This window comes from Streptomyces sp. NPDC007905 (genome assembly GCF_042959345.1).
Classification (GTDB): Bacteria; Actinomycetota; Actinomycetes; order Streptomycetales; family Streptomycetaceae; genus Streptomyces.
The window spans coordinates 57672-114402 of record NZ_JBIBKS010000011.1 but is presented as its reverse complement, the minus strand read 5'-3'; the positions used below and the strand labels follow the sequence as shown (position 1 = coordinate 114402).

At 70.7% G+C, this 56731-nt stretch carries 52 protein-coding genes, 2 pseudogenes and 1 riboswitch (2 of these 55 only partly in view); of the genes and pseudogenes, 42 read left to right on the top strand and 12 right to left on the bottom strand.

Features of this window, described 5'->3' with window-relative positions:
* Both rnc and mutM read left to right on the top strand, forming a co-directional pair.
* Positions 1-388 carry the final stretch of a ribonuclease III gene (gene rnc, locus ACFZDC_RS20910; protein ID WP_391325836.1) on the top strand. It extends 437 nt beyond the left edge of the window, so only the last 388 of its 825 coding nucleotides appear in the window; its start codon lies beyond the left edge, outside the window; the stop codon is at positions 386-388.
* An 85-nt stretch (positions 389-473) separates the two neighbouring features.
* Positions 474-1334: a bifunctional DNA-formamidopyrimidine glycosylase/DNA-(apurinic or apyrimidinic site) lyase gene (mutM, locus tag ACFZDC_RS20905; protein ID WP_391325834.1), complete on the top strand. Its 861-nt coding sequence runs from the start codon at positions 474-476 to the stop codon at positions 1332-1334.
* Here the strand turns inward: mutM and ACFZDC_RS20900 are convergent.
* Entirely contained in the window at positions 1307-1702 is a 396-nt protein-coding gene (locus ACFZDC_RS20900; RefSeq protein WP_391325832.1) for a winged helix-turn-helix transcriptional regulator, read from the bottom strand. The two genes, mutM and ACFZDC_RS20900, sit on opposite strands and share 28 nt — an antisense overlap.
* Positions 1703-1828: 126 nt before the next feature.
* On the opposite strand from ACFZDC_RS20900, the gene ACFZDC_RS20895 reads away from it, so the two are divergent.
* Both ACFZDC_RS20895 and ACFZDC_RS20890 read left to right on the top strand, forming a co-directional pair.
* Positions 1829-2413: an NAD(P)H-dependent oxidoreductase gene (locus tag ACFZDC_RS20895; protein WP_391325831.1), complete on the top strand. Its 585-nt coding sequence runs from the start codon at positions 1829-1831 to the stop codon at positions 2411-2413.
* Between the two features lie 283 nt (positions 2414-2696).
* Positions 2697-3137, top strand: coding sequence for a hypothetical protein (locus ACFZDC_RS20890; RefSeq protein WP_391325829.1), 441 nt, complete (start codon positions 2697-2699; stop codon positions 3135-3137).
* A gap of 86 nt (positions 3138-3223) precedes the next feature.
* Here the strand turns inward: ACFZDC_RS20890 and ACFZDC_RS20885 are convergent, their stop codons facing one another.
* Positions 3224-4324, bottom strand: a complete 1101-nt coding sequence (locus ACFZDC_RS20885) for a CAP domain-containing protein (RefSeq protein WP_391325827.1) — start codon at positions 4322-4324, stop codon at positions 3224-3226.
* A 180-nt stretch (positions 4325-4504) separates the two neighbouring features.
* Here ACFZDC_RS20885 and ACFZDC_RS20880 point away from each other — a divergent pair, with 180 nt between their 5' ends.
* The 4 genes from ACFZDC_RS20880 (at position 4505) to ACFZDC_RS20865 (ending at position 11049) form a co-directional block, all read left to right on the top strand.
* Positions 4505-4786: an acylphosphatase gene (locus ACFZDC_RS20880; RefSeq protein ID WP_391325825.1), complete on the top strand. Its 282-nt coding sequence runs from the start codon at positions 4505-4507 to the stop codon at positions 4784-4786.
* A gap of 382 nt (positions 4787-5168) precedes the next feature.
* Positions 5169-5372, top strand: coding sequence for a hypothetical protein (locus ACFZDC_RS20875; protein WP_391325823.1), 204 nt, complete (start codon positions 5169-5171; stop codon positions 5370-5372).
* Between the two features lie 240 nt (positions 5373-5612).
* On the top strand, positions 5613-9422 hold the full coding sequence (locus ACFZDC_RS20870; protein WP_391325821.1) for an AAA family ATPase: 3810 nt from the start codon (positions 5613-5615) through the stop codon (positions 9420-9422).
* 208 nt (positions 9423-9630) lie between these two features.
* The gene (locus ACFZDC_RS20865; protein ID WP_391325819.1) at positions 9631-11049 is read left to right on the top strand and encodes a sugar porter family MFS transporter; all 1419 of its coding nucleotides are present in this window, start codon (positions 9631-9633) and stop codon (positions 11047-11049) included.
* A 267-nt stretch (positions 11050-11316) separates the two neighbouring features.
* Here the strand turns inward: ACFZDC_RS20865 and ACFZDC_RS20860 are convergent, their stop codons facing one another.
* Together ACFZDC_RS20860 and ACFZDC_RS20855 are read right to left on the bottom strand one after the other, a co-directional pair.
* Positions 11317-12288 (bottom strand): LLM class flavin-dependent oxidoreductase, encoded by a 972-nt coding sequence (locus ACFZDC_RS20860; RefSeq protein WP_391325817.1) that lies wholly within the window; start codon positions 12286-12288, stop codon positions 11317-11319.
* Between the two features lie 157 nt (positions 12289-12445).
* Positions 12446-13966 (bottom strand): annotated as a pseudogene (locus ACFZDC_RS20855) (cytosine permease).
* A 99-nt stretch (positions 13967-14065) separates the two neighbouring features.
* Between ACFZDC_RS20855 and ftsY the strand changes: the two are divergent.
* Positions 14066-15277, top strand: a complete 1212-nt coding sequence (gene ftsY / locus ACFZDC_RS20850; protein WP_391325815.1) for a signal recognition particle-docking protein FtsY — start codon at positions 14066-14068, stop codon at positions 15275-15277.
* Between the two features lie 93 nt (positions 15278-15370).
* Here the strand turns inward: ftsY and ACFZDC_RS20845 are convergent, their stop codons facing one another.
* On the bottom strand, positions 15371-16027 hold the full coding sequence (locus ACFZDC_RS20845; protein WP_391325812.1) for a bifunctional DNA primase/polymerase: 657 nt from the start codon (positions 16025-16027) through the stop codon (positions 15371-15373).
* A 457-nt stretch (positions 16028-16484) separates the two neighbouring features.
* On the opposite strand from ACFZDC_RS20845, the gene ACFZDC_RS20840 reads away from it, so the two are divergent.
* From ACFZDC_RS20840 to ftsH, 6 genes are all read left to right on the top strand, one after another.
* Positions 16485-17963, top strand: a complete 1479-nt coding sequence (locus tag ACFZDC_RS20840) for a hypothetical protein (protein WP_391325810.1) — start codon at positions 16485-16487, stop codon at positions 17961-17963.
* A 329-nt stretch (positions 17964-18292) separates the two neighbouring features.
* A complete protein-coding gene (locus tag ACFZDC_RS20835; protein ID WP_391325808.1) occupies positions 18293-19636 on the top strand; it encodes an ammonium transporter in 1344 nt (447 codons plus the stop codon).
* A complete protein-coding gene (locus ACFZDC_RS20830; protein ID WP_391325806.1) occupies positions 19633-19971 on the top strand; it encodes a P-II family nitrogen regulator in 339 nt (112 codons plus the stop codon). Before ACFZDC_RS20835 ends, ACFZDC_RS20830 begins: the two co-directional genes overlap by 4 nt.
* Before the next feature lie 26 nt (positions 19972-19997).
* Complete coding sequence (locus ACFZDC_RS20825; RefSeq protein WP_391325804.1) at positions 19998-22448, top strand: [protein-PII] uridylyltransferase; 2451 nt, start codon at positions 19998-20000, stop codon at positions 22446-22448.
* A gap of 83 nt (positions 22449-22531) precedes the next feature.
* Positions 22532-24082, top strand: a complete 1551-nt coding sequence (ffh, locus tag ACFZDC_RS20820) for a signal recognition particle protein (protein ID WP_391325802.1) — start codon at positions 22532-22534, stop codon at positions 24080-24082.
* 99 nt (positions 24083-24181) lie between these two features.
* Positions 24182-26122 (top strand): ATP-dependent zinc metalloprotease FtsH, encoded by a 1941-nt coding sequence (gene ftsH, locus ACFZDC_RS20815; protein WP_391325801.1) that lies wholly within the window; start codon positions 24182-24184, stop codon positions 26120-26122.
* A gap of 23 nt (positions 26123-26145) precedes the next feature.
* On the opposite strand, the gene ACFZDC_RS20810 is transcribed toward ftsH, so the two are convergent.
* Complete coding sequence (locus ACFZDC_RS20810) at positions 26146-27006, bottom strand: class I SAM-dependent methyltransferase (RefSeq protein ID WP_391325800.1); 861 nt, start codon at positions 27004-27006, stop codon at positions 26146-26148.
* Between the two features lie 499 nt (positions 27007-27505).
* Here ACFZDC_RS20810 and ACFZDC_RS20805 point away from each other — a divergent pair, with 499 nt between their 5' ends.
* The 17 genes and pseudogenes from ACFZDC_RS20805 (at position 27506) to ACFZDC_RS20725 (ending at position 40500) form a co-directional block, all read left to right on the top strand.
* Entirely contained in the window at positions 27506-28108 is a 603-nt protein-coding gene (locus ACFZDC_RS20805; RefSeq protein ID WP_391325798.1) for a hypothetical protein, read from the top strand.
* Between the two features lie 286 nt (positions 28109-28394).
* On the top strand, positions 28395-28814 hold the full coding sequence (rpsP, locus tag ACFZDC_RS20800) for a 30S ribosomal protein S16 (RefSeq protein WP_189956177.1): 420 nt from the start codon (positions 28395-28397) through the stop codon (positions 28812-28814).
* A gap of 5 nt (positions 28815-28819) precedes the next feature.
* Positions 28820-29059 carry an RNA-binding protein gene (locus ACFZDC_RS20795; RefSeq protein ID WP_005479813.1) on the top strand — a complete coding sequence of 80 codons (240 nt, stop codon included), beginning with the start codon at positions 28820-28822 and terminating at the stop codon, positions 29057-29059.
* An 82-nt stretch (positions 29060-29141) separates the two neighbouring features.
* Complete coding sequence (rimM, locus tag ACFZDC_RS20790; RefSeq protein WP_391325796.1) at positions 29142-29687, top strand: ribosome maturation factor RimM; 546 nt, start codon at positions 29142-29144, stop codon at positions 29685-29687.
* Positions 29684-30517, top strand: a complete 834-nt coding sequence (gene trmD, locus ACFZDC_RS20785) for a tRNA (guanosine(37)-N1)-methyltransferase TrmD (protein WP_391325794.1) — start codon at positions 29684-29686, stop codon at positions 30515-30517. Before rimM ends, trmD begins: the two co-directional genes overlap by 4 nt.
* Positions 30518-30652: 135 nt before the next feature.
* Positions 30653-31003 carry a 50S ribosomal protein L19 gene (gene rplS, locus ACFZDC_RS20780; protein ID WP_225099275.1) on the top strand — a complete coding sequence of 117 codons (351 nt, stop codon included), beginning with the start codon at positions 30653-30655 and terminating at the stop codon, positions 31001-31003.
* Positions 31004-31048: 45 nt separating this feature from the next.
* Positions 31049-31744, top strand: a complete 696-nt coding sequence (lepB, locus tag ACFZDC_RS20775; RefSeq protein WP_391325792.1) for a signal peptidase I — start codon at positions 31049-31051, stop codon at positions 31742-31744.
* Positions 31737-32825 (top strand): annotated as a pseudogene (gene lepB / locus ACFZDC_RS20770) (signal peptidase I); the annotation flags it as partial. The gene lepB (ACFZDC_RS20775) and the pseudogene lepB (ACFZDC_RS20770), both read left to right, overlap by 8 nt.
* A complete protein-coding gene (lepB, locus tag ACFZDC_RS20765) occupies positions 32716-33705 on the top strand; it encodes a signal peptidase I (RefSeq protein WP_391325790.1) in 990 nt (329 codons plus the stop codon). The pseudogene lepB (ACFZDC_RS20770) and the gene lepB (ACFZDC_RS20765), both read left to right, overlap by 110 nt.
* Positions 33706-33770: 65 nt before the next feature.
* Positions 33771-34553 (top strand): signal peptidase I, encoded by a 783-nt coding sequence (gene lepB, locus ACFZDC_RS20760; RefSeq protein WP_391325788.1) that lies wholly within the window; start codon positions 33771-33773, stop codon positions 34551-34553.
* Positions 34543-35067, top strand: coding sequence for an NUDIX domain-containing protein (locus ACFZDC_RS20755; protein ID WP_391325786.1), 525 nt, complete (start codon positions 34543-34545; stop codon positions 35065-35067). Before lepB (ACFZDC_RS20760) ends, ACFZDC_RS20755 begins: the two co-directional genes overlap by 11 nt.
* A gap of 56 nt (positions 35068-35123) precedes the next feature.
* Positions 35124-35432 carry a DUF2469 domain-containing protein gene (locus tag ACFZDC_RS20750; RefSeq protein ID WP_003993268.1) on the top strand — a complete coding sequence of 103 codons (309 nt, stop codon included), beginning with the start codon at positions 35124-35126 and terminating at the stop codon, positions 35430-35432.
* 85 nt (positions 35433-35517) lie between these two features.
* Positions 35518-35913, top strand: coding sequence for a YraN family protein (locus ACFZDC_RS20745; RefSeq protein ID WP_391325784.1), 396 nt, complete (start codon positions 35518-35520; stop codon positions 35911-35913).
* Position 35914: 1 nt separating this feature from the next.
* On the top strand, positions 35915-37537 hold the full coding sequence (locus ACFZDC_RS20740; protein ID WP_391325782.1) for an ATP-binding protein: 1623 nt from the start codon (positions 35915-35917) through the stop codon (positions 37535-37537).
* Complete coding sequence (gene dprA / locus ACFZDC_RS20735; protein ID WP_391325780.1) at positions 37534-38694, top strand: DNA-processing protein DprA; 1161 nt, start codon at positions 37534-37536, stop codon at positions 38692-38694. The genes ACFZDC_RS20740 and dprA overlap by 4 nt, the downstream gene beginning before the upstream one ends.
* 341 nt (positions 38695-39035) lie before the next feature.
* Positions 39036-39878, top strand: coding sequence for an RNA polymerase sigma factor WhiG (whiG, locus tag ACFZDC_RS20730; protein ID WP_391325777.1), 843 nt, complete (start codon positions 39036-39038; stop codon positions 39876-39878).
* 64 nt (positions 39879-39942) lie between these two features.
* A complete protein-coding gene (locus ACFZDC_RS20725) occupies positions 39943-40500 on the top strand; it encodes a TetR family transcriptional regulator (RefSeq protein WP_391326087.1) in 558 nt (185 codons plus the stop codon).
* A 20-nt stretch (positions 40501-40520) separates the two neighbouring features.
* Here ACFZDC_RS20725 and ACFZDC_RS20720 read toward each other — a convergent pair whose 3' ends face one another.
* Positions 40521-41123 (bottom strand): peptidoglycan DD-metalloendopeptidase family protein, encoded by a 603-nt coding sequence (locus ACFZDC_RS20720; RefSeq protein WP_391325775.1) that lies wholly within the window; start codon positions 41121-41123, stop codon positions 40521-40523.
* Between the two features lie 274 nt (positions 41124-41397).
* Between ACFZDC_RS20720 and rpsB the strand changes: the two genes are divergently transcribed.
* The 5 genes from rpsB (at position 41398) to ACFZDC_RS20695 (ending at position 46217) form a co-directional block, all read left to right on the top strand.
* On the top strand, positions 41398-42342 hold the full coding sequence (gene rpsB, locus ACFZDC_RS20715) for a 30S ribosomal protein S2 (protein WP_391325773.1): 945 nt from the start codon (positions 41398-41400) through the stop codon (positions 42340-42342).
* Positions 42343-42519: 177 nt separating this feature from the next.
* Positions 42520-43356 carry a translation elongation factor Ts gene (gene tsf, locus ACFZDC_RS20710; protein WP_391325771.1) on the top strand — a complete coding sequence of 279 codons (837 nt, stop codon included), beginning with the start codon at positions 42520-42522 and terminating at the stop codon, positions 43354-43356.
* 191 nt (positions 43357-43547) lie between these two features.
* Positions 43548-44306: a UMP kinase gene (gene pyrH, locus ACFZDC_RS20705; protein WP_391325769.1), complete on the top strand. Its 759-nt coding sequence runs from the start codon at positions 43548-43550 to the stop codon at positions 44304-44306.
* A 184-nt stretch (positions 44307-44490) separates the two neighbouring features.
* Positions 44491-45048: a ribosome recycling factor gene (frr, locus tag ACFZDC_RS20700; RefSeq protein WP_391325767.1), complete on the top strand. Its 558-nt coding sequence runs from the start codon at positions 44491-44493 to the stop codon at positions 45046-45048.
* Entirely contained in the window at positions 45048-46217 is a 1170-nt protein-coding gene (locus ACFZDC_RS20695) for a phosphatidate cytidylyltransferase (protein WP_391325765.1), read from the top strand. The genes frr and ACFZDC_RS20695 overlap by 1 nt, the downstream gene beginning before the upstream one ends.
* A gap of 78 nt (positions 46218-46295) precedes the next feature.
* Here ACFZDC_RS20695 and ACFZDC_RS20690 read toward each other — a convergent pair whose 3' ends face one another.
* The 3 genes from ACFZDC_RS20690 to ACFZDC_RS20680 form a co-directional block, all read right to left on the bottom strand.
* A complete protein-coding gene (locus ACFZDC_RS20690) occupies positions 46296-47084 on the bottom strand; it encodes an SMI1/KNR4 family protein (RefSeq protein WP_391325763.1) in 789 nt (262 codons plus the stop codon).
* Entirely contained in the window at positions 47081-47410 is a 330-nt protein-coding gene (locus ACFZDC_RS20685; protein WP_391325761.1) for a deoxyxylulose-5-phosphate synthase, read from the bottom strand. The genes ACFZDC_RS20690 and ACFZDC_RS20685 overlap by 4 nt, the downstream gene beginning before the upstream one ends.
* A 71-nt stretch (positions 47411-47481) precedes the next feature.
* Positions 47482-48141 carry a YceI family protein gene (locus ACFZDC_RS20680; RefSeq protein WP_391325759.1) on the bottom strand — a complete coding sequence of 220 codons (660 nt, stop codon included), beginning with the start codon at positions 48139-48141 and terminating at the stop codon, positions 47482-47484.
* A gap of 776 nt (positions 48142-48917) precedes the next feature.
* On the opposite strand from ACFZDC_RS20680, the gene rlmN reads away from it, so the two are divergent.
* The 5 genes from rlmN to ACFZDC_RS20655 all read left to right on the top strand — a co-directional run bounded on the left by rlmN (position 48918) and on the right by ACFZDC_RS20655 (position 54812).
* Positions 48918-50024: a 23S rRNA (adenine(2503)-C(2))-methyltransferase RlmN gene (gene rlmN, locus ACFZDC_RS20675; RefSeq protein ID WP_391325757.1), complete on the top strand. Its 1107-nt coding sequence runs from the start codon at positions 48918-48920 to the stop codon at positions 50022-50024.
* Positions 50025-50047: 23 nt separating this feature from the next.
* A riboswitch (TPP riboswitch) is annotated at positions 50048-50155 on the top strand.
* 81 nt (positions 50156-50236) lie between these two features.
* Positions 50237-51319: a thiamine ABC transporter substrate-binding protein gene (locus tag ACFZDC_RS20670; RefSeq protein ID WP_391325755.1), complete on the top strand. Its 1083-nt coding sequence runs from the start codon at positions 50237-50239 to the stop codon at positions 51317-51319.
* 47 nt (positions 51320-51366) lie between these two features.
* On the top strand, positions 51367-52968 hold the full coding sequence (locus tag ACFZDC_RS20665) for an ABC transporter permease subunit (RefSeq protein WP_391325753.1): 1602 nt from the start codon (positions 51367-51369) through the stop codon (positions 52966-52968).
* Complete coding sequence (locus ACFZDC_RS20660) at positions 52968-53990, top strand: ATP-binding cassette domain-containing protein (RefSeq protein WP_391325751.1); 1023 nt, start codon at positions 52968-52970, stop codon at positions 53988-53990. Before ACFZDC_RS20665 ends, ACFZDC_RS20660 begins: the two co-directional genes overlap by 1 nt.
* A gap of 24 nt (positions 53991-54014) precedes the next feature.
* Complete coding sequence (locus ACFZDC_RS20655; protein WP_391325749.1) at positions 54015-54812, top strand: maleylpyruvate isomerase family mycothiol-dependent enzyme; 798 nt, start codon at positions 54015-54017, stop codon at positions 54810-54812.
* Between the two features lie 126 nt (positions 54813-54938).
* On the opposite strand, the gene ACFZDC_RS20650 is transcribed toward ACFZDC_RS20655, so the two are convergent.
* Positions 54939-55613 carry an LAETG motif-containing sortase-dependent surface protein gene (locus ACFZDC_RS20650; protein WP_391325747.1) on the bottom strand — a complete coding sequence of 225 codons (675 nt, stop codon included), beginning with the start codon at positions 55611-55613 and terminating at the stop codon, positions 54939-54941.
* A gap of 163 nt (positions 55614-55776) precedes the next feature.
* Positions 55777-56731, bottom strand: partial view of an LOG family protein gene (locus tag ACFZDC_RS20645; RefSeq protein WP_391325746.1) — the 3' portion only. 170 nt of this gene lie beyond the right edge of the window; only the last 955 of its 1125 coding nucleotides appear in the window; the start codon falls outside the window, past its right edge — the gene reads right to left on this strand; the stop codon is at positions 55777-55779.

The window sequence follows — 56731 nt, the reverse complement described above, 5'->3', positions numbered from 1 at the left end:
AGCGGTGATCGGCGCGGTCTATCTCGACCAGGGCCTCGACGCGGCCTCCGAACTGGTGCACCGCCTGTTCGATCCGCTGATCGAGAAGTCCTCGAGCCTCGGAGCCGGCCTGGACTGGAAGACCAGTCTCCAGGAGCTGACCGCGATCGAGGGGCTCGGCGTGCCCGAGTACCTGGTCACGGAGACCGGACCCGACCACGAGAAGATCTTCACTGCTGCCGCCCGCGTCGGGGGCGTCTCGTACGGCACCGGCACTGGCCGCAGCAAGAAGGAGGCGGAGCAGCAGGCCGCCGAGTCCGCCTGGCGGTCCATCCGGGCCGCTGCGGACGAGCGCGCCAAGGCGGCCGACGAGGCCGTCAGGGACGACACGTCGTCCGCGTCCGCCTGAGCGAAGCACCACCCGAGCGCCCGCCCGGAGCCTGTACTCCGGACGGGCGCTCGGTTCGTCCCACCGGTCCGTACGGGGGTTGTCGATGCCCGAGTTGCCCGAGGTCGAGGTCGTCCGGCGCGGTCTGGAGCGGTGGGTCGCCCACCGCACCGTCGCCGACGTCGACGTGCTGCACCCGCGTGCCGTGCGCCGGCACGTCGCGGGCGCCGACGACTTCGCGCACCGCCTCAAGGGCCACCACGTCGGCAGGCCCAGCCGGCGCGGCAAGTACCTGTGGCTGCCGCTGGAGGAGACGAACCAGTCGGTCCTCGCCCACCTCGGCATGAGTGGCCAGCTGCTGGTGCAGCCGCACGAGGCGCCGGACGAGAAGCATCTGCGCATCCGGGTCCGGTTCGCCGACGGTCTGGGCACCGAGCTGCGCTTCGTGGACCAGCGCACCTTCGGTGGTCTGTCGCTGCACGACAACACCCCCGAGGGCCTGCCCGACGTCATCGCGCACATCGCCCGCGACCCGCTCGACCCCCTGTTCGACGACGAGGACTTCCATCTGGCCCTGCGCCGCAAGCGGACCACCATCAAGCGGGCCCTGCTGGACCAGTCGCTGATCAGCGGGGTCGGCAACATCTACGCGGACGAGGCCCTGTGGCGTGCCCGCATCCACTACGAGCGCCCGACGGCGAACTTCACCCGGCCGGTCACCGCCGGGCTCCTCGGCCACGTCCGGGACGTGATGAACGCGGCCCTCGCCGTCGGCGGTACCAGCTTCGACAGCCTGTACGTCAACGTCAACGGCGAGTCGGGCTACTTCGACCGGTCGCTGGACGCGTACGGCCGCGAAGGCCTGCCGTGCAAACGGTGCGGAACCCCCATACGACGCCGCTCCTGGATGAACCGATCCAGCTACTTCTGCCCGAAGTGTCAGAGGCCGCCGCGCGTCTCGTCGTAACGGGCGCGGGCGGCGAGGACGTCGTCCATCGAGCCCTCCACACAGTGGATGAGGGCGAGCAGCCGATCGGCGACCTCGCGGCCGAGCGGGGTCAGCTCATAGTCCACGCGGGGCGGGTTGGTCGGCTGTGCCTCGCGGTGCACCAGACCGTCGCGCTCCAGCGCCTGCAGGGTCTGGGACAGCATCTTCTCGCTCACCCCGTCGACGCGGCGGCGCAGCTCGTTGAAGCGCAGCGAGCCCTCGTACAGCGCGCCGAGCGTCAGTCCGCCCCAGCGGCCCGTGACGTGCTCCAGCGTGTGGCGCGACGGGCAGGTCTTGGCGAACACGTTGTACGCGAGGTCGTCCTGCTCCTGGGTGATGCCGGTCATGGAGCAAGCGTACGCGAGCGCAGCGCTAACCGGCAGGTTGCACTAACCACAAGTTAGTGCTTTCCTTTGGTCACTGACTTTGAGCTGCCCGCTCGGGCCGTTACCGCGCATTCAAGGAGCACCATCGTGACCACCCCTGTCGTGTCCATCGCCTACCACTCCGGTTACGGCCACACCGCCGTGCTCGCCGAGGCCGTCCGCGCCGGTGCCGTCGAGGCCGGTGCCGAGGTGCACCTGATCAAGGTCGACGAGATCACCGACGAGCAGTGGGAGACGCTCGACCGCTCCGACGCGATCGTCTTCGGCTCGCCCACCTACATGGGCACCGCGTCCGGCGCGTTCCACGTCTTCGCCGAGGCGTCCTCCAAGCGCTGGTTCGGGCAGGACTGGAAGGACAAGCTGGCGGCCGGTTTCACCAACTCCGGTTCCAAGAGCGGCGACAAGCTGCACACGCTGCAGTTCTTCCAGATCCTCGCCGGCCAGCACGGCATGCACTGGGTCAACCTCGGCCTGCACCCCGGCTGGAACAACACCGAGGGCTCCGAGCACGACCTCAACCGCCTCGGCGTCTTCGCGGGCGCGGCCGCCCAGACCAACGTGGACGAGGGCCCGGAGGCCGTCCACAAGGCCGACATAGCGACTGCCGAGCACCTGGGGCGCCGGGTGACGGACACGGCGCGACTGTTCGCCCGCGGGCGCGCGGCCGCGTGACGGGCTCAGTGGCCGACGAGGTGCGTCAATAACGGAAGCCGACCCGAAGCGGCCCCAGGGACAGCTCCCTGGGGCCGCGCGCATTCCCGCGTCCTATGCGACGTGAAACTGTTTCGCTCTGCCTCGGCGCTGCGGGACGCGGGGCCGTGGAGCCGGTCGCCGTGCGGATTCTCTCGAATGGCCTACCGGGACTCGGGGGCGCACGATGGTCATGACAGGAGGGCGCAATGTCTCGTGAGCTGACTTCCGCTGATCGTCGGACGAAATCAATCGAGGTCGAGAGATGACCACAGCACACACCACACAGGCCCGGAAGATGCAGTGGGCCGGCGGACTGACGCTGTTCGCCGCTGTCATGCTGTTGGTCGCCGGAGTGATCGACATCTTCCGCGGCATCATGGGGATCGCCCAGGACAACGTGTTCCTCGTGACGAACGGCTACGTCTTCCAGTTCGACCTGACCGGCTGGGGCTGGGTCACCCTGATTCTCGGTGCCGTCGCCGTGGTGGTGGGCATGGGGCTGTTCCAGACGGCGAAGTGGGCGCGGATCTCCGGCATCGTCATCGCCGGACTGATCATCATCGCCAACTTCCTCTCCCTGCCGTACTCCCCCGTGTGGTCCACCCTGATGATCGCGTTCTCGGGGGTCGTCATCTGGGCCCTGTGCGTGGCGCAGCCCGAAGGCGCCATCCCGCTCCAGGACACACCGCCCTCCGAGGTCTGACGCCACGGCGATGGCCCGGACCGACGCCACGGCGATGGCCCGGACCCGCCGCACGAGGGCGTCCGGCCCGCTGACCTGCGGTGGTCTCAATAACCGAAGTCCTGCGTCCACCAGGGGCCGCCGGAGCCGAAGTGCACGCCGACTCCCAGGGTCTGGAAGTCGCAGTTCAGTATGTTGGCGCGGTGGCCGGGGCTGTTCATCCAGGCCGCCATCACGGCCGCGGCGTCGGCCTGGCCGCGGGCTATGTTCTCACCGCCGAGGTCGGCTATGCCCGCCTTCGCGGCCCGGTCCCACGGGGTGGCCCCGTCCGGGTCGGTGTGGTCGAAGAAGTCCCGTGCGGCCATGTCGCCGCTGAAGGTCTTGGCCAGCTCGGTCAGCGAGGAGTTCGCCGACAGCGCGCTGCACCCGACCTTCTGCCGCTCCTCGTTGACGAGCTTCAGCACCTCCGCCTCGGCGGCGGCCTCCCGCGACACCGTCACGGGCGAGGAGGTCGCCGCCGGCGCCTTGGGCGCCGTGCGCGACGGCGGGGTCTTCGGCCTGGCGGCCGTGGCGGCCGGCGCCGGCTTCTTCGTCGGCTTCTTCGACGGCGTCCTCGTCGGGGTGGGAGCGGGGGAGGCAGAGGGGGCCGTGGTCGGCGTGGTCGAGTGCCGGGTGCCGCCGCTCGTGGACGAGCCACCGGCCGGGGTGTCCGCGCTGCCCGAGGTGCCGCCCTGCTCGGTGGCCGTGTTGCTCGGGGAGGCCGCGGCCTGCACCTGGTCGCCGCCGGTGGTGTGCGTGGCGCCGCCGAGCTGGTAGTTCTGCAGGCCGGGCACCACACCCGTGGCCACGGCGGCCGTGCCGAGGGCGACGGCGGCGGAGACCCCGAGCAGACCCGTGCGCACCGGCCTCGCGGGCTTTTTCCTGCGCCGGTGGTCACGCGAGGAGCCATCGGCGGGGGCGAAGCCGCCCCAGTCGGAGCCGGCCGGCGACTGCATGTCCTCGACGGCGTACAGGTAGGCCGTGCTCCTGGCGTTGGCCTCGGCGTACGCCTCCGGGTTCAGATACGGCGCGATGCCCCTGGGGGCGCGGCCACCCGCGTACGAGTCCTGCGGGTTCTCGCCGCCCGTGACCGAGTGGAACGTGTGCGTGACCTCCGTGGCGCGGCCCTTGGCGGCGCGGCCGGCGGCGGAGCGTCGGTGGCGTCCCATGTCCTTGCCCTCTTCCTCGTCTCGCGGTCGACCCGGTCCCCTGGTGGCGGTGACTCCTTCTGGCCAACCCAACTCACTCGATCGAGTGAGTTTCATATGAGATTCATTGGGTCCGGACGGTACCCCATGCCGCAGAGGGAGGAAGCGTTCCGAGCGACATCGGCCGGTTAGGTTGCAGCCATGAGCGAGGATGTTCGACTGGTCGCCTGGGTGCGGGGACGCGTCCAAGGTGTGGGTTTCCGCTGGTTCACGCGGGCCAAGGCGCTGGAGATCGGCGGCCTGAGTGGTTTTGCTCTCAATTTGGGGGACGGCCGCGTCCAGGTCGTCGTGGAGGGGGCGCGCGACGGCTGCGAGGGACTCCTGGACTGGCTCCAGGGCGGCGACACGCCCGGGCGGGTAGACGGTGTCACCGAGATCTGGGACACACCCCGCGGCGGCTACGACGGCTTTGCCATCCGCTGAACCGATTCTGTAAAGCCCCGCAGGCCGGCCGCCCGCCAGTTGCCCGGGGCACATGCCTGACGCAGAAATGAGCTGGTGGTTGCCAAGGAGAGCGCGGCGTGGCAGGCTCCGCAGGTACAGCTGATCGTCACGCCCTGAGGGCCCCGCAGGAGCCGCAGCGCCGCCGCTCGCCGGCTGCGCGCGCCGCGTTTGCCCCCCAATGCAGGGCGTGATCGTGTTGACCGTCAAACTTTTTGGTGAGACGCTGAAAGCCCCGCGCACCTTAGCTGTTTGGCATGTAAGAACGGCAGAGCAACACTCGAGTGTGTCAAGCACCGCGGGTGCGAATCCCTCACGACCCGCACCGCATCGGTCGGTCACTCAGTGTGGAGGACCATCCATCATGGCAAAGGCGCTTCTCGGTTACGTCGGCGGCTCCGACCCGCGACTCCTCGCCGAGATGCGACGGCTGCAGCAGCGCGTACAGGACCTGGAATCCGAGCTCGTACGGATCCAGGCGGAGAACGAGGCGCTGTCGGCTGCCGCTTCTCACGACAGGATCATGGAGAGCATCGACGCACACCAGGCGGAGCCTGCGCTCACCTGATCGCTGCATCGCTGCACGACAGCACACGCAGTGGTTGGGCCGCCCGTATCAACCGCACAGTGTCAGGCAACTGCAACCCGGTTGCCAGAGTTGCAAGGGACGCTTCGGCGTCCCTTCTTTCTTTCCCCCGCATCCTTTCACTGTCTTAACGTCTGGTGTGCCCTGCATGTTCAACGGCGAAACCGTGGGGTTGCGAGTGTTCGTGGAGTGAGGTAGCGGCGGCAGGTAGAGTCCAGCGCCGTGCACCTCAAGGCCCTGACCCTCCGCGGGTTCAAGTCGTTCGCTTCCGCGACCACACTCCGGTTCGAACCCGGGATCACGTGCGTCGTCGGCCCGAACGGCTCGGGCAAGTCCAACGTCGTGGACGCGCTCAGCTGGGTCATGGGCGAGCAGGGCGCCAAGTCGCTGCGCGGCGGCAAGATGGAGGACGTCATCTTCGCCGGCACCACGGGGCGTCCGCCACTGGGCCGCGCCGAGGTGTCCCTGACCATCGACAACTCCGACGGGGCGCTGCCCATCGAGTACGCCGAGGTCACCATCACGCGGATCATGTTCCGCAACGGCGGCAGCGAGTACCAGATCAACGGCGACACCTGCCGTCTGCTGGACATCCAGGAACTGCTCTCCGACTCGGGCATCGGCCGCGAGATGCACGTCATCGTCGGCCAGGGCCAGCTCGACTCCGTGCTGCACGCGGATCCGATGGGCCGCAGGGCCTTCATCGAAGAGGCCGCCGGCGTGCTGAAGCACCGCAAGCGCAAGGAGAAGGCGCTGCGCAAGCTGGACGCGATGCAGGCCAACCTCGCGCGCGTGCAGGACCTCACCGACGAGCTGCGACGCCAGCTGAAGCCGCTCGGCCGCCAGGCGGCGGTCGCGCGTCGGGCCGCCGTCATCCAGGCGGATCTCCGCGATGCCCGCCTGAGGCTGCTCGCCGACGACCTCGTACGACTGCGCGAGGCGCTGAAGGCCGAGATCGCCGACGAGGCGGCCCTGAAGGAGCGCAGGGAAGCCGCCGAGCAGGAGCTGAAGAAGGCGCTGCAGCGGGAGGCCCTGCTGGAGGACGAGGTACGGCAGCTCACACCACGCCTCCAGCGGGCGCAGCAGACCTGGTACGAGCTGTCCCAGCTGGCCGAACGCGTGCGCGGCACCGTCTCGCTGGCGGACGCCCGGGTGAGGAGTGCCACCTCCGCGCCCCCCGAGGAGCGGCGCGGCCGTGATCCCGAGGACATGGAACGCGAGGCCGCCCGCATCCGCGAGCAGGAGGCCGAGCTGGAGGCGGCTCTGGAGGCGGCTCAGCGGGCGCTCGACGACACGGTCGCCCACCGCGCCGAGCTGGAGCGCGAGCTGGCGGTCGAGGAACGCCGGCTGAAGGACGTCGCCCGCGCCATCGCCGACCGGCGCGAAGGGCTGGCCCGCCTCTCCGGGCAGGTCAACGCGGCGCGTTCGCGCGCCGCCTCCGCCCAGGCCGAGATCGACCGGCTGGCCGCCGCCCGTGACGAGGCTCAGGAGCGCGCCGTCCGGGCCCAGGAGGAGTACGAGGCCCTGAAGACCGAGGTCGACGGCCTCGACGCCGGCGATGTGGAGCTGGCCGGCCAGCACGAGGCTGCCAAGCGGCAGCTCGCCGAGGCCGAGTCCGTGCTGAGCGAGGCCCGAGAGGCGGTCACCGCGGCCGAACGCAGACGCGCCGCGACCCAGGCCCGCCACGAGGCGCTGGCGCTGGGCCTCAGGCGCAAGGACGGCACCGGAATACTGCTCGGCGCCCGCGACCGGCTCACCGGAGTCCTCGGCCCGGCGGCGGAGCTGCTCACGGTGACCCCGGGCTACGAGGTCCCGCTGGCCGCCGCCTTCGGCGCGGCAGCGGACGCGATCGCCGTGACGACCCCGGCATCGGCGGCCGAGGCGATCAGACTCCTGCGCAAGCAGGACGGGGGGCGCGCGGCACTGCTGCTGTCACTGGCCCCGGAGCATGCGGATCCCGCGGACGGCACCGGCGCCCCCGCGACGGCGAACGGCGGGACGAACGGACCCGCTGCCGCCGGTGCGACCTCCCTACCGGGCGGCACGAGCACTTCCCCGGGCGCCGCCGGTGGCCTGGGGCCGTCGGGGGTGGCCGACTGCGGCGGCGTGCGTGCTGCCTCGGGTGCTGCCGGAGGTCCGGCGGAGGCGGGTGGCGAAGGAGCCGTGGGCGCGGGGGCGGCCGGGACGGTGGCCGGCCCCGGCGGAGTTCGTCGGGACAACCGTGCCGGCGGAGCGCCCTTCGCCGCCGACCTCGTCCGTGGGCCCGCCGAACTCATGCCTGCCGTACGCCGGCTGCTGCGCGGGATCGTCGTCGTAGGGACCCTCGAAGACGCCGAGGACCTGGTCTATGCCCACCCCGAGCTGACGGCCGTGACCGCCGAGGGCGACCTGCTCGGGGCGCACTTCGCGCACGGCGGGTCGGCCGGGGCGCCCAGTCTGCTGGAGGTGCAGGCCTCCGTGGACGAGGCCGCCGCCGAGCTGGCCGAGTTGGCGGTGGGTTGCGCGGAGCTGTCCGAGGCGCAGCGGGCCGCTGCCGAGCGGCGCGGGGAAACCGCCGCGCTCGTGGAGGAGCTGGGGGAGCGGCGCCGGACCGCCGACCGGGAGAAGTCCGCCGTGGCCCAGCAGCTCGGCCGGCTCGCCGGGCAGGCGCGGGGGGCGGCCGGGGAGGCCGAGCGGTCGGCCGCGGCGGCCGCACGCGCGCAGGAAGCGCTGGAGAAGGCCGTACAGGAGGCCGAGGAACTGGCCGAACGGCTGGCCGTGGCCGAGGAGATGCCGGTCGAGGAGGAGCCGGACACCTCGGTGCGGGACCGGCTCGCCGCCGACGGCGCCAACGCGCGGCAGACCGAGATGGAGGCCCGGCTGCAAGTGCGTACGCACGAGGAGCGGGTCAAGGGGCTCGCCGGTCGCGCCGACTCCCTGGACCGGGCAGCCCGCGCCGAGCGCGAGGCACGCGCGCGTGCCGAACAGCGGCGGGTCCGGCTGCGGCACGAGGCCGCCGTGGCCGAGGCCGTCGCCTCCGGCGCCCGGCAGCTGCTCGCACATGTCGAGGTGTCCCTGGGCCGGGCCGAGCAGGAGCGGGCCGCCGCCGAGGCGGCCAAGGCCCTGCGGGAGCGGGAGCTGGCCGCCGCCCGGAACGCGGGACGCGAACTCAAGGCCGAACTCGACAAGTTGACGGATTCAGTTCACCGGGGCGAGGTACTCGGCGCCGAGAAGCGGCTGCGGATCGAGCAGCTGGAGACCAGGGCGCTGGAGGAGTTGGGTGTCGAACCGGCGGGGCTCGTGTCGGAGTACGGTCCGCACCAGCTCGTGCCGCCCTCGCCCCCCGCCGAGGGCGAGGAGCTGCCCGACGACCCCGAGCACCCGCGCAACCAGCCCAGGCCCTTCGTGCGGGCCGAGCAGGAGAAGCGGCTCAAGGCCGCCGAGCGGGCGTACCAGCAGCTGGGCAAGGTCAACCCGCTGGCGCTGGAGGAGTTCGCGGCGCTGGAGGAGCGGCACCAGTTCCTCAGTGAGCAGCTGGAGGACCTGAAGAAGACCCGTGCCGACCTGCTCCAGGTGGTGAAGGAGGTGGACGAGCGCGTCGAGCAGGTCTTCACCGAGGCCTACCGGGACACGGCCCGGCAGTTCGAGGGTGTCTTCAGCCGCCTCTTCCCCGGCGGCGAGGGCCGCCTGGTGCTGACCGACCCCGACAACATGCTCACCACGGGCGTGGACGTGGAGGCCCGGCCGCCGGGCAAGAAGGTCAAGCGGCTCTCCCTGCTGTCGGGCGGCGAGCGGTCACTGACCGCGGTGGCGCTGCTGGTGTCGATCTTCAAGGCCCGGCCGAGCCCGTTCTACGTCATGGACGAGGTCGAGGCGGCGCTGGACGACACCAACCTCCAGCGGCTGATCCGGATCATGCAGGAGCTGCAGGAGGCCTCGCAGCTGATCGTGATCACGCACCAGAAGCGCACGATGGAGGTCGCCGACGCGCTCTACGGCGTCTCCATGCAGGGCGACGGTGTGTCGAAGGTCATCTCCCAGCGCCTCCGCTAGATCCGCGCAGTCTGCACCCGTCGCCACCTGCGGTTCCCGTTACTTCACTTCTTGAACCCAGCGTGCGCATCGTTCGCTAAAAAGTCACATCACTTGAGCTATTGACTTCGAAACTTGAAGGCATAGTCTCTGCAACGTTGTTTTTACCTTCAGGTTGAAGGGCTCACCCCCCACCCGGCAGCGTCGCCGCGGCCCGAGGAGTTTTTTCGTGACCAGCACAGCGCAGGCACCTCAGTCAGGAACCAGGACGGCTCACCCCGAACATCTCGGGCACGTCATCTTCATCGCGGCGGCGGCCGCCATGGGCGGCTTCCTCTTCGGCTACGACAGCTCCGTGATCAACGGGGCCGTCGAGGCCATCCGCGACCGCTACGACATCGGTTCCGCGGCCCTTGCCCAGGTCATCGCCGTCGCCCTGATCGGCTGTGCCATCGGTGCCGCGACCGCCGGCCGCATAGCCGACCGGATCGGCCGCATCCGCGTCATGCAGATCGCCGCGCTCCTCTTCGTCGTCAGTGCCGTCGGCTCCGCGCTGCCCTTCTCCCTGTGGGACTTCGCCTTCTGGCGCATCGTCGGCGGCTTCGCCATCGGCATGGCCTCCGTCATCGGCCCGGCCTACATCGCCGAGGTCGCCCCGCCCGCCTACCGTGGCCGCCTCGGCTCCTTCCAGCAGGCGGCGATCGTCGTCGGCATCGCCATCTCGCAGCTGGTCAACTGGGGCCTGCTGAACGCCGCCGGCGGCGACCAGCGCGGCAAGCTGATGGGCCTGGAGGCCTGGCAGGTCATGCTCGGTGTGATGGTCGTCCCGGCCGTCCTGTACGGGCTGCTCTCCTTCGCGATCCCCGAGTCCCCGCGCTTCCTGATCTCCGTGGGCAAGGATGACCGCGCCCGCGCGATCCTCGCCGAGGTCGAGGGCAAGGACGTGGACCTGAACGCCCGCGTCGCCGAGATCGAGCATGCGATGAAGAGCGAGCACAAATCCACCTTCAAGGACCTGCTCGGTGGCGGCTTCTTCTTCAAGCCGATCGTCTGGATCGGTATCGGCCTGTCCGTCTTCCAGCAGTTCGTCGGCATCAACGTCGCGTTCTACTACTCATCGACGCTGTGGCAGTCGGTCGGCGTCGACCCGACGGACTCGTTCTTCTACTCCTTCACGACGTCGATCATCAACATCGTCGGCACCGTGATCGCGATGATCTTCGTGGACCGCGTCGGCCGCAGGCCGCTCGCGCTCATCGGCTCGGTCGGCATGGCAGTCGGCCTCGCGCTGGAGGCCTGGGCGTTCTCCTACGACCTCGTCGGCGGCAAGCTGCCCGCCACCCAGGGCTGGGTCGCCCTGGTCGCCGCCCACGTGTTCGTCCTCTTCTTCGCCCTGTCCTGGGGTGTGGTCGTCTGGGTCTTCCTCGGTGAGATGTTCCCGAACAGGATCCGCGCCGCCGCCCTGGGCGTGGCCGCCGCCGCGCAGTGGATCGCCAACTGGGCCATCACCGCGAGCTTCCCGTCGCTGGCCGACTGGAACCTGTCCGGCACTTACGTGATCTACACGGTCTTCGCCGCGCTCTCCATCCCGTTCGTCCTGAAGTTCGTCAAGGAGACGAAGGGCAAGGCGCTGGAGGAGATGGGCTGAACAGCCCCGTGAACTCGGGGAGAAGGGCCAAGTCCCCGCTGCCCCTCTCCTCGTACCGTCCGCCGCCCCCGGCCCGGCCACTGCCCGGACCGGGGGCGGCGGTGTCGTACGCGCCGGTCCGTGGGTGGATGTGGTCGAACGGGAGCGAACGGCGAGTTCGACGTGCCTTGAGGGGTGCAACGACTCGGCCGGGTGCGGGTCCTGGCGCTGGAGGGCGTGGGGACCGGACGTGGTGCGCCCGTCCCGGCCGGCGGATATCGCCGCGGGTCAGCCGCCCAGTGCCGGAAGCACCCGCTCCGCGAACAGCCGCAGGCTCCGCCATCCCTCCGCCACCGGCATCCCACCCGCCAGCGGATGCAGGACGAGACTGTCCGCACCGAGCGCCACGCACTGCTCCGGAGTGAGGATCCGGTACACGCCCTCGGCGCGCAGCTCCGCCACCGTCGTGGCCGCCGACTTCACGGCCGAGCGGATCTGCCCCGACTGCCAGGAGGCGTACGTCCGGGCCTCGTGCAGGAAGTGCTCGCCGTACTGGGACCATGCCCGGTCCGGGTCCTCGGCGAGGTGCAGCAACGGGGTCTCGGCGGCGGGCATCATGGTCCAGCCCTCGGTGCCGTACTCCGTGAGCCGCTCCTTGTAGTACGCCTCCAGCTCCGGCAGATGAGCGCTGGGGAAGAACGGCAGGCCGAGCCGGGCGGCCCGGCGGGCGGCGGCCTTCGAGGAGCCGCCGACCAGCAGCAGCGGGTGCGGGTCCGTGTACGGGCGCGGGGTGAGCCGTACCCTACGGCCCCGGTACTCGAACTCCTCGCCCGTCCACGCCTTCAACAGGGTCTCCAGCAGTTCGTCCTGGAGCCGGCCCCTCCGCTTCCAGTCCACGTCGAACAGGGCGTATTCCTCGGGCCGATAGCCGATCCCGGCCACCGTCACCAGCCGCCCGCCGCTGAGCAGATCCAGCACCGCGATCTCCTCCGCCAGCCGCAGCGGATCGTGCAGCGGGCCGATCGCCGCCGACACCGTCACGGCGATGGTCCGGGTCGCCCCGAACACCGCGCCCGCGAAGGCCAACGGCGACGGCAGCCAGTTGTTGTCGGCGCCGTGGTGCTCCTCGGTCTGCACGGCGGTGATCCCGCACTCGTCCGCGTACGCGGCCATCTCCAGGGCCCCCCGGTAGCGGGCGGCGAGGGACGCGGGGGTGGCCCCGGGTTCGACGAGATTGAAACGTACGACCGTGACGGGCATGGGAAGGCCCCCTCCGGTGCGATGCGGTGGAGGGGGACGGTAGCTGACGAGGCGTCAGATTTCCATGGGCGGTGCCCATCGCGTGGCTGAGTGCGCCTGCCTCTGCCTCCGGGCGAGCGCGGCCGTGCCCGAGCGCGGCCGGTCCGGCCGAGGGCCGTCAGACGCCGGCGGTCGCCGGCTCCCCGGGGGGCTCGGCGGTCAGCTCCGACGTCACCACCGCCGGCTTCGGCAGGACCAGGTACAGCAGACCGGAGATCACGGTCGTGGCGACCCAGCCGAGGCCGTACGCGCCGATGACGTTGTTCTTCGCCGGCGGGCCGGTGAACCAGTCCGAGGTGGTGAACATCAGGCCCGCCACCGGGCCGGTCGCTCAGGAGGCCACCGCGGCGGGGGAGAAGCCGCCCCGGTACCGGTAGGCGCTGGTGCGGGTGGTGTCTGTCATGGCCCGGCCGTCGTACTCGGTGCGGCCCAGCATGTCCGCGCCGAAAACGCCGACCCAGGCGGAGAAGGCCACCGCCGGCAGGGAGAGGAAGGTGATGAAGGAGCCCCTGAAACTCGTCGCCACCAGCATCAGCACCCCGCCGAAGACCAGCGGGATCACGGCGTTGACCGAGACCGCCCAGTGTCGCGGCACCTTGAAGCCGAGGGTCTGCGCGGTGAAGCCCGCCGAGTACATGGACATCGAGTTGATCAGCAGCATGCCGATCAGGGCGATCAGCAGGTACGGCACCGCGATCCACGTCGGCAGGATCTCACCGAGGAAGGACACGGTGTCGGAGGCCGAGGCAAGGTCGGGCGTGGAGACCGCCATCACCGCACCCATGAGGACCATGGGCAGGACGACGATCCCGGCGCCGCCCACCGCCGTGCCCACGATCGCCTTCGACGACGCCGTGCGCGGCAGATAGCGGGTGAAGTCCGGCGCCGAAGGGATCCAGCTGACGCCGCCCGCCGCGATCATGCCGATGCCGGTGATCACCGCGGCCGTGGAACCGGCACCGTGGTCGGTCACCTTCGGCCAGCCGGTGTTCACGGCGAGGTACGCCGGCACCAGGACCGAGAAGGCGCCGAAGAAGTAGGTCGCGTACCTGTTGCACTTCTGGACCGCGTTGATGCCCAGCCCGGAGATCGCGAAGGTGGCGGCGACGAAGACCAGCAGCGTCACCGGGTCCAGCACGCCGTCCGCCTTGATGCCGCCGACGATGTCCAGGACGGTGAGCATCGCGTAGGCGCCGGTCACCGCGTTGATCGACTCCCAGCCCCAGCGGGCGACCCAGATCGGCGAACCGGGCAGCAGATTGCCGCGCTGCCCGAACACCGCGCGCGACAGTGCCATGCCGGGCGCGCCGCCCCGCTTGCCCGCGATGCCGATCAGCCCGACCAGACCGTACGACACGATCGGCGCGGCGACCGCGACGACAAGCGCCTGCCAGATGTTCAGGTGGTACGCCACCACCAGGCTCGCGCCCATGGTGAGCAGCAGCACGCTGACGTCGGCGCCGACCCAGGCCGGGAACAGCTGCCGGGTTCTCCCGGTGCGCCCGTGATCGGGTACCTGCTCGATGCCACGGGTTTCGAGAGCGCCGTCGGTCCCGGCTGACTTGCTCTTGAAGACAATGCCCAGGGGGTGGGGGACGGGACGTCGGGACTCTACGCGCGTCGACAAAGCCGGTATCATCGTATTTTAATCTGATTCATTCCCCAAAGGGGCCTTTGTTCCTCGGGGGAAGCCACAAGCGGGGTCCCGCCGGAACCCATGGCTGATACTGGACGGGTTATGGAAACCGTCATCCTTGCTGTAGTCATCGCCGTGGTCGTGCTCGGCGCGCTCGGCGGGCTCATCGTCGGCAGCCGGCGCAAGAAGCAGCTGCCCCCACCGCCGCCCGCCGCCCCCGACATCACCGCGCCCCCGGCCGAGCCGCACGTCGGCGACGAGGCCGAGACGCCGCACGACGAACCGCGCCGGACGATCGAGGAGGTGGATCTCCCGGGCGGCCCTGCGCCGGTCGTCGTGGAGGAGCCCCCGGTCGGCCCCGGCCTCGAAGCTCCCGAGATCGAGATCCCGGAGCCCACCGCCGGGCGGCTGGTCCGCCTGCGCGCCCGCCTGTCCCGCTCGCAGAACGCCCTGGGCAAGGGCCTGCTCACACTGCTGTCCCGGGAGCACCTCGACGAGGACACCTGGGAGGAGATCGAGGACACGCTGCTCACCGCCGACGTCGGTGTGCAGCCCACCCAGGAACTGGTCGAGCGGCTGCGCGAGCGCGTGAAGGTGCTCGGCACGCGCACCCCGGAGGAGCTGCGCGGCCTGCTGCGCGACGAACTGCTCAAGCTGGTCGGCACCGATGTCGATCGCACGGTGAAGACCGAGCCCGAGGACCGCAAGCCCGGCATCGTGATGGTCGTCGGCGTCAACGGCACCGGCAAGACCACCACCACCGGCAAGCTCGCCCGGGTGCTCGTGGCCGACGGCCGCACCGTCGTCCTCGGTGCCGCCGACACCTTCCGTGCCGCCGCCGCCGACCAGCTCCAGACCTGGGGCGAGCGCGTCGGCGCCTATACCGTGCGCGGTCCGGAGGCCGGTGATCCCGCCTCCGTCGCCTTCGACGCGGTCAAGGAGGGCAAGGAGATGGGGGTCGACGTCGTCCTCATCGACACCGCCGGCCGCCTCCACACCAAGACCGGCCTCATGGACGAGCTGGGCAAGGTCAAACGGGTCGTGGAGAAGCACGCGCCGCTGGACGAGGTGCTGCTCGTCCTCGACGCCACCACCGGTCAGAACGGCCTGGTGCAGGCCCGCGTGTTCGCCGAGGTCGTGGACATCACCGGCATCGTGCTGACCAAGCTGGACGGCACGGCCAAGGGCGGCATCGTGGTCGCGGTCCAGCGGGACCTGGGCGTGCCGGTCAAGCTGATCGGTCTCGGCGAGGGCGCGGACGACCTGGCGCCGTTCGAGCCGGAGGCGTTCGTGGACGCTCTTATCGGTGACTGAGCACCCGCCGGGTCACTTCACCTACTTCACGGAAGCGCCCGCCCCCACGCTCGGGGACGGGCGCTTCGCCCTGTACGGCGCCTCAGGGGGTGCTCAGGCCCGCGACCGGTGCGCCACATACGCCAGCGTGCCCAGCAGCAGCCGGGCCGCCGGCGGCCGGGTCGCCGAGTCCAGGGCCGGCGGGCGCAGCCAGCGCACCGGGCCGAGACCGCCACGGTCGGAGGGCGGGGCGGTGATGTACGTACCCGGGCCGAGGCCGCGCAGGTCCAGGGCGGTCGGGTCGTCCCAGCCCATGCGGTAGAGCAGCTGGGGGAGTTCGGCGGCGGCGCCGGGAGCGACGAAGAAGTGGGCGCGGCCGTCCGGGGTCGCGGTGACCGGGCCGAGCGGGAGTCCCATGCGTTCGAGGCGGACCAGGGCGCGGCGCCCGGCGGGCTCGGCGACCTCGATGACGTCGAACGCACGGCCTACGGGCAGCATCACGGAGGCGCCCGGGAACTCGGCCCAGGCCTTGGCCGCTTCGTCCAGTGTGGCCCCGGCCGGCACCTGGGGTGCGAAGTCCAGCGGGTGCGCGCCCGGCTCCGGGCAGTCCGCGCGCCCGCAGGAGCAGGCACCCGCCGCGGCCCGTGCGCCCGGCACCACGTCCCAGGCCCACAGCCCGGTGAACTCGGCGACGGCGGTGCACTCCGACGAGCGGCCGCGCCGACGCGTACCGGAGCGGATCTCGCGAATGCCGCCGATCGTGAAGCCCATGCCCCCTCCAACGGGTCCAGCGCGCCGGTGGTTACGACACGGAGTGAGACGGAAACGGAACGTGACACTACGGCTCCGACTTCCCTCACGCCCGCGAGGACAAAGCGGCGCTTTGCAGCACTGCGGGTGGCGCACCGGGGCCCGCGCGCCCCCGGGTGCATCACTCCGCCCACTTCTGGCCGTCCTATGTCAAGTGAATCGTCTGGAGGCCACCGTGAGTTCATTCGAAGGGGTGGCGAATGGTGGCGTTTCAGGGATCGCCATGGCTGGACCGGTGATCGTCGGATTACTGTGAGTGTGCGAGGCCTGAAGGCACATGCACCCGTGGGTATGCCGGAGGCAAGTCGTCATCTCGTTCGAAGGGTGAGAACCGGCGGACGGGAGGCCGTATTTACCGGCATTCTGATAGGGCTTGGCGCATTCGGTGACAAGTGGTCTCAGGGATGGGGGCGTTCCAGTGGGCGGCAACGGCGGTGGCGGGACGAACGCTGACAAGCGCCCCAACGAGCTGCTCGGCTCGTGGTTCGTGCGCAGCGGCTGGTCCAAGGGCGAGCTGGCGCGCCAGGTGAACCGCAGGGCACGCCAGTTGGGTGCCAACCACATCTCCACCGACACCTCGCGGGTGCGCCGCTGGCTGGACGGGGAGAACCCGCGCGAGCCGATCCCGCGGATCCTCTCCGAGCTGTTCTCCGAGCGCTTCGGTTGTGTCGTCTCCATCGAGGACCTCGGCCTGCGGGCCGCTCGCCAGTCACCCTCCGCGACCGGTGTCGACCTTCCCTGGACGGGCCCGCAGACGGTGGCCCTGCTCAGCGAGTTCTCCCGCAGCGATCTGATGCTGGCGCGGCGCGGCTTCCTCGGGACCTCGCTGGCCCTGTCCGCGGGCCCGTCCCTGATCGAGCCCATGCAGCGCTGGCTGGTGCCGACCCCGTCCTCGCCGGTCCCGCCCGAGCCCGAGCCGCTCCTCGAGTCCCGCAGGCCCGGCCGGCTCTCCAAGCCCGAACTCGACCTGCTGGAGTCCACCACCCGGATGTTCCGGCAGTGGGACGCCCAGTGCGGCGGTGGCCTGCGCCGCAAGGCGGTGGTGGGCCAGCTTCACGAGGTCACCGACCTCCTTCAGGAACCCCAGCCCGGGGCCACCACCCGCAAGCTCTTCAAGGTGGCCGCCGAACTCGCCGAACTCGCGGGCTGGATGTCGTACGACGTCGGGCTGCAGCCCACCGCGCAGAAGTACTTCGTCCTCGCCCTGCACGCCGCCAAGGAGGCCGGGGACAAACCGCTCGGGTCCTACATCCTCTCCAGCATGAGCCGCCAGATGATCCACCTCGGCCGGCCCGACGACGCCCTGGAGCTGATCCACCTCGCGCAGTACGGCAGCCGCGACTGCGCGAGCCCGCGCACCCAGTCCATGCTGTATGCGATGGAGGCCCGCGCCTACGCCAACATGGGCCAGCCCGGCAAGTGCAAGCGGGCGGTCCGGATGGCCGAGGACACCTTCTCCGAGGCCGACGAGTGGGACGAGCCGGACCCCGACTGGATCCGCTTCTTCTCCGAGGCCGAGCTGTACGGGGAGAACTCCCACTCCTTCCGCGACCTCGCCTACGTCGCCGGCCGCAGCCCCACTTACGCGTCGCTGGCCGAGCCGCTGATGCAGCGGGCGGTGGAGCTGTTCGCCAAGGACGGCGAACACCAGCGGTCGTACGCGCTGAACCTGATCGGCATGGCCACCGTGCACCTGCTCCGGCGCGAGCCCGAGCGCAGCTCGGAGTACGCCTCGCAGGCCATGGGGGTCGCCAGGAAGGTCCGCTCCGAGCGTGTGAACACTCGTATTCGAAAGACGGTCGACACGGCCGTGCGCGACTTCGGCGATCTCACCGCCGTGGTCGACCTCACCGACCAGCTCGCCGTGGACCTGCCCGAGACCGCGGAGGCGGTCTGACCCGCGCAGAACACGCATGCCCCGGCCGCGGCCGGTCCTCCCGAACTGCCCGACTCGGCTCCCCCATGCCAGGTCATCGAGAGGCCCGCCGCGGCCGGTTTCTTCCTTCCGAGGAAGGTTGCGCCACGATAACGATCCCGCGGCCGAACATCTCGCACTTCATCGACGCGTAACACACAGGGCGTCTTCGTCACCCCGGCGAAACAGCGAGGGGCTTCCACCGAAACCGCGCTGCGCCACTCTCATGGCGCATAACCGGCCCACCCCTCACTGACCGGACCGCTCAGGCACCGCCCGCACGGGGCCGTACAACCGACGAGGAGACGCCGATGGCACCAGCCATCACGCTTGCCGCGGAGGCACCCAAGCTGTCATCCGCGAACACAGGCTTCATGCTCATCTGTTCCGCCCTGGTGCTGATCATGACACCGGGCCTGGCCTTCTTCTACGGAGGCATGGTCCGCGTCAAGAGCACCCTCAACATGCTGATGATGAGCTTCATCAGCATGGGCATCGTCACCATCCTGTGGGTGCTCTACGGCTTCTCCCTCGCCTTCGGCACGAACAACAGCCTCATCGGCTGGAACTCCGACTGGTTCGGGCTCAGCAACATCGGGTTGACGCAGCTCTGGGACGGCTACAACATCCCGATCTTCGTCTTCATGGTCTTCCAGATGATGTTCGCCATCATCACACCGGCCCTGATAAGCGGCGCCCTCGCGGACCGCGTCAAGTTCTCGGCGTGGTCGCTCTTCATCGCGCTGTGGGCCACGATCGTCTACGTCCCGGTCGCCCACTGGGTCTGGGGCGCAGACGGCTGGGCCTACAAGCTCGGTGTGATCGACTTCGCCGGTGGTACGGCGGTCCACATCAACGCCGGTGCCGGCGCCCTCGGCGTGATCCTGGTCATCGGCAAGCGCGTCGGCTTCAAGAGGGATCCGATGCGCCCGCACAGCCTCCCGCTGGTCATGCTCGGCGCAGGTCTGCTGTGGTTCGGCTGGTTCGGCTTCAACGCCGGCTCGTGGCTCGGCAACGACGACGGCGTCGGCGCGCTGATGTTCGTCAACACGCAGGTCGCCACCGCTGCCGCCATGCTGGCCTGGCTCGCCTACGAGAAGATCCGGCACGGCGCGTTCACCACGCTGGGCGCCGCCTCCGGGGCGGTCGCCGGACTGGTCGCGATCACCCCGTCCGGTGGCGCGGTCTCCCCGCTCGGCGCGATCGCCGTCGGTGCCATCGCCGGTGTCGCCTGCGCCGCGGCCGTCGGCCTGAAGTTCAGGTTCGGCTACGACGACTCGCTCGACGTCGTCGGCGTCCACATGGTCGGCGGAATCATCGGCTCCCTGCTCATCGGCTTCTTCGCCACCGGCAAGGGCCAGTCCACCGCGACGGGCGTCCTGTACGGCGACCACACCTTCACGCAGCTGTGGAAGCAGTGCGCCGGTGTCTTCGCGGTCCTCGCCTACTCCCTGATCGCCTCCGCGATCCTCGCCTTCCTGCTCGACAAGACCATCGGAATGCGGGTCTCCGAGGACGAGGAGATCTCCGGCATCGACCAGGCAGAGCACGCCGAGACCGCATACGACTTCAGCGGCGCGGGCGGCGGTGTCCTGGGCTCCGTCGCGGCCGGGCCGGCCCTGGCCGCCACGCAGACCAAGAAGGTGGACGCATGAAGCTCATCACCGCCGTCGTCAAGCCCCACCGGCTGGACGAGATCAAGGAGGCCCTTCAGGCCTTCGGCGTTCACGGGCTGACGGTCACCGAGGCGAGCGGTTACGGTCGTCAACGGGGCCACACCGAGGTCTACCGCGGTGCCGAGTACACCGTCGACCTGGTCCCCAAGATCCGCATCGAGGTGCTGGCCGAGGACGACGACGCCGAGGAGCTCGTCGAGGTGATCGTCAAGGCGGCCCGCACCGGCAAGATCGGTGACGGCAAGGTCTGGTCCCTGCCGGTCGAGACGGCCGTACGCGTCCGCACTGGCGAGCGCGGCCCGGACGCGCTCTGACACGACAAAGGAACGGGAGTCGCTGGGTGACGGGTACGGATGTGCGGAAAGAAGCGGATGACTCGGGACCCAGCGGCTACGCGGCGGCCCGGCTGCGCCTCCTCACCGAGGGGGCGCGGTCCGGGCCGCCGCGCCGCGCCGCCCTCGCCGAACTGACCGACGACTGGCTCGCCGGACTGTTCACCGCGGCGGCCAGGGGACTCACGGGCGTCTCGCTCGTCGCCGTCGGCGGCTACGGCCGCGGCGAGCTGTCCCCGCGCAGCGACCTGGACCTCCTGCTGCTTCACGACGGGAGCGACCCCGGCGCGGTGGCCGCCCTGGCCGACCGCCTGTGGTACCCCGTGTGGGACCTGGGCCTCGCCCTCGACCACTCCGTCCGCACCCCGGCGGAGGCCCGCAAGACGGCCGGAGAGGATCTGAAAGTCCAACTCGGCCTGCTGGACGCCCGTCACCTCACCGGCGACCTCGGCCTCACCGCCGGCCTGCGCACCGCCGTCCTTGCCGACTGGCGCAACCAGGCGCCCAAGCGCCTCCCCCAACTCCAGGAACTCTGCGCCGACCGCGCCGAACGCCAGGGCGAGCTGCAGTACCTCCTGGAACCCGACCTCAAGGAGGCCCGCGGCGGCCTCAGGGACGCCACCGCCCTGCGCGCCGTGGCCGCCTCCTGGCTGGCCGACGCCCCGCGCGAAGGCCTCGCGGACGCCCGCCGGCGCCTGCTCGACGTCAGGGACGCCCTCCATCTGGCCACCGGCCGGGCCACCGACCGGCTGGCGCTGCAGGAGCAGGACCAGGTGGCGGCCGAGCTGGGCCTGCTGGACGCCGACACCCTGCTGCGGCAGGTGTACGAAGCCGCGCGCGTGATCTCGTACGCCAGTGACGTCACCTGGCGCGAGGTGGGGCGCGTGCTGCGCTCGCGGGCCGTCCGCCCGCGCCTGCGCGCCATGCTGGGCGGCGGCAAGCCGGCCGCCGAGCGCTCCCCGCTGGCCGAGGGCGTGGTGGAGCAGGACGGCGAGGTGGTGCTCGCCCGTGCAGCGCGCCCCGAACGCGACCCCGCGCTTCCCTTGCGCGCCGCGGCCGCCGCCGCGCAGGCCGGACTCCCGCTCTCCCTGCACGCCGTACGGCGCATGGCCGCCATCGCACGCCCGCTGCCCACCCCCTGGCCCGCCGAGGCACGCGAACAACTGGTGACCCTGCTCGGCTCCGGCCGCCCGACGATCGACGTCTGGGAGGCCCTGGAGGCGGAAGGCCTGATCAGCCGGCTCCTGCCCGACTGGGAGCGGGTCCGCTGCCGCCCGCAGCGCAACGCCGTCCACATCTGGACCGTGGACCGGCACCTGATCGAGACGGCGGTCCGCGCCTCCGAGCTGACCCGCCGGGTCAGCCGCCCGGACCTGCTCCTCGTCTCCGCCCTGCTGCACGACATCGGCAAGGGCTGGCCCGGCGACCACTCCGTCGCCGGCGAGATCATCGCCAGGGACGTCGCCGCGCGCATCGGCTTCGACCGCACGGACGTGGCGGTGCTGTCGACGCTGGTACGGCACCATCTGCTGCTGATCGAGACGGCCACCCGGCGCGACCTGGAGGACCCGGCGACGGTCCGCTCGGTAGCCGAGGCCGTCGGCACGCAGAGCACCCTGGAACTCCTGCACGCCCTCACCGAGGCGGACGCCCTCGCCACCGGCCCCGCCGCCTGGTCGTCCTGGCGCGGCTCCCTCGTCGCCGACCTGGTGCGGCGCGTCTGTGCCGTCCTCGCCGGCAACGACCTCGACGAACCCGAGCCCGCCGCTCCCACGGCCGAGCAGGAGCGTCTCGCCATCGAGGCCTTCCGCACCGGCAGCCCGGTCCTCGCCCTGCGCGCGCAGACGGAACCGGTCGCGGAGGAGGAGCCCTCCGGCGAGCCCGAGCCGCTCGGCGTGGAGCTGGTCATCGCCGTACCGGACCAGCCCGCCGTGCTGCCCGCGGTCGCCGGCGTCCTCGCCGTGCACCGCCTGACCGTCCGCACGGCCGAGCTACGGACCCTGCGCCTGCCCGACGACGTCGACGACGGCTCGGTCCTGCTGCTGAACTGGCGGGTCGCCGCCGAGTACGGCTCCCTGCCCCAGGCCGCCCGGCTGCGCGCGGACCTGGTCCGCGCCCTGGACGGCACGCTCGACATCCCCGGCCGCCTCGCCGTGCGGGACGCGGCCTATCCGCGCCGCCGCGGCTGGGCGGCCCCGCCCCCGCGCGTGACGGTGGCCCCGGCGGCCTCCCACCACGCCACGGTGATCGAGGTGCGGACGCAGGACGCTCCCGGACTGCTGTTCCGCATCGGAATGGCCCTGGAGAAGGCCGGGGTACGGGTGCGCAGCATGCACGTCAGCACCCTCGGTGCCAACGCCGTCGACGCCTTCTACGTCACCACCGGCACGGGCGCGCCCCTGCCCGGAGAGGACGCGGCGTCGCTGGCGCGGGTACTCGAGGAGACCCTGCGGGGATGACCCTGCCCCGGTGAGTTCACCGCCGGGATACCCTGGAGGGCGATTCCCAGAAGCCATCCCCGACCCCGAGGACCGCGAGCGCCGTGTTCGACACTCTCTCCGATCGCCTGTCAGCGACTTTCAAGAACCTGCGCGGCAAGGGACGGCTCTCCGAGGCGGACGTCGACGCCACCGCACGTGAGATCCGCATCGCGCTCCTCGAAGCGGACGTGGCGCTGCCCGTCGTCCGCTCCTTCGTCAAGAACCTGAAGGAGCGCGCGCTCGGCGCCGAGGTCTCCAAGGCGCTGAACCCGGCCCAGCAGGTCCTGAAGATCGTCAACGAGGAACTGGTCACCATCCTCGGTGGCGAGACCCGGCGCCTGCGCTTCGCCAAGCAGCCCCCCACCGTGATCATGCTCGCGGGTCTGCAGGGTGCCGGTAAGACCACCCTCGCGGGCAAGCTCGGCAAGTGGCTGAAGGACCAGGGCCACTCGCCGCTGCTGGTCGCCGCCGACCTCCAGCGCCCGAACGCCGTCAACCAGCTGAGCGTCGTCGCCGAGCGCGCCGGTGTCGCCGTCTACGCCCCGGAGCCGGGCAACGGCGTGGGCGACCCGGTCAAGGTCGCCAAGGACTCCATCGACTTCGCGAAGTCCAAGGTCCACGACATCGTGATCGTGGACACCGCCGGCCGCCTCGGCATCGACCAGGAGATGATGCAGCAGGCCGCGGACATCCGTGACGCGGTCTCCCCGGACGAGATCCTGTTCGTCGTCGACGCGATGATCGGTCAGGACGCCGTCAACACCGCCGAGGCCTTCCGTGACGGCGTCGGCTTCGACGGTGTGGTCCTCTCCAAGCTCGACGGTGACGCCCGCGGTGGTGCGGCCCTCTCGATCCGCCAGATCACCGGCAAGCCGATCATGTTCGCGTCGAACGGCGAGAAGCTCGACGACTTCGACGCGTTCCACCCTGACCGGATGGCCTCCCGCATCCTCGACATGGGTGACCTGCTCACCCTGATCGAGCAGGCGGAGAAGACGTTCAGCCAGGAAGAGGCCCAGAAGATGGCCTCGAAGCTGGCGTCCAAGAAGGGCCAGGACTTCACCCTGGACGACTTCCTGGCCCAGATGGAGCAGGTCAGGAAGATGGGCTCCATCTCCAAGCTGCTCGGCATGCTCCCGGGCATGGGCCAGATCAAGGACCAGATCAACAACCTGGACGAGCGGGACGTCGACCGCACCGCCGCGATCATCAAGTCGATGACCCCGGGTGAGCGCCAGGACCCGACGATCATCAACGGCTCCCGCCGCGCCCGTATCGCCAAGGGTTCCGGCGTCGATGTCAGCGCGGTCAAGAACCTGGTCGAGCGGTTCTTCGAAGCCCGCAAGATGATGTCCCGCATGGCCCAGGGCGGCGGCATGCCCGGCATGCCGGGGATCCCGGGCATGGGCGGCGGCCCCGGCCGGACCAAGAAGCAGCCGAAGAAGGCCAAGGGCAAGCAGCGCTCCGGCAACCCGATGAAGCGCAAGCAGCAGGAGCTGGAGGAGGCCCAGCGCCGCGAGGCGGCCGCTCAGGGCGGAGGCGCCTTCGGGCTGCCGCAGCAGGGCGGTCAGGACTTCGAGCTGCCGGACGAGTTCAAGAAGTTCATGGGCTGACACGTCCCGCACACCGAGCGTCACCGAGGGCGCCCCCCCCGTTCGAGGGGGGCGCCCTCAGCGCATGCCGTGATCTTTCATGTGCCGTAGCGTCCAGGTATGAGCAATGCCGCGCCACCACGCAAGGCCCCTGACCAGCCGTGGCGCGCCGAGGGCACCCCGGACGAGTCGGCGCGGCCGACCGGGCGCCAGAGGCTGCGCGGCGGCAAATGGTGGGGCCTGCTCGTCACCGCGGTGATCGTCTTCCTGCTGGCCTACATCGGCCTGAACTACCTCGGCCAGGGAAACGAGCCCACGATCTCGTACACGGAGTTCAGCAGGGAGGTCGGTGACGGCAACGTCGCCAAGATCTACTCCAAGGGTGACGCGATCCAGGGCCAGCTCAAGAGCCCCCGCGCCGATCCCGAGGGCGGTGGCACGTACACCAAGTTCAAGACCCAGCGCCCGGCCTTCGCGGACGACAAGCTGTGGCAGAACCTGAGCAGCCACGGCGTCACGGTGACCGCACGGCCGGTGGTGCAGCAGCGCAGCTTCCTGTCCAACCTGCTGATCTCCCTCGTCCCGATCGTGCTCCTGGTCGCGGTATGGGTCTTCGTCGCGCGCCGGATCGGCGCCGGCCTGGGTGGCGCGGGCGGCATGTTCGGCCGCAAGGCGCCGCCCAAGCCGGTCGGGCTGCCGAGTGCCGGGCGCACGACCTTCGCGGACGTGGCCGGAATCGACGAGGTCAAGGGCGAACTGGACGACGTCGTCGACTTCCTGGAACACCCCGACGCCTACCGCAGGATGGGCGCCAAGCTGCCCCGCGGTGTGCTTCTCGCGGGGCAGCCCGGCACCGGCAAGACCCTGCTGGCCCGAGCGGTCGCCGGTGAGGCCGGTGTGCCGTTCTTCTCCGCCTCGGCGTCCGAGTTCATCGAGATGATCGTCGGCGTCGGCGCGTCCCGCGTCCGCGAACTGTTCGCCGAGGCCCGCAAGGTGGCGCCGTCGATCATCTTCATCGACGAGATCGACACCATCGGACGGGCCCGCGGCGGCGGCGCCTCGGTGAGCGGTCACGACGAGCGCGAGCAGACGCTGAACCAGATCCTCACGGAGATGGACGGCTTCTCGGGCTCGGAGGGCGTGATCGTCATCGCCGCGACGAACCGCGCGGACGTCCTGGACCCGGCGCTGACCCGGCCCGGCCGCTTCGACCGGGTGGTCAACGTGGCCCCGCCGGACCGCGGTGGCCGCGAGGCGATCCTGCGGATCCACACCCGGGAGATCCCGCTCGCGCCCGACGTGGACCTGCCCCGGATGGCACGCGTGACCCCGGGCATGACGGGTGCGGATCTGGCCAATCTCGCCAACGAGGCCGCTCTGCTGGCGGTCAAGCGCAAACAGCAGCAGGTGACCGCCGCCGACCTGTCCGAGGCGCTGGAGAAGGTCCAGCTGGGCGCCGAACGCACCCTCGTGATGCCCGAGGAGGACCGCCGCCGCACCGCGTACCACGAGAGCGGCCACGCCCTCCTCGGCATGCTGCAGCCCGGCGCCGACCCCGTCCGCAAGATCACCATCGTGCCGCGCGGCCGGGCGCTCGGGGTGACCATGTCCACGCCCGAGGTGGAGCGGTACGCGCACTCGGAGGAGTACCTGCGCGGCCGCATCATCGGCGCCCTGGGCGGGATGGCGGCGGAAGACGTCGTCTACGGAGTCGTCACCACAGGCGCGGAGAACGACCTCGAACAGGTCACCAACATCGCACGCGGGATGGTGGCCCGCTGGGGCATGAGCGAACGCGTCGGCCGCCTGTCGGCCCTCCCGAGCGACGCCCAGCAGGCGTACGGCCTCGCGGCCGCCCCGCACACCCTCGACGTGATCGACCACGAGATGCGCCGGATCGTCGACGAGTGCTACGAGGAGGCCTGCCGCAAACTCCGCGACCACCGCGGCCGCCTCGACGCGCTGGCCCAGGCGCTCCTGGACAACGAGACGCTGGAGGAGGCGGAGGCATACCGGATCGCCGGGATCACCCGCCTGAGCAAGGAGGCCGACGGAACCTGAGCCCGGCCGTCGCGCTCCTGGACCTAGGGAACGCGGGCGATCAGGTAACGGAACACGTTCGGCATCCACACGGTGCCGTCCTCGCGCCGGTGCGGATGCAGGGACTCCGTCAGCTCCTTGTCCACCTGCTTCGGGTCGGTCGCCGCGATCGCCGCGTCGAACAGGCCCGTCGACAGCAGACCGCGTGCGGCGCTGTCCACATCGGCGTACCCGAACGGGCAGGCCACCCGCCCCGAGCCGTCCGGCTTCAGCCCGGCCCGATGGGCGACCTCCTCCAGGTCGTCACGGCGGGCGGGGCGCCAGCTGCCCGCGCCGCGCAGCGGATCGGCCGGTTTCGTCGCCACCCGCAGCACCGAGGAGGTGGCGCAGCGCTCCGGCGGACCCCAGCCGGCCAGCACCACGGCCGCGCCGCGTCCGGCCAGCGGCAGCGCGGCCGCCAGCAGTTCGCCGAGCCCCTCGGAGTCGCCCGCCAGACAGCCGATCGGCTCGAAGACGGTCACCATGGTGTACGCGGGCGTCTCCGCGTCGGCCGCGTCCCCGGGTAACCCCTCGACGAGTTTCACGCCCGTACGCGCGCGCGTGCCGCGCGGTACCTCCGGCAGCAGTCGCTCGCGCGCCAGGGCGAGCCGTTCGGGGGAGGAGTCGACACCGGTGGCCGCGGCCCCTCTGGAGAGAGCCATCAGCAGGGCGAGCCCGGAGCCGCAGCGCAGGCCCAGCAGCCTTGTGGCCGGGCCCACTTCAAGTCGCTCGTAGACGGCCTCGTAGAGCGGCACCAGCATCCGCTCCTGGATCTCCGACCAGTCACGCGCGCGTGCGCACAGGTTCACGCGGGGTGGTACGGAACCCGCATGAGACAGGTGTTCCCGCACGAGCGTAGGTGTCATAGGTAAGCGCCCCAATCCGCCGACAGTTCGCCGCAGTGCCCGATTGCGTGGCCCCCGTGCCGTGCGCTCGCACTACCCACGTATGCCAGGTAACTCCCGGCTCGCGGTGCCGTCCAGGGGTCGTGGCACCCCGCTTGGAGCCGGCGCGCGTCTGTGGCGAGATTTCACATCCACGCAACCTGGGGGACGAGCCGGTGCCGGAGCCCGAGCAGGCGCGCGGTAACGTCGCCGTCGTCGCGGACGCTGAGTGAGACAGCGGCCCGTTCCGCGAGAGCGACCGAAAGGCCTCTTGCGCATCCATCGCTCCCAGCCACACGAGGCGTACATGCCGGGTCGTACGTCAGACTACGCACCGGCTTGGTATGAGCTGTGAGACTTCTCCGCAGATCAGCGCACCCGCCCTCGTCAGGACGCATCAGTGGCAACTGACGGGTACGTGCAAATTATTTGGGATGCCCCGGAATAGGAACACAGCGGCACCCCCGCTCGTTGTCATTACGTGAGCACGACACAGACACCACCTGTTCTCGCCGCAGAGCTGGCGCAGGCGTGGGCCGACATTCAGCGGTACCACCCCGAGCTGCCGGACCTTGCCGCGCCAGAGTCCCTGATCGGGGAGTCGTCGTCCGCGTGCGGTCACGAACTCTCCTTCGAGCGACTGCTCCACGAGGCAGTCCACGGCATCGCCGCCGCCCGCGGAGTCCGCGACACCTCCCGCGCCGGCCGCTACCACAACCGTCGTTTCCTCGCCATCGCCGAGGAGCTGGGCCTGGACCACCCCGAGGAACCGCACCCCAGCAGCGGCTTCTCCCTGGTCACGCTCAACCCCGAGGCGAAGCGACGCTACCGTCCGACGATCGAGCGGCTGCAGCGTGCCTTGAAGGCCCACACCGCAGCCACGTCCGCCGACACCTCCCGTACGTTCCGCGGCCCGGCCGCCCGCCACGGATCCTCCGGCGGCGGAGTCCGTGTCAAGGCGGTCTGCGACTGCGGCCGCAACGTCCGGGTGGTCCCGTCGGTCCTGGCCCAGGCCCCCATCGTGTGCGGCGGCTGCGGCAAGCCGTTCCGCATCCCGGAGGTCGTGGGGGCGGCGGCGAGCTAGGGGTACGGCTGCTCGTGGCAGCCGTACCCGGCTTCCCCCGCCGGGCCCCGCGCACCCGACGTACCTCACCTCCACGCCGGGTGCCTCCCAGGCATGCCCAAGCGCGGTTCACGCCCCCTCGGCCAGAAGCGACCCGCCGCGTATGGCACAATGGCTAGCTGTACTCGACAGCCGCACAGGACCCCTCTCTCCTCCGGCTGACGCGTCCGTCGGGCACTCGGGTACCGCAACCCCACGCGGCAGCTCGCCGTGCCCAACCACGTCAAATCCAGGAGAACCCACTCCCGTGGCAGTCAAGATCAAGCTGAAGCGTCTGGGCAAGATCCGTTCGCCTCACTACCGCATCGTCGTCGCCGACTCCCGTACCCGCCGTGACGGCCGGGCCATCGAGGAGATCGGCAAGTACCACCCGACCTACAACCCGTCGGTCATCGAGGTGGACGCCGAGCGCGTGGCGTACTGGCTCGGTGTCGGCGCTCAGCCGACCGAGCCTGTCCTCGCCATCCTGAAGAAGACCGGCGACTGGCAGAAGTTCAAGGGTGAGCCGGCCCCCGCGCCGCTGCTCGTCGCCGAGCCGAAGTCGGCCCGTCCGTCGTTCGAGGCTCTCGGCGGTGACGACGAGGGCAAGGGTGAGGCGATCACCCAGAAGAAGAAGGCTGAGAAGAAGGACGAGGCTGCGGCTGAGTCCGAGTCGACCGAGGCCTGAGCAGCATGCTCGAAGAGGCGCTTGAGCACCTCGTGAAGGGCATCGTCGACAACCCTGACGATGTGCAGGTCGCCTCGCGCGACCTGCGCCGCGGGCGCGTGCTGGAGGTCCGGGTCCATCCCGACGACCTCGGCAAGGTGATCGGTCGCAACGGCCGTACCGCCCGTGCTCTGCGTACCGTCGTGGGCGCCATCGGCGGCCGCGGTGTCCGTGTCGACCTCGTCGACGTGGACCACGTCCGCTGACGCTTCATCGCAACCGGCTCGGGCCGGGGAGGGCCACTGGGCCGTCCCCGGCCCGTAGTCGTACGACAGGAGATTTGGACACGTGCAGCTGGTAGTCGCGCGGATCGGCCGTGCCCATGGCATCAAGGGCGAGGTCACCGTGGAGGTACGCACCGACGAGCCGGAGCTGCGGCTCGCGCCGGGCGCCGTCCTGGCCACCGACCCGGCCTCCGCCGGGCCCCTCACCATCGCCACCGGCCGCGTCCACAGCGGCCGCCTCCTCCTGCGTTTCGAGGGCGTCGGCGACCGCAACGCCGCCGAGGCCCTGCGCAACACCCTGCTGATCGCCGAGATCGACCCCGAGGAACTCCCCGAGGGCGAGGACGAGTACTACGACCACCAGCTCATCGACCTCGACGTGGTGACCGAGGACGGCACGGAGGTCGGCCGGATCACCGAGATCTCGCACCTGCCCTCCCAGGACCTCTTCATCGTGGAGCGCCCGGACGGCAGCGAGGTGCTGATCCCCTTCGTGGAGGAGATCGTCACCGAGATCGACCTGGAGGAGCAGAAGGCGGTCATCGCGCCTCCGCCGGGCCTGATCGACGACCGCGCCGAGATCGCCTCCTCCAGGGACGACAGCGCATGAGGCTCGACGTCGTCACCATCTTCCCCGAGTACCTGGAGCCCCTGAACGTCTCCCTCGTCGGCAAGGCACGCGCGCGTGGACAGCTGAACGTCCACGTCCACGACCTGCGCACCTGGACGTACGACCGGCACAACACGGTCGACGACACGCCGTACGGCGGCGGTCCCGGCATGGTCATGAAGACCGGGCCCTGGGGCGACGCCCTGGACACGGTCCTCGCCGACGGCTACGAGAGCGGCGCTCAGGCTCCCGCGCTGATCGTCCCCACCCCGAGCGGCCGCCCCTTCACCCAGGAACTGGCCGTGGAGCTCTCCGAGCGCCCTTGGCTGATCTTCACCCCGGCCCGCTACGAGGGCATCGACCGGCGCGTCATGGACGAGTACGCGACCCGGATGCCCGTCTACGAGGTCTCCATCGGCGACTACGTGCTCGCCGGCGGCGAGGCCGCCGTACTGGTCGTCACCGAGGCCGTGGCCCGGCTGCTGCCCGGGGTCCTCGGCAACGCCGAGTCCCACCGGGACGACTCCTTCGCGCCCGGCGCGATGGCCGGCCTCCTGGAAGGCCCCGTCTACACCAAGCCGCCCGTCTGGCGTGGCCGGGACATCCCGGACGTGCTGCTCAGCGGCCACCACGGCAGGATCGCCCGCTGGCGCCGCGACGAGGCCCTCAGGCGCACGACCCGCAACCGGCCCGACCTCATCGAGCGCTGCGACCCCAAGGCCTTCGACAAGAAGGACCGCGAGATGCTCTCCATCCTGGGCTGGGCACCGGACCCGGAGGGTGAGCCGTACGGCCGATTTTGGCGCAGGACCGGTGACGTGGAAGAATAGACCGCTGTTGTGCGCCCGTCCGGCGTGCGCCCCTGCCACAGGGGGACACGACGCCCGTCCCGACCCGCACGGCACCCCTCTTGTACACCTAGTTTCCGTTGATGACCTGTGGCATCAGCGAAGAAAGCAGACGAAATGTCTCACCTGCTCGACTCCGTCGACGCCGCGTCGCTGCGCAGCGACGTCCCGGCCTTCCGCCCGGGTGACACCGTCAACGTCCACGTGCGCGTCATCGAGGGCAACCGCTCCCGTGTGCAGCAGTTCAAGGGCGTTGTGATCCGCCGCCAGGGTTCCGGTGTCCGCGAGACCTTCACGGTCCGCAAGGTCTCGTTCTCCGTCGGCGTCGAGCGCACCTTCCCGGTGCACACCCCGATCGTCGAGAAGATCGAGCTCGTCACCCGCGGTGACGTGCGTCGCGCCAAGCTGTACTACCTCCGTGACCTGCGCGGCAAGGCCGCGAAGATCAAGGAGAAGCGCGACAGCTGAGCGCTTTCCCGGGGTCACGGCGGAGCCGGATAGCATCTGGCTCCGATGGACACCGAAGCACAGCCGACGGAACGCGACCGCTCCTCCCATCCCGGTACTCCGGGGCCGGAGGGCCGGTCGCGTTCCGCGTTGGTGGCGCGGATCACCGAGTGGCTGCCGGGCGGCAGGATCACCCTCACCCTCTTCGTCTGCCTGGTGTTTTTGCTGCTCCTCAACGCTTTCGTGGTGCAACCGTTCCAGATTCCGAGCGGATCCATGGAACAGGGATTGAGGGTCGGCGACCGCGTCCTCGTAAATAAGTTGGCGTACCGTTTCGGTGCCCAACCGCGCCGCGGTGACGTGGTTGTCTTCGACGGCACCGGGTATTTCGGGGACGCCGACTACGTCAAACGCGTTGTGGGGGTGGGGGGAGACCATGTGGTGTGCTGCGACAAGGAGGGGAGGCTTGAGGTGAACGGCCGACCGGTCGACGAGACGGCGTTCCTCCATCCCGGGGACACCCCGTCCACCGTCCCCTTCGACGTCGTCGTGCCCGCGGGCCGCCTGTTCCTCCTCGGGGACCACCGCAGCGACTCCAGCGACTCCCGCGACCACCTCGGCTCGCCCGGCGGCGGCATGGTCCCCGTCGGCGAGGTCATCGGCCGGGCCGACTGGATCGTATGGCCGTACGACCATCTCACCCGTCTGCACCGTCCGGCCGCGTACGCGCGCGTGCCCGTTGCGGAGGGTGCGCATGGGTAACCGCGGCAAACCGCGCGGTGTGCCCGCCACGCCCGCCGACAACCTGCTGCCCACCGGGACCCGCCGCACCTCCGCGCCGGGCGGTGGCCGCACGCGCGCGGAGCGGCGCCAGCTCCAGCGCAAGGTGAAGCGCAAGCGCAGGCGTTCAGCCGTTCGGGAGATCCCTCTTCTGGTCGGTGTCGCCGTCCTCATAGCGCTGGTCCTGAAGACCTTCCTCGTCCAGGCGTTCGTGATCCCGTCGGGCTCCATGGAGCAGACGATCCGGATCGGCGACCGCGTCCTGGTCGACAAGTTCACCCCGTGGTTCGGCTCCAAGCCGCAGCGCGGGGACGTCGTCGTCTTCCACGACCCGGGTGGCTGGCTGGCCGACGAGCAGACGATCAAGAAGAACGACCCCATCGTGGTCAAGCAGGTCAAGGAAGGCCTCACCTTCATCGGCCTGCTGCCCTCCGACAACGAGAAGGACCTGATCAAGCGGGTGATCGGGGTCGGCGGCGACCACGTCAAGTGCTGTGACACGCAGGGCCGGGTCACCGTCAACGGCGCGCCGCTGACCGAAGGGGACTACCTGTACCCCGGCAACGCCCCCTCCTCCACTCCCTTCGACATCACCGTGCCCGAGGGACGGCTGTGGGTGATGGGCGACCACCGGGACAACTCCGCGGACTCCCGCGCCCACCAGAACACCCCGTACGGCGGCACGGTCTCCGAGGGCTCCGTGGTCGGCCGCGCCATGGTCATCGGCTGGCCCATCGGCCACTGGACCAGCCTCGATGAACCTAAAACCTTCGCAAGCGTCGCCAACTCCGTGTCGGGGTCGACCGCGGCCCCTCCGCTGTCGCATAGGGTTGCCTCCGACGATCCGAACGCAATGACCCATCTCCCGACCCCTGCGGAACTCCCGCTCGTTATGGGAGTGGTGGGCCTGCACCGTGGATGGGGCAGGCGGCGGCAGAGAGTAAGGAGTTGGCGTGGGGGATGTGGCGGTTGGCGCACGGTCGGGACACGGCGGCGAGGAGCACCGCGGGCACCCCGTGGAGGCGGACGTCCCCGCGCCGGACGGCGCCGTGACTTCCGGGAACTCCGACTTCTCGGCGGCCGACGGCGGCACGCCGGAGGGGGAGCGACAGCCCGGGACGCAGGGCGAGGGTACGGACGAGGGCGTACACCGGCCGAAGAAGCCGCGCTCCTTCTGGAAGGAGCTGCCGATCCTGATCGGCATCGCGCTGGTCCTGGCGCTGCTGATCAAGACGTTCCTGGTGCAGGCGTTCTCGATCCCGTCGGACTCGATGCAGAACACCCTCCAGCAGGGTGACCGCGTCCTGGTCGACAAGCTCACCCCGTGGTTCGGCTCCAAGCCCGAGCGCGGGGAGGTCGTCGTCTTCCACGACCCGGACAACTGGCTGAGGGGCGAGCCGACGCCCGAACCGAACGCCGTGCAGAAGGTCCTCAGCTGGATCGGTCTGATGCCGTCCGCCGAGGAGAAGGACCTGATCAAGCGGGTGGTCGGCGTCGGCGGCGACACGGTCGAGTGCAAGGACACCGGCCCGCTGACGGTCAACGGCAAGGCGCTGAACGAGCCGTTCGTCTACCCCGGCAACACACCGTGCAGCCAGGACGACCAGGGCGGCACGTTCAAGGTGAAGGTTCCCAAGGGCTTCATCTGGGTGATGGGCGACCACCGCCAGGACTCCCGCGACTCCCGCTACAACCAGTCCGACAAGAACCACGGCATGGTCCCCGTCGACAAGGTCGTCGGACGCGCCATCGTCAAGGCCTGGCCGATCAACCGGTGGGGCACCCTGCCGGTCCCGGACACCTTCGACCAGGGCCTGGACCACAAGTCCTCCGCGGCGGCGTCCCTGTCGGTGGCGCCGGAGGGTGTCGCGGTGGCGGCCGTCCTGCCGGTGGTGGTGTGGCGGCGCAGGCGGGCGGACCGCCTGGAGTCCAAGAAGCGGTAAGCAGTGGCCTGCGCTGCGAAAGAGGGGCTGCCCCTGCTCGGTACTGCCGGGTAGGGTGCGGGTCCATGGGTGGCGAGAGCACGACGCGTACGGCCCCGCGCAGCGGGAGCACAGGCATGGCACAGGCCGGCGGCAGCCGGGTCGGGCAACGGCTGTCCGGGCTGGCCGTGGCGCTGGGCCTGGTGCTGTTCCTCGGAGGGTTCGGCTGGGGAGCGCTGGTCTACCGGCCGTACACCGTGCCCACCAGCTCGATGACCCCGACGATCGACATCGGCGACCGGGTGCTGGCCCAGCGTGTCGACGGCGGTGACGTGAAGCGCGGCGACGTGGTCGTCTTCCGCGACAAGAACTGGGTCGCCAACGCCAACGTGGTCAAGCGCGTCGTCGCGGTCGGCGGCGACACCGTCTCCTGCTGCACCGACGGCAAACTCACCGTCAACGGCAAGCAGATCGACGAGCCGTATCTGCCCAAGGGCAGCCTGGCCGAGATCAAGAACTTCCCGACGGTGACCGTCCCCAAGGGCCGGCTCTTCCTGCTCGGTGACGAGCGCCAGGGCTCCCTGGACTCCACCGCCCACCTCACCGACGCCGCCCGCGGCACCGTGTCCCGCGATGCCGTCTCCGCCCGTGTCGACACCGTCGTCTGGCCCATGAAGGGCATGCTCAAGCGCCCCACCGGCTTCCAGACCCTGGGTGCCCTCTCCCAGCCGGGCCCGATCAAGACCATCAAAATCCTGATCGTCGCCGGTGCCGTCCTGGTCCTCGCCGGGGGCGCCTACGGCCCGATCGCCAAGCGACTGGGCCGCTCCCGTGCCCGGAGCGGCGCGGAGCCCGCCGGTGCCCGCTGAGACCACGCGGACCGGCGAGGACACGCACGAGGGCGGTCTGCGCAGGGTCGCCCGGGTGGTCCTGCTCGACCCCCAGGACCGCATCCTCCTGCTGCACGGCCATGAGCCGGACGACCCGGCCGACGACTGGTGGCTCACCCCCGGTGGCGGTCTGGAGGGCACCGAGACGCGCGAAGAGGCCGCACTCAGGGAACTCGCCGAGGAGACCGGCATCACCGACGTCGAACTCGGGCCCGTGCTGTGGCGCCGGCGGTGCTCCTTCCCGTTCGCGGGCCGCCGCTGGGACCAGGACGAGTGGTACTACCTGGCCCGTACGACCCGGACGACCACCGCGGCGCTGGGCCTGACCGAGCTGGAGCGCCGCAGTGTCGCCGGAGCGCGCTGGTGGACGTGTCGGGAACTGACCCGGGCACATGAGACGGTGTATCCGACCAGACTCGCCGAGCTGCTGCGCAGGCTGCTCGACGAAGGTCCCCCGGCCAGGCCCGTGACCCTCGACACGGAAATCGTCTGAGGGCTCGTCGGACTGGCGCACAATGGTGGGATCGCACGGCTGAAGGGGAACATGCCATGAGCGCCGAGGACCTCGAGAAGTACGAGACCGAGATGGAGCTGAAGCTCTACCGGGAGTACCGAGATGTCGTCGGTCTGTTCAAATACGTGATCGAGACCGAGCGGCGCTTCTACCTCACCAACGACTACGAGATGCAGGTGCACTCGGTCCAGGGCGAGGTGTTCTTCGAGGTGTCCATGGCCGACGCCTGGGTCTGGGACATGTACCGGCCGGCCCGTTTCGTGAAGCAGGTGCGCGTCCTCACGTTCAAAGACGTGAACATCGAGGAGCTGAACAAGAGCGACCTCGAGCTTCCGAGCGGCTGACGACCTGCTGTTTCCCCTTTCGGGTGGCGGGCTTTTCCACAACCTCCGAGTAATTCACCAAGATCCACTTCTTCTGGTGCGATGCGTGACGGTTGGCGCCGGAGGTGGTGCCGACATGAGCAAGGCACGCAGTGGACTCGGCAGGTACGGCGAGGATCTGGCCGCGCGGCGCCTGGCCGCGGCCGGTATGACGATCCTGGAGCGCAACTGGCGCTGCGGGCGGGCCGGCGAGATCGACATCGTGGCCCGGGACGGGAACACGCTGGTCGTCTGCGAGGTGAAGACCCGCAGGGGCGGCGCTTTCCAGCACCCGATGGCCGCAGTGACACCCGGGAAGGCCCGACGCCTGCTGGTCCTCGCCGAACGCTGGATCCAGAGCCACGGAGGAGCCCCACCGGGAGGCGTCCGCATCGACCTGATCGGCGTCCTCCTGCCCCGCCGCGGCGCCCCGTCCGTCGAGCACGCGCGGGGGGTGTCCTGACATGGGATTCGCCCGTACGTGCTCGGTGGCCCTGGTGGGCGTCGAGGGGGTGGTCGTCGAGGTCCAGGCCGACCTGGAACCCGGAGTGGCGGCCTTCACCCTGGTGGGCCTCCCGGACAAGAGCCTGACGGAGAGCCGGGACCGGGTTCGGGCGGCGGTGGTGAACTCGGGCGGCGAGTGGCCGCAGAAGAAGCTCACCGTCGGACTCAGCCCGGCGTCCGTGCCGAAGGCCGGCTCCGGATTCGACCTGGCGGTCGCCTGCGCGGTGCTCGGTGCCGCCGAGCGCATCGACCCCCGGGTCCTCGCCGACATCGTCATGATCGGAGAACTCGGCCTGGACGGCCGGGTCCGGCCGGTGCGGGGCATCCTGCCCGCGGTTCTCGCGGCCGCCGGCGCGGGCTATGAGCAGGTGGTCGTACCGGAGTGCGCCGCCGCCGAGGCCTCGCTGGTCCCGGGCGTGTCGGTGCTCGGCATCCGCAGCCTGCGGCAGCTGATCGCCGTACTGACCGACGAGCCCGTCCCCGAGGAGCAGCCCGACGACCAGGGGCGCCCGGATCCCCTGGCCGGCCTGCGGATGCCGGGCACCGGCGCGGCCACCGGCATGTACGGCGTCGGCGCCGCGCAGCACGAGCAGGACCACGACCTGGCCGATGTCGTGGGCCAGACCTCGGCGCGTACGGCCGTGGAGGTGGCCGCCGCCGGCGGGCACCATCTGTTCCTCGAAGGCCCGCCGGGGGCGGGCAAGACCATGCTCGCCGAGCGTCTGCCCGCCGTGCTTCCCCGGCTCACCCGGGAGGAGTCGCTGGAGGTCACGGCGGTCCACTCGGTGGCCGGGCTGCTGCCTCCCGGCAAGCCGCTCGTCGACGTCGCGCCCTACTGCTCCCCGCACCACTCGGCCACCATGCAGTCGCTCGTCGGCGGCGGCCCGGGCATCCCACGCCCCGGTGCCGTGTCCCTGGCCCACCGGGGCGTGCTGTTCCTGGACGAGGCGCCCGAGTTCCACAGCCAGACCCTGGACGCCCTGCGGCAGCCCCTGGAGTCCGGACACGTCGTGATCGCGCGCAGCGCGGGCGTGGTCCGGTTCCCCGCCAGGTTCCTCATGGTCCTGGCAGCCAACCCCTGCCCCTGCGGACGCTTCTCCCAGCGGGACTCCCGGTGCGACTGCCCGCCGTCGGCGATCCGCCGTTACCAGGCGCGGCTGTCCGGTCCCCTGCTGGACCGCGTGGACCTGCGGGTCGAGGTCGATCCGGTCACCCGCGCCCAGCTCACCGAACCCGGCGCCCGGGGCGAGTCCACCGCCACCGTCGCCGACCGGGTCCGGGCGGCCCGGGAGCGGGCGGCCGCCCGGCTCGCCGGAACCCCCTGGCGCACCAACGGCGAGGTGCCCGGCCGGGAGCTGCGCAGCCGCTTCCACGCCGTCGCCGGCGCGATGGACGAGGCCGAACGCAACCTCGAGCGGGGCGTGCTCACGGTCCGCGGGATCGACCGGGTGCTGCGCGTCGCCTGGACGGTCGCGGACCTCGTCGGCCACGACCGCCCGGACGCCACCGATGTCTGCCTCGCCCTGCAACTGCGCACCGGAGTGCCGCGGGGCGTGCCCATGGCCATCGGGGCCCTGACATGACCGCGGGCGGCGACCCGGACGCGGAGCTGCTGGACCGGGTCTTCCTCGCTCGGGTCGTCGAACCCGGGGACGAAGTCGGGGGGCGGTGGTTGCGGGAGTTCGGGTTGGGGGAGGTGGTGCGGCGCTTGCGGGACGGCGCGCAGCCTCTGCCGGGCGTGAGCGGGACGCGCTGGGGCGGGCTGGTGGCCCGGGCGAGGCGGGCCGAGCCGGAGCGGGATCTCGAGGTGGCGCGGTGCGCCGGAGTGCGGTTCGTGTGCCCGGGGGATGCGGAATGGCCGGGCCAGCTCGATGATCTCGGGGACGCGCGGCCCATGGGGCTGTGGGTGCGGGGGCGGCCCAGCCTGCGGATGTGGGCGCTCAGGTCCGTCGCCGTCGTGGGGGCGCGCGCCTGCACCGAGTACGGCGCCCATGTGGCGGGCACACTGGCCTCGGGGCTCGCCGAGCTCGGCTGGGTGGTCGTCTCGGGCGGTGCCTACGGGATCGACGGGGCCGCCCACCGCGGCGCCCTCGCCGCCGGCGGGGCCACCGTCGCCGTCCTGGCCTGCGGCGTCGACCGGCCCTACCCCCGTGGCCACACCGCCCTGATCCACCGGATCGCCGAACAGGGTCTGGTGGTGGGCGAGTTGCCACCCGGAGATCATCCGACGCCGAGCCGGTTCATCCTGCGGAACAGAGTGATCGCGGCCCTGACCAGGGGCACCGTCGTGGTGGAGGCCGCCTGTCGCAGCGGCTCGCTGGTCACCGCGCGGGCCGCCGCGCGCCTGGGCAGGTTCACCATGGGCGTGCCCGGGCCGGTCACCAGCGGACTCTCCGCCGGCGTCCACGAACTGCTGCGCGGCGAGGCCGTCCTGGTCACCGACGCCGCCGACGTGGTCGAACTCGTCGGCGACATGGGTGAGCTGGCCCCGCCGCGGCGGGGACCGGTTCTCCCGCGCGACCTGCTGGAACAGGCTTCCCGGTCCGTCCTCGCCGCCCTGCCCGCAGACCGCGCGGCCCCCGCCGACGAGATCGCGTGCGGCGCGCGCACCACGCTGGACGACGCGATCGCGAGACTGTACGAACTCCGGGCACTTGGTTACGTCGAACGACACGGCGATGGCTGGAAGTTGACACGCCAGGCGGTGAGCTCGGCCCGGAGTGCCCGGGGATCATGCTGACCCAGCGTGTTCGGCCGTCCGGGGGAACCCCCTATGTCCTTGGGAATTCCCGGAGTTGGCGACTACGCCCGGTCACGCAGAGCGTGTCGTGGGGTGCGGTGGTGTGCCCGGTGGAACGGGCTCGCGCAGGGGTGGAGCCTCGCTGTTCGCACACCGCGACTCCTCAGTCACGCTACGCTCACGAAAGCCCGGGCGCAGACCGCGCCAACTCGACATCAGACCGACAGCTCACCCAGGCGGCCCACTTCCCCCAGGACCACCCACCACACCCCACCTCCGCTCGCTTCTCCCACTTGACGGCAGAACACGGCACTTCACGGCAGAACGGCACAAGGCGACGAATGCCCCAGCACACCTCCGGGTCCGACCGGGCGGCGATCCCCCCAGCCGCCCGCGACGGTGGCAGCGTGCGGCCGCCCGCTCCCTCGACGCTCGACGAGCTGTGGCGGTCGTACAAGGCGACGGGGGACGACCGGCTGCGGGAGCAGCTGATCCTGCACTACTCGCCGCTCGTCAAATACGTGGCGGGCCGGGTGAGTGTCGGTCTGCCGCCCAATGTGGAGCAGGCCGACTTCGTCTCCTCGGGAGTCTTCGGGCTGATCGACGCGATCGAGAAGTTCGACGTCGAGCGGGAGATCAAGTTCGAGACCTACGCGATCACCCGGATCCGGGGCGCGATGATCGACGAGCTGCGGGCGCTGGACTGGATCCCGCGGTCCGTCCGGCAGAAGGCACGGAACGTCGAGCGGGCCTACGCCACGCTGGAAGCGCGGCTGCGGCGCACCCCGACGGAAGGGGAGGTCGCCGCCGAGCTGGGCATGGAGGTCGACGACCTCCATGCCGTGTTCAGCCAGTTGTCGCTGGCCAACGTGGTCGCCCTGGAGGAGCTGCTGCACGTCGGTGGCGAGGACGGCGACGGGCTGAGCTTCATGGACACGCTGGAGGACACCGCCGCCGACAACCCCGTGGAGGTGGCCGAGGACCGTGAGCTGCGGCGGTTCCTCGCGCGGGCGATCAACACGCTGCCCGAGCGGGAGAAGACCGTGGTCACCCTCTATTACTACGAAGGGCTCACCCTCGCCGAGATCGGCAACGTGCTCGGGGTGACCGAGAGCCGGGTCAGCCAGATCCACACCAAGTCGGTGTTGCAGCTGCGGGCCAAGCTGGCGAGCTTCGGGCGATGATTCCTCCCTTCCGGCCTGGCTGGTCCGTAAAGTGGTTGACGTGCCAAGGATTCGAGCGGCCTCCGTGGCCGAGCACCGGTCGATGCAGCGAGCCGCCCTGCTGGACGCGGCTCGAACCCTGCTGTCCGAGGGCGGGACGGAGGCGCTGACCTTCCCCGCGCTGGCCGAGCGCACGGGGCTGGCGCGGTCGTCCGTGTACGAGTACTTCCGCTCGCGGGCCGCCGTGGTCGAGGAGCTGTGCGAGGTCGACTTCCCCGTGTGGGCGGCGGAGGTCGCGGCCGCGATGGAGCGGGCGTCGTCGGCCGAGGGCAAGGTCGAGGCGTATGTACGCCGGCAGCTGGCGCTGGTCGGGGACCGGCGGCACCGGGCCGTGGTGGCGATCTCGGCGAGCGAGCTCGACGCGGGAGCACGGGAGAAGATCCGGGCCGCCCACGGTGGGCTGGTCGCGATGGTCGTCGAGGCGCTCGGGGAGATGGGGCACGAACAGCCTCGGCTGGCGGCGATGCTGCTGCAGGGGGTCGTGGACGCGGCTGTGCGGCGGATCGAACTGGGGGCGGCGGAGGAACCCGCGGTGGTGACGGACGCGGCCGTGGCGATGGCGCTGCGGGGTGTGCGCGGCTGACGTCGGTCGTCAGCCCCCGGCTACCCGGGGAGCGGTACGCCCAGCACCGGCAGCAGCCTCGACGGGCCCCTGTGCAGCAGCCACGGGGGCAGCAGGGACAACGGGTTCAGATAGCTCTCGCCCCGCAGCAGGCCCCAGTGCACGCACGTCGCCGGACCGCAAGGGGAGCCTGTCGGCTCCACCGTCCCCACCACCTCTCCCGCCCCCACCACATCCCCCTTCTTCACGGACGGACTCACCGGCTCGTACGTGGTCCGCAGGTCGGTCCCGGTCAGTTCCACCGCCACCACGCCCCGTCCCGCCACCCGGCCGGCGAAGGACACCCGGCCGGGCGCCACCGCCCGTACGGGAGAACCGGCCGCCGCGGCCAGGTCGACACCCCGGTGGCCCGGCCCGTACGCCGTCGCCGGCGGCTCCCAGCCTCGTAGCACCACCGGCCTGACCCCCACCGGCCAGCCGCGCCCGATGGCCGGAACCGGTGCCGCGGGGGACTGCGGGGCCCTCGCCGGCGGCGGAGGTGCCGGATCCGGGGTGTCCGCCCAGGCCAGAGAAGCCGACACACTCGCCGCCACGCCCAGGAACAAACCCGCCCACAAGGTCACGCATTGCATCACTCGTCGCATGCGAAAACCCTCCACCACCTTCGCCGGTCATGGCCGGGATCTGTGGACAACTCATCGGTTGTGGGCAGCGGCGTCACCCGGTGCCCCGACGGTCCCGTACACTTCTTCTGGCGATCCGGGTCACCGGGTCGACTTCGCACGCCCCGGTACGGCACCCGGAAACGGTTCGTACCAAGCGCCCCTCGGTCCCTTGCGGCACGGCGCATCGCGGGCGTCAGGCGCGTCCGCCGTCCGGCGGGCGCGGCACAACCGAGAAATTCAAGGAGATACGGCCATGGCCGTCGTCACGATGCGGGAGCTGCTGGAGAGCGGCGTCCACTTCGGTCACCAGACCCGTCGCTGGAACCCGAAGATGAAGCGCTTCATCTTCACCGAGCGCAACGGCATCTACATCATCGACCTGCTCCAGTCGCTGTCGTACATCGACCGCGCCTACGAGTTCGTCAAGGAGACCGTCGCCCACGGCGGCACGGTCATGTTCGTCGGCACGAAGAAGCAGGCGCAGGAGGCCATCGCCGAGCAGGCCACCCGCGTCGGCATGCCCTACGTCAACCAGCGCTGGCTGGGCGGCATGCTCACCAACTTCTCGACCGTCTACAAGCGTCTGCAGCGCCTGAAGGAGCTCGAGCAGATCGACTTCGAGGACGTCGCGGCCTCCGGTCTGACCAAGAAGGAACTGCTGGTCCTCTCCCGCGAGAAGGCCAAGCTGGAGAAGACCCTCGGTGGTATCCGCGAGATGCAGAAGGTGCCCAGCGCCGTCTGGATCGTGGACACCAAGAAGGAGCACATCGCCGTTGGTGAGGCCCGGAAGCTGAACATTCCGGTCGTCGCGATCCTCGACACCAACTGCGACCCCGATGAGGTCGACTACAAGATCCCGGGCAACGACGACGCGATCCGCTCCGTCACCCTGCTCACCCGCGTGGTCGCCGACGCCGTCGCCGAGGGCCTCATCTCCCGCTCCCGCGTCGCCACCGGCGACAAGGGCGAGAAGGCCGCTGCCGAGCCGCTCGCCGAGTGGGAGCGCGACCTGCTCGAGGGTGAGAAGAAGGACGAGGCTCCGGCCGCCGAGGCCGCCGCCGAGGCTGCTCCGGCCGCCGAGGCCGCCGAGGCCGCCGCCGAGGCTGCTCCGGCCGAGGCTGCGCCCGCCGAGGCTGCTCCGGCCGCCGAGGCTGCTCCCGCCGAGGCCGAGAAGGCCGCCGAGGGCGAGCAGGCCTGACGTCAGCGTTGACGGCGGGGGCGGTACCGCATCCAACAGCGCCTCCGGCGCGGTGAAGTCCGCCCCCGCTGTTCACCCGTAGGTGGGTGCGCAGTCCGCGATCCGCGTCACTCCATGTGGAACGCAGACCGTACTGATCTCCGATCTCCGAAGACTTCGAGAAAGACTCACAGACTCATGGCGAACTACACCGCCGCCGACGTCAAGAAGCTCCGTGAGCTCACCGGCGCCGGCATGATGGACTGCAAGAAGGCGCTGGACGAGGCCGAGGGCAACGTCGACAAGGCCGTCGAGGCGCTGCGCATCAAGGGCCAGAAGGGCGTCGCCAAGCGCGAGGGCCGCTCCGCCGAGAACGGCGCCGTGGTCTCCATCATCGCGGATGACAACTCCTCCGGCGTCCTGGTCGAGCTGAAGTGCGAGACGGACTTCGTTGCCAAGGGTGACAAGTTCCAGGCCGTGGCCACGGCCATCGCCGAGCACGTCGCCAAGACCTCTCCGGCCGACCTCGAGGCCCTGCTCGCCTCCGAGATCGAGGCCGGCAAGACCGTCCAGGCGTTCGTGGACGAGGCCAACGCCAACCTCGGCGAGAAGATCGTCCTGGACCGCTTCGCGCAGTTCTCCGACGGCTACGTCACCGCCTACATGCACCGCACCATGCCCGACCTGCCCCCGCAGATCGGTGTCCTGGTCGAGCTCGACAAGCCGAACGCCGAGGTCGCCAAGGGCGTCGCCCAGCACATCGCCGCCTTCGCGCCGAAGTACCTCTCCAAGGAGGACGTCCCGGCCGAGGTCGTCGAGTCCGAGCGCCGCATCGCCGAGGAGACCACCCGCGCCGAGGGCAAGCCCGAGGCCGCGATCGCCAAGATCGTCGAGGGTCGTCTCAACGGCTTCTTCAAGGACGCCACGCTGCTCGGCCAGCCGTACGCGCTCGACAACAAGAAGTCGGTCCAGAAGGTGCTGGACGAGGCCGGTGTCACCCTGAAGCGCTTCACGCGCATCAAGGTCGGCATCTGAGTCCGTACCGCGATCGACGCGCGACCCCGATAGGGTCGACAGCAGTCGTCCGCGCACACCGCCACACCCGGGCACGTGGCGGACGGCAGCAGATCTGACGAGGAGGCCATTGCCGCGCATGGGAGCGAAAAACGACCCCATCGGCAATGGCCTTCTTCGTATGTGCAACACGTGAAAGAGGCGGGATCTCCATGACCACCAAGGCCCAGAAGAGCGACGACGGCAAAGTACACGGCCGGTTTCTGCTGAAGCTGTCCGGAGAGGCCTTCTCCGGTGGTGGGGGCCTGGGCGTGGACCCGAACGTGGTGCACAAGATCGCCCGCGAGATCGCGGCCGTCGTCCGCGACGGGGCGCAGGTCGCGGTCGTGATCGGCGGCGGCAACTTCTTCCGCGGCGCCGAACTGCAGCAGCGCGGCATGGACCGTGCCCGCTCCGACTACATGGGCATGCTCGGCACCGTGATGAACTGCCTCGCCCTCCAGGACTTCCTGGAGAAGGAGGGCATCGACAGCCGGGTGCAGACCGCCATCACCATGGGCCAGGTCGCCGAGCCGTACATCCCGCTGCGCGCCGTGCGCCACCTGGAGAAGGGCCGCGTGGTCATCTTCGGCGCCGGTATGGGCATGCCGTACTTCTCCACCGACACCACCGCCGCCCAGCGCGCCCTGGAGATCGACGCCGAGGCGCTGCTCATGGGCAAGAACGGTGTGGACGGGGTCTACGACTCCGATCCCAAGACCAACCCGGACGCCGTCAAGTTCGACGCCCTCGGCTACGGCGAGGTCATCACCCGCGACCTCAAGGTCGCCGACGCCACCGCGATCACGCTGTGCCGCGACAACAAGTTGCCGATCCTCGTGTTCGAGCTCCTCGCGGAGGGCAATATCGCGCGGGCCGTCAAGGGTGAGAAGATCGGCACGCTGGTGGGAGACCAGGGCAGCCGGGACTGACCGGCACGCCCCCTTCGCCCGGGGTACGACACCTGTCCGGGGGACGGACGGGACGCACCCTGGCCGGGGGATGGACAATGTCCTGCCGGTCGGGAACCGTGCAGGAAGAAGACGCGACGCAGCCGGCCGCCGCCCCGATGAGGAACCGCAGCCGGGCCTTACTCAAGACACGCAGGAGCAAGTGGTGATCGAAGAGACCCTCCTCGAGGCCGAGGAGAAGATGGAGAAGGCCGTCGTGGTCGCCAAGGAGGACTTCGCCGCGATCCGCACCGGCCGTGCGCACCCGGCGATGTTCAACAAGATCGTGGCCGACTACTACGGCGCCCTGACGCCGATCAACCAGCTGGCCTCGTTCTCCGTACCGGAGCCGCGCATGGCGGTCGTGACGCCGTTCGACAAGAGCGCGCTGCGCAACATCGAGCAGGCGATCCGCGACTCGGACCTGGGCGTCAACCCCAGCAATGACGGCAACATCATCCGAGTGGTGTTCCCCGAGCTGACCGAGGAGCGCCGCCGCGACTACATCAAGGTCGCCAAGGGCAAGGCCGAGGACGCCCGGGTCTCCATCCGTTCCGTGCGCCGCAAGGCCAAGGATGCCATCGACAAGCTGATCAAGGACGGCGAGGTCGGCGAGGACGAGGGCCGCCGTGCGGAGAAGGAGCTCGACGACTCCACCCACAAGTACGTGGCCCAGGTGGACGAGCTCCTGAAGCACAAGGAAGCGGAGCTGCTCGAAGTCTGATGAGCGACTCTTCCTGGGGGCCGTCGCCGACGGGGCATGCCGGGTACTGGGGGCCCACCGAGGGTGGGCCTGCCCAGGGGGCTGCCCCGGCGGGGCCCGCGTACGATGCGCCTGAGGCGCAGACTCGCCCCATGCCCATCGTGCCCGACGCCCCCGCCTATGGCGGGGACCAGGACGGTGACCGGGGGGCCGCTCGGCTGGGCGGCCCCTTGGTCCGAGACGAGACGCCGTACGCACCGCAGCACCCCGCACCGGGTCCGACGCCGAACCCGACGCTGAACCCCACGCAGAGTCCGACGCAGAATCCGGAGCCCATGCCCGACGCCCCGCAGCCGGCGCCAGCGCCGCAGAAGAAGAGCGCGGGCCGTGACCTGAGCGCGGCCATAGGGGTCGGCGTGGGGCTCGGTGTGCTGATCGTCGCCTCCCTGTTCGTCGTCAAGGCCGTGTTCGTCGGTGTGATCGCGGTTGCCGTGGTCGTGGGGCTGTGGGAGCTGACCAGCAGGCTGCAGGAGCGCAAGGGCATCAAGGCGCCGCTCGTGCCGCTCGCGGTCGGCGGTGCGGCCATGGTGGTCGCCGGGTACGTGCGGGGTGCCGAGGGCGCATGGGTCGCCATGGCGCTGACAGCGCTGGCCGTGCTGGTCTGGCGCATGACCGAGCCACCGGAGGGTTACCTCAAGGACGTCACGGCGGGCGTCTTCGCCGCGTTCTACGTGCCGTTCCTGGCCACGTTCGTGGCGCTGATGCTCACCGCCGACGACGGTCCCTGGCGTGTGCTGACCTTCCTGCTCCTGACGGTCGTCAGCGACACGGGCGCGTACGCGGTCGGCTGGCGCTTCGGCAAGCACAAGCTCGCCCCGCGCATCAGCCCCGGCAAGACCCGCGAGGGGCTGTTCGGCGCGGTGCTGTTCGCCATGGTCGCGGGCGCGCTGTGCATGCAGTTCCTGATCGACGACGGCAGGTGGTGGCAGGGTCTGCTGCTGGGCCTCGCGGTCGCCGGCAGCGCCACCCTGGGCGATCTTGGCGAGTCCATGATCAAGCGAGACCTGGGCATCAAGGACATGGGCACCTTGCTTCCCGGTCACGGCGGCATCATGGACCGGCTGGACTCCCTCCTGCCGACCGCTCCGGTGGTGTGGCTGCTGATGGTGGTGTTCGTCGGCTCCCCGTGAGCGCCGTGGCGCGTGCGGCTTCCGGGCCTCGTCCTGAGCGCAGGGCGGGGCCCGTTGCGCTGCCGGATGTCGCAGATCCTAGCTGTCGTCGGCGTCCCAGTCGGCCAGCGGCAGGCCCTCGGGCGTGGTGATCTCCAGGACCGTGCAGCCCATGAGCCGTACGGCGGCGAAGAGCCGGTCGCGGGCCGCGACCCGGTCGCCGGGCGGGAAGGCGACGCGGATCTGGTGCGGGCGGGAGCGGTCGTAGGTGAGGTGCCAGTCCGTGTCGGCGGTCGCGAAGTGGTCCTGGCCGTTGGCGCCGTCCTCGGACTGCCACGAGCCCCGGTCCAGGGTCGGCGCGAGCACGTCCCGCAGGATCCGCAGCCGCTCGGCGTACGGCCGCGGGCCCTCGGACAGCCGCAGACATCGGTTCTGCCGGGGCAGGAACGCGTTGAACCAGGGCGCGAGGTCCGGTTCCATGTCCGCCAGCACGGTGGAGCGCAGGCGTCCGGTCACCCATCCCTCGATGAACCCGGCCGTGCTCAGCGCGTGCTCCTCCCGCCCGACGCCCCGCCCCTCGACCACGACCGGCCACCGGTCGGGATCTGCTGCCTCGGTACGCCAGCACAGCCGGTCGGCGTCCAGGGTGCCGCCCCAGACGAGCAGGCCGTCGTACCGCTCGAGACCGTTGTGCGGGCTCGTCCCGAACGGCGTGCGCAGATACAGGTAGTCACAGAACTCGCCCCAGCCGTACGTCTCGGCGAGCAGCTTGTAGTCCGCGGGAAGCCGCACCCCGAGCCGCGCCTCCACCTCGGCCCAGTCACCGCGGGCGTCGACCGGGACGGCCGGTGGGGGAACGAGCCGGGCGAGGGCGTCCAGGCCCGTCATGGCAGCTCGGCCCGGGCGAGCACCCGCGCGGCCGGCTCCCCGGTACGCCGGGCGAACTCCAGCCGCTCCCGCACCTCGCGCGGGGTCCGCGGCCGGTACCCGGGGCCCCCGCCGCAGACCTTGTGGAAACCCAGGCGCGCGTGCAGCAGCACCGTGAGCGTCCGCCGGGCGGCCCGGTCCCGCTTCGGTGGCGCCGCGAAGGCCGAGCCCGCGTACATGAGCGCGCCGGCGGAGCCCGGACAGACGTGCGCCCGCCACGGGTCGTGGGACTGCTTGTACGACACCCGGCAGGACAGGCACACGTACGAGGTCTTCGCGGCAGGCATGGCCTCAGCGTAAGGAGCCGCGGGGTGCCGGCCAAGCAGGTTTCGACGGTCACCTGTGGCCGGTACTCGCCTCAGGCGGTGGTGTTGGTGCGGATGGCGGCGATGTCGAACTGGAGGCGGACCTTCTCGCTCACCATGGCCCCGCCCTGGGCCAGTCTGGCGTCGTAGGTCAGCCCCCAGTCGGAACGGTTGATGGTGGTCGTGCCGTCGAAGCCGACACGCTCGTACCCGAACGGGTCGGTCACATGACCGATGTAGGTGAGCTCCAGGGCGACGGGGCGGGTGGTGTCCTTGATGGTGAGATCGCCGGTCATGCGGTAGACGTCCTTGCCCGCGAGCTGCACGGCGGAGCTCGTGAAGGTCATCCGCGGGTACGCCGCGGCGTCCAGGAACTGGCGGCCGACCAGATGCGCGTCGCGCTGCTCCACACCTGTGTCGACGCTGGCCGTGTACAGCACGATGTCGGCCCGGGAGCGCGCCGGATCGCGGCCGTCGAAGTACAGGCGGCTCTCGTACTCCGTGAAGGCGCCCCGCACCGTCGTCACCATTGCGTGCCGCACGGAGAAACCGATCCTGCTGTGCGCGGGGTCGATCAACCACTCTCCGGTGAGGCTCCCCAGGGCGGGATCGGGCGGAACAGCGGCACCACCGGCCACTGGGGCGGCGGTCGCCACCGGCGCGGCGGACGGCTCCACGCGCCGATGGTGAGAGTTGCGGCCGAAAAAGTTCATAGCGCACCTTGTTACGTCAGGGCGAGTGGCTCGAACAAGGGCCGACCAGGAAACCCGACCGTTCATCGGCAGAACTTCACAGGTTGTGGCCCGCACCCGAGCCACGGGACGCGCGCAGCAGGTCACCCGATGGGATCTGCGACGCTGGTGGATCCTGCCCGGCTCGCCCGCAGCTTATGGGGCCATGATCACTCGCCTCATGGCAGCTCCGGCCCCAAAGTCGCTGATAGGCGTGTTCCCCGCGTGTTCCTAAGCAGCGAGGACCAACGGGCTGAGCGTCGCGTAACCCCAACTCCGCAAGATCGAGAGCGGCGGCCATGTGTGCGTACTCAAAGTTGAGCCCTTCCGCCGTTTCATGGGCAGGCTCGGAGATGAAGAGAAAGGTGGTTGTGGCGGCCAGGGCTGCTCCGGCCTTGTCCTTGGTCGGCTTAGAGTCGCTTGTCACGAGGCGGCTGTATCGAGTGGTCGGGCGGTGCGCAAGATCCGCGGCGCCCTGTCCGCCGGCCTCTCCGCCCCAGCCGCTCCGCCTGGTCCATGGCTGCGCTGACGACCAGCGTCACAGGCCATTGGCCTTCCCACCGGCGCCCCGGTCACTGTTACGAGAAGGGGCCAAGCGGACACCGTCGAGCACATGGGCAGGGAGAATGGCCCCATCGGCTGGGCCGTCTGTGGGCCGTCCGCGGGCGATCAGTGACGACCGGTGACGGCCAGGAATGACAGTCGGCCGAAGCGTGAGCCGCAGGTCACCCAAGTGGATCTGCGACACTGGTACCACCATGCCCAAGCCCGGAGAACTCACTTTCGTCGCCCCGCGCGGAGCCAAGAAGCCGCCGCGGCATCTCGCCGACCTCACGCCCGCCGAGCGCAAGGACGCCGTGGCCGAGATCGGTGAGAAGCCGTTCCGTGCCAAGCAGCTCTCGCAGCACTACTTCGCGCGGTACGCGCACGACCCCGAGCAGTGGACCGACATCCCGGCCGGCTCGCGGGACAGGCTGCGCGAGGCGCTGCTGCCGGAGCTGATGACCGTCGTACGGCATCTGTCGACCGACCAGGGGACGACGCGCAAGACGCTGTGGCGGCTGTTCGACGGGACGCTGGTCGAGTCCGTGCTGATGCGGTACCCGGACCGGGTCACCATGTGCATCAGCTCGCAGGCGGGGTGCGGGATGAACTGCCCGTTCTGCGCCACCGGACAGGCCGGTCTCGACCGGAATCTGTCCACCGCCGAGATCGTCCATCAGATCGTCGACGGTATGCGGGCCCTGCGGGACGGGGAGGTGCCCGGTGGACCGGCGCGGCTTTCCAACATCGTCTTCATGGGGATGGGGGAGCCGCTCGCCAACTACAAGCGGGTCGTGGGCGCCATTCGGGCGCTCACCGATCCCGCGCCGGACGGGCTCGGGCTCTCGCAGCGGGGCATCACCGTGTCGACGGTCGGGCTCGTGCCCGCCATTCACCGGCTCTCCGACGAGGGCTTCAAGTGCCGGCTCGCGATCTCCCTGCACGCGCCCGACGACGAGCTGCGCGACACCCTCGTCCCCGTGAACACGCGGTGGAAGGTGCGCGAGGTGCTGGACGCCGGGTTCGAGTACGTGGAGAAGTCCGGACGCCGGCTGTCCATCGAGTACGCGCTGATCCGTGACATCAACGACCAGGCCTGGCGCGGCGACCGGCTCGGGCGGCTACTCAAGGGCAAGCCCGTGCACGTCAACCTGATTCCGCTGAACCCGACGCCGGGGTCGCAGTGGACCGCGTCGCGGCCCGAGGACGAGAAGGCGTTCGTGGAGGCCATCGCCGCCCATGGTGTGCCTGTCACCGTCCGGGACACCCGGGGGCAGGAGATCGACGGGGCGTGTGGTCAGCTCGCGGCCACCGAGCGGTAATCTGACCACGTCCACATATCTTTATATTCCGACAGGGGAGCGCCACAGCGCTGAGAGTGCGGCAACCGGGCCGCAGACCCTCTGAACCTCGCCCAGGTCATTCTGGGTAGGAAGTTCGGTCACCACTCAAGCTGTTGCGCCCTGCCCGGGCCTCCCTCGCGGAGCCCGGGCAGGGCCGCGTCTCTTCCTGGCCAACCCCAGGAGGACATCCAGTGCACAACAAGACCTTCGTGGCCGCGGCGGTCGGGCTCGGCCTCGTCACCGTGTCCGCCCTGACCGGGTGCGGGTCGACGGACGCCAAGGGGTCCACGGACTCCAAGACCGTGACCCTGGTCAGCCACGACTCGTGGGCCGTCTCCAAGAAGGTACTCAAGGACTTCGAGAAGCAGTCCGGGTACAAGGTCAGGGTCCTCAAGAGCGGCGATGCCGGTCAGGCCGTCAACAAGGCGGTCCTGACCAAGGACAACCCGCAGGGCGACGTTTTCTTCGGCGTGGACAACACCCTGCTGTCCCGGGCCCTCGACAACGGTCTGTTCCAGCCGTACGAGGCGAAGGGGCTCGGCGCGGTCGGTGCCCAGTACCAGCTGGACCAGGGCAAGCACCGCGTCACGCCGATCGACTTCGGCGACATCTGCGTCAACTACGACAAGGCCTACTTCAGTGCGCACAAGCTGACGCCGCCGCAGACCTTCGCCGATCTGGCCAAGCCCGAGTACAAGAACCTCCTCGTCACCGAGAACGCCGCCACCTCCTCGCCGGGCCTCGGCTTCCTGCTCGGCAGCGCCGCGCAGTACGGCGACCACGGCTGGCCGGACTACTGGAAGAAGCTCAAGGCCAACGGCGTCAAGGTCGTCGACGGCTGGGAGCAGGCCTACTACCAGGAGTTCTCCGGCTCATCCGAGGGCAAGAAGGCGGGCGGCGACCGGCCGCTCGTGGTGTCGTACGCCTCCTCCCCGCCCGCCGAGGTGATCTACGCCAAGAAGCGGCCCAGCACCGCCCCGACCGGCGTGGCGACCGGTACCTGCTTCCGGCAGATCGAGTTCGCCGGGCTGCTGAGCAACGCGCAGAACACCAAGGGCGGCAAGGCGTTCATCGACTTCCTGCTCTCCAAGGAGTTCCAGCAGGACATGCCGTTGAAAATGTTCGTGTACCCGGTGGTGAAGGGCGCCGCGGTGCCCGCCGAGTTCACCAAGTACGGGCCGGTGGCCAAGAACCCCGAGACCATGGCCCCCGGCAAGATCGCCGCCAACCGTGATCAGTGGGTCAAGTCGTGGACGTCGCTCGTACTGAAGTAGCCCCCCGCAAGGGCGGCCGCACGGGGAGCGCGGCGCGGCTCGGGCTCATGGCCCTGCCCGTCGCGTTCTTCGCGGTGTTCTTCGCCTGGCCGGTAGCCGCGATCGTCGCGCGCGGGCTGAAGGTGGACGGCGCCTGGCAGTTCGGGCGGATGGCGGACATCGTCACACAGCCGGACATCCGGCACGTGCTGTGGTTCACCACCTGGCAGGCCCTCGCCTCCACCGTGCTCACCCTGGTGTTCGCGCTGCCCGCCGCCTACGTCTTCGCCCGCCTCGACTTCCCGGGCAAGCAGTTGCTGCGGGCTGTCGTCACGGTCCCGTTCGTGCTGCCGACCGTCGTGGTCGGTGCGGCGTTCCTGGCGTTGGTCGGGCGCGGCGGGCTGCTGGACGAGCTGTGGGGCGTACGGCTGGACACCACGGTGTGGGCGATCCTGCTGGCGCACGTCTTCTTCAACTACGCGGTCGTCGTCCGTACGGTCGGCGGGCTGTGGGCCCAGCTCGACCCCCGGCAGGAGCAGGCCGCCCGGATGCTCGGTGCCTCGGCCCGGACGGCCTGGCGGAAGGTCACCCTGCCCGCCCTCGCACCCGCCGTGGCGGCCGCCGCGCTGATGGTGTTCCTGTTCACCTTCACCTCCTTCGGTGTGGTGCAGATCCTCGGCGGGCCCACCTTCTCCACCCTCGAAGTGGAAATCTACCGGCAGACCTCCGAGGTCTTCGACCTGTCCACGGCCGCCGTCCTCACCCTCGTCCAGTTCGTCGCGGTCGGTGCGATCCTCGCCGTACACGCCTGGACGGTACGGCGCCGGGAGACCGCCCTGCGCCTGGTGGACGCCTCCGCCACCGCACGCCGGCCGCGCGGCGCCGGGCAGTGGGCGCTGCTCGCCGGGGTTCTCGCCACCATCGCGCTCCTTCTTCTCCTGCCGCTCGCCGTGCTCGTACGGCGCTCCCTCGACGCGCCCGGCCTCGGCTACTACCGGGCACTGACCGACTCCGACGGCGGCACCTTCCTCGTGGCACCGCTGCACGCCGTGTGGACCTCGCTCGAGTATGCGGTGGCCGCCACCGCCATCGCCGTACTGATCGGAGGTCTCGCCGCCGCGGCGCTGGCCCGCAGGGATGCGGGACGGCTGGTGCGCGGCTTCGACGCGCTGCTCATGCTGCCGCTCGGCGTCTCCGCCGTGACCGTCGGCTTCGGCTTCCTGATCGCCCTGGACAAGCCCCCGCTGGACCTGCGCCAGTCCTGGATCCTGGTGCCGCTCGCCCAGGCGCTGGTGGGTGCGCCCTTCGTCGTACGCACCATGCTGCCCGTGCTGCGGGCGGTGGACGGACGGCTCAGGGAGGCAGCGGCCGTGCTCGGGGCCTCACCCTGGCGGGTGTGGCGGGAGGTCGACCTGCCGCTGGTGCGGCGGGCGCTGCTGATCGCGGCCGGGTTCGCCTTCGCCGTGTCCCTGGGGGAGTTCGGGGCGACCGTGTTCATCGCGCGGCCCGACAACCCGACGCTTCCGGTCGCCGTCGCCCGCCTGCTGAGCCGGCCCGGAGACCTCAACTACGGGCAGGCGATGGCCCTGTCCACGATTCTGATGGTGGTGTGCGCGGCCGCGCTGCTGGTCCTGGAGCGGCTGCGCACCGACCGGACGGGGGAGTTCTGATGCTGCTGAGCCTCGAGGCCGCGACCGTGCGCTTCGGCGGGCGGCCCGCGCTCGACGCGGTCGGTCTCGACGTCGCCGAGCACGAGGTGGTGTGCGTGCTCGGGCCCAGTGGCAGCGGCAAGTCGACGCTGCTGAGGGCCGTGGCCGGGCTGCAGCCACTGGACTTCGGGCGGGTGCTGCTCGACGGCCGGGACCAGGCGGGCGTGCCCGCGCACCGGCGGGGTGTGGGGCTGATGTTCCAGGACCACCAGCTCTTCCCGCAGCGGGACGTCGGCGCCAACGTGGCGTTCGGGCTCAGGATGCACGGGGTGCCGAAGGGCGAACGGGACGCCGAGGTCGGGCAGTTGCTGGAGCTGGTCGGGATGCCGGGGGCCGCCCGGCGGGCCGTGACCGGGCTGTCCGGTGGTGAGCAGCAGCGTGTGGCCCTCGCGCGGGCGCTCGCGCCCCGGCCCCGGTTGCTCATGCTGGACGAACCCCTCGGCCAGCTCGACCGCTCGCTGCGGGAACGGCTGGTGGTCGAACTCCGCGAACTCTTCGGCCGGTTGGGTACCACCGTGCTCGCCGTCACCCACGACCAGGGCGAGGCGTTCGCGCTGGCCGACCGGGTGGTGGTGATGCGGGACGGCCGTATCGCCCAGTCGGGGACGCCGCTGGAGGTCTGGCAGCGGCCCGCGGACGAGTTCGTGGCCCGTTTCCTCGGCTTCGACAACGTGGTCCCCGCGACGGTCGCCGACACGGCCGCGGACACTCCGTGGGGCAAGCTGCCCGTGCCCGACGGCTCGCCCGAGGGGACCCGGCAGCTGCTCGTGCGGCCCGCCGGAGTACGGCTCGTGGCGGCCGACGAGGGCCTGCCGTGCACGGTGGCCGCCCGTACCTTCAAGGGCACCCATGTGGCCGTGCGGCTCCAGCCCCGGGACGGTGGCCCACGCCTGGAGGCGGCCTGCGCGCTGCGGGACGCGCCGGAGGTCGGGGACGCGGTGGGCGTGGAGTTCGAGGTGGCCGAAATCCTCGTGCTCGGGTGATCACCGCGTGCCTAGGGTGAGGTCATGACCTTGCTCGCACATGACCGTTACTGCGACGAAATCGCCCATCAGGTGGAGCAGTTGAGGGCGGTGCTGGTTTCCGGTACGGACCTCGCCGCCACCGTGCCGACCTGCCCCGACTGGTCACTGGAAGACCTCGTGCGCCACATGGGAGGCGCCCTGCGCTGGGTGGACGCCCTGGTGCGCGGCCGGGCGCAGGAGAACATCCCGCACGACCGGGTCCCGCTCGGTGCGGGTCCGCGGGAGCGGGGCGACGCGGCTGCCCTGGACAAGTGGCTGGCGGAGGCCGGCGAACTGGTCGTCGACGCGCTGCGCGAGGCCGGACCCGACACCGCGGTGTGGGCATGGGCCGGGATCCCGGACTCCGGCTTCTGGGCCCGGCGCATGGCCCACGAGATCACCGTCCACCGCGCCGACGCCACGCTCACGGCCGGGCTGCCCTACGAGGTCGCGCCCGACATCGCCGCGGACGCGCTGGACGAATGGCTCCAGCTCGTGGAGTGGGTGCAGCGCAACGCGGCCCACCCGGCCGCCGCCGAGCTGCGCGGATCCGGCCGCACCATCCACCTGCACGCCACCGACACCGGCCCCGCCCTGAACGCCGAATGGATCGTCGAGCTGGGCGAGGAGGGCGTCCGCTGGCGCCGCGGCCACGAGAAGGCCACCGTCGCCCTGCGCGGCCCGCTCACACCGGTCCTGCTCGCCTTCTACCGGCGGCTGCCGCTGGACGCCCCCGGCCTGGAGGTGCTGGGCGAGCGGGAGGTGCTGGAGTTCTGGCTCGAGCGGACCAACTTCGGTTGAAGCGGGGCGGACTGCCTGTGGTTGAAGCGGGGCGGACCGCCTTCGGCCGCACACGACTGCGGCCCGTCCCCCGGGGATACGGGGACGGGCCGCAGCGGTGTACGAGCGGTGGTACGCAGTGAGGCGTCAGCTGCTGCTCTTGGCCCCACGGCGGCGCATGCCGAAGTAGACCGCGCCACCGCCGACGACGACCAGGGCACCCGCGGCACCGGCGATCAGACCGGTGTTGGAGTTGGCACCGGTCTCGGCGAGGTTCGAGTCACCGGCCGGGGACGGCGCGTTGCTCGGCGCACCCGCCGGGGCGGAGCTGCTCTCGGAGGCCGACGGAGTCGGGGTCGCGGTGGTCTTCGACGGCTTCGGCGTCGGGGTGGCCGGCGTGGGAGTCGGCGACTCCTCCTTCTTGCAGGCCGTGGACGGGGTCACCAGATCGGGCTTGATGTCCTGGTCGACCAGGTGACCGGCCTTGACGTGGACGCGGTAGGTCGCGTTGGGCTTCCAGTCCTCGGAGAAGGTGACCGTGGCCCCCTCGGCGGTGCCCTTGACCTCCTGCGGCTGGCCGACCTGCGTCTCGACGCCGGCGTCGCTCTTCAGGAACACGGTGATGACGGCCGGGGTGCCGGAGGCGTCCTTGTCGGTGACGACGATGGAGCCCTTGGCGCCGGTGCACGTGGCCTCGGCGGAGAACTCGCTGATGTTGCACGCGAGCGCCTGGCCGGCGACCCCGAGGGCGAGTGCGGCGGTAGCGGAGGCAACACCCAGGATGCGCACGGAACGGCGTGCGCTGCGGCGGGTTATGGACAACGGCTGTCCTTTACAGAGTGCAGAACTGCGGGGGGGGTGAGGGGGCGACGGGACGACGGATGAGGTGAGGTCCCAACACCCCCAAGAGGCTCACAGGTTTATAAGCGCTCCATAAGAAGTGTCAATGCATATGCCCGCCACGGCCGTTGGCTTTACCTGTTTATTAATCACAGAGACGTTTCAACGCCTCCGGAGCCTGCTCGATCCGGTCAACCAGGGCGATACGGGACTCCATCGATCGTCCCCCGGCCAGCGACCGCAGCAGCGGCCAGGCCGGCAGCTCCCGCGTCCAGCGCTCCTCGTCCACGAGCACCATCGGCGTGGGCTCCCCCCGCGACTCGTAGTAGTTCGGCGTCGCGTTGTCGAAGATCTCCTGCACGGTGCCGGCGGCGCCCGGCAGGAAGACCACTCCGGCGGTGGAGCGGGCCAGCAGGCCGTCCTCGCGGATGGCGTTGGCGAAGTACTTGGCTATGTGCGCGGCGAAGGCGTTCGGCGGCTCGTGGCCGTAGAACCAGGTGGGGATGCCCACCGACTCCCCACCGCCGGGCCAGCGTTCGCGCACCTCGAAGGCGGCCCGCGCCCAGTCGGTGACGGACGGCCGGAACGAGGGGGCCTTGGCGAGGATCCGGAGGGCGTCCTCGAGCATGCCGTCCGCGTACGGGGCGGCGTACGCGCCGAGGTTCGCCGCCTCCATCGCGCCGGGTCCGCCCCCGGTGGCGACCGTGAATCCGGCGCGCGCCAGCTCCCGGCCCAGCCGGGCGGCTCCGGCGTATTCGACCGTCCCGCGGGCCATCGCGTGGCCGCCCATGACGCCCACCACCCGGGCGCCGACGAGGAGTTCGTCCAGGGCGTCGGAGACGGCGTCGTCGTGGATCGCGCGCAGCATCGAGGCGAAGACGTCGCCGTCGGACCTGGTGCGCTGGAACCAGGCGTAGGCCCGCGCGTCCGGTGTCGCCTCGTAGCCCGCGTCGAGCGACTCGAACAACTCGTCGGACGTGTAGGCGAATCCGCGGTACGGGTCGAAGGGGAGCCCCGGGACCGGCGGGAACACCAGGGCGCCGGACGCCCCGATGTGGGCGGCCGCCTCGGGTTCCATCGGGCAGCCGAGGAAGACGGCG

Coding starts and splice junctions, on each gene's coding strand:
- mutM (WP_391325834.1), top strand. CDS start 474: ATGCCCGAGTTGCCCGAGGTCGAGGTCGTCCGGCGCGGTCTGGAGCGG.
- ACFZDC_RS20900 (WP_391325832.1), bottom strand. CDS start 1,702: ATGACCGGCATCACCCAGGAGCAGGACGACCTCGCGTACAACGTGTTC.
- ACFZDC_RS20890 (WP_391325829.1), top strand. CDS start 2,697: ATGACCACAGCACACACCACACAGGCCCGGAAGATGCAGTGGGCCGGC.
- ACFZDC_RS20885 (WP_391325827.1), bottom strand. CDS start 4,324: ATGGGACGCCACCGACGCTCCGCCGCCGGCCGCGCCGCCAAGGGCCGC.
- ACFZDC_RS20880 (WP_391325825.1), top strand. CDS start 4,505: ATGAGCGAGGATGTTCGACTGGTCGCCTGGGTGCGGGGACGCGTCCAA.
- ACFZDC_RS20875 (WP_391325823.1), top strand. CDS start 5,169: ATGGCAAAGGCGCTTCTCGGTTACGTCGGCGGCTCCGACCCGCGACTC.
- ACFZDC_RS20860 (WP_391325817.1), bottom strand. CDS start 12,288: ATGCCCGTCACGGTCGTACGTTTCAATCTCGTCGAACCCGGGGCCACC.
- ftsY (WP_391325815.1), top strand. CDS start 14,066: ATGGAAACCGTCATCCTTGCTGTAGTCATCGCCGTGGTCGTGCTCGGC.
- ACFZDC_RS20845 (WP_391325812.1), bottom strand. CDS start 16,027: ATGGGCTTCACGATCGGCGGCATTCGCGAGATCCGCTCCGGTACGCGT.
- ACFZDC_RS20835 (WP_391325808.1), top strand. CDS start 18,293: ATGGCACCAGCCATCACGCTTGCCGCGGAGGCACCCAAGCTGTCATCC.
- ACFZDC_RS20830 (WP_391325806.1), top strand. CDS start 19,633: ATGAAGCTCATCACCGCCGTCGTCAAGCCCCACCGGCTGGACGAGATC.
- ftsH (WP_391325801.1), top strand. CDS start 24,182: ATGAGCAATGCCGCGCCACCACGCAAGGCCCCTGACCAGCCGTGGCGC.
- ACFZDC_RS20810 (WP_391325800.1), bottom strand. CDS start 27,006: ATGACACCTACGCTCGTGCGGGAACACCTGTCTCATGCGGGTTCCGTA.
- ACFZDC_RS20795 (WP_005479813.1), top strand. CDS start 28,820: ATGCTCGAAGAGGCGCTTGAGCACCTCGTGAAGGGCATCGTCGACAAC.
- trmD (WP_391325794.1), top strand. CDS start 29,684: ATGAGGCTCGACGTCGTCACCATCTTCCCCGAGTACCTGGAGCCCCTG.
- rplS (WP_225099275.1), top strand. CDS start 30,653: ATGTCTCACCTGCTCGACTCCGTCGACGCCGCGTCGCTGCGCAGCGAC.
- lepB (WP_391325792.1), top strand. CDS start 31,049: ATGGACACCGAAGCACAGCCGACGGAACGCGACCGCTCCTCCCATCCC.
- lepB (WP_391325788.1), top strand. CDS start 33,771: ATGGGTGGCGAGAGCACGACGCGTACGGCCCCGCGCAGCGGGAGCACA.
- ACFZDC_RS20750 (WP_003993268.1), top strand. CDS start 35,124: ATGAGCGCCGAGGACCTCGAGAAGTACGAGACCGAGATGGAGCTGAAG.
- ACFZDC_RS20740 (WP_391325782.1), top strand. CDS start 35,915: ATGGGATTCGCCCGTACGTGCTCGGTGGCCCTGGTGGGCGTCGAGGGG.
- dprA (WP_391325780.1), top strand. CDS start 37,534: ATGACCGCGGGCGGCGACCCGGACGCGGAGCTGCTGGACCGGGTCTTC.
- whiG (WP_391325777.1), top strand. CDS start 39,036: ATGCCCCAGCACACCTCCGGGTCCGACCGGGCGGCGATCCCCCCAGCC.
- ACFZDC_RS20720 (WP_391325775.1), bottom strand. CDS start 41,123: ATGCGACGAGTGATGCAATGCGTGACCTTGTGGGCGGGTTTGTTCCTG.
- rpsB (WP_391325773.1), top strand. CDS start 41,398: ATGGCCGTCGTCACGATGCGGGAGCTGCTGGAGAGCGGCGTCCACTTC.
- tsf (WP_391325771.1), top strand. CDS start 42,520: ATGGCGAACTACACCGCCGCCGACGTCAAGAAGCTCCGTGAGCTCACC.
- pyrH (WP_391325769.1), top strand. CDS start 43,548: ATGACCACCAAGGCCCAGAAGAGCGACGACGGCAAAGTACACGGCCGG.
- ACFZDC_RS20695 (WP_391325765.1), top strand. CDS start 45,048: ATGAGCGACTCTTCCTGGGGGCCGTCGCCGACGGGGCATGCCGGGTAC.
- ACFZDC_RS20690 (WP_391325763.1), bottom strand. CDS start 47,084: ATGACGGGCCTGGACGCCCTCGCCCGGCTCGTTCCCCCACCGGCCGTC.
- ACFZDC_RS20685 (WP_391325761.1), bottom strand. CDS start 47,410: ATGCCTGCCGCGAAGACCTCGTACGTGTGCCTGTCCTGCCGGGTGTCG.
- ACFZDC_RS20680 (WP_391325759.1), bottom strand. CDS start 48,141: ATGAACTTTTTCGGCCGCAACTCTCACCATCGGCGCGTGGAGCCGTCC.
- rlmN (WP_391325757.1), top strand. CDS start 48,918: ATGCCCAAGCCCGGAGAACTCACTTTCGTCGCCCCGCGCGGAGCCAAG.
- ACFZDC_RS20665 (WP_391325753.1), top strand. CDS start 51,367: ATGGCCCTGCCCGTCGCGTTCTTCGCGGTGTTCTTCGCCTGGCCGGTA.
- ACFZDC_RS20660 (WP_391325751.1), top strand. CDS start 52,968: ATGCTGCTGAGCCTCGAGGCCGCGACCGTGCGCTTCGGCGGGCGGCCC.
- ACFZDC_RS20655 (WP_391325749.1), top strand. CDS start 54,015: ATGACCTTGCTCGCACATGACCGTTACTGCGACGAAATCGCCCATCAG.